At 29.1% G+C, this 57,671-nt stretch carries 49 protein-coding genes and 2 tRNA genes (1 of these 51 running past the window's edge); 43 read left to right on the plus strand and 8 right to left on the minus strand.

Annotated elements, in window-relative coordinates:
* The 13 genes from FDK22_RS14790 to FDK22_RS14850 all read left to right on the plus strand — a co-directional run.
* Positions 1 to 4,014 (plus strand): Ig-like domain-containing protein (locus tag FDK22_RS14790; RefSeq protein WP_171013014.1); only part of this gene is annotated, 4,014 nt, incomplete at its 5' end.
* A gap of 73 nt (positions 4,015 to 4,087) precedes the next feature.
* Positions 4,088 to 4,163, plus strand: a tRNA-Glu gene (locus FDK22_RS14795).
* Positions 4,164 to 4,330: 167 nt separating this feature from the next.
* Positions 4,331 to 5,524: an exonuclease SbcCD subunit D C-terminal domain-containing protein gene (locus FDK22_RS14800; RefSeq protein WP_138153763.1), complete on the plus strand. Its 1,194-nt coding sequence runs from the start codon at positions 4,331 to 4,333 to the stop codon at positions 5,522 to 5,524.
* On the plus strand, positions 5,524 to 8,685 hold the full coding sequence (locus FDK22_RS14805) for an SbcC/MukB-like Walker B domain-containing protein (RefSeq protein ID WP_138153764.1): 3,162 nt from the start codon (positions 5,524 to 5,526) through the stop codon (positions 8,683 to 8,685). Before FDK22_RS14800 ends, FDK22_RS14805 begins: the two co-directional genes overlap by 1 nt.
* A gap of 133 nt (positions 8,686 to 8,818) precedes the next feature.
* A complete protein-coding gene (locus FDK22_RS14810; RefSeq protein ID WP_138153765.1) occupies positions 8,819 to 9,190 on the plus strand; it encodes a hypothetical protein in 372 nt (123 codons plus the stop codon).
* Positions 9,191 to 9,199: 9 nt separating this feature from the next.
* The gene (locus tag FDK22_RS14815) at positions 9,200 to 10,417 is read left to right on the plus strand and encodes a PfkB family carbohydrate kinase (protein WP_138153766.1); all 1,218 of its coding nucleotides are present in this window, start codon (positions 9,200 to 9,202) and stop codon (positions 10,415 to 10,417) included.
* The gene (locus FDK22_RS14820) at positions 10,414 to 11,019 is read left to right on the plus strand and encodes a 7-cyano-7-deazaguanine synthase (RefSeq protein ID WP_128988850.1); all 606 of its coding nucleotides are present in this window, start codon (positions 10,414 to 10,416) and stop codon (positions 11,017 to 11,019) included. The genes FDK22_RS14815 and FDK22_RS14820 overlap by 4 nt, the downstream gene beginning before the upstream one ends.
* Entirely contained in the window at positions 11,016 to 12,497 is a 1,482-nt protein-coding gene (dgt, locus tag FDK22_RS14825) for a dGTPase (RefSeq protein WP_138153767.1), read from the plus strand. The genes FDK22_RS14820 and dgt overlap by 4 nt, the downstream gene beginning before the upstream one ends.
* Positions 12,498 to 12,793: 296 nt before the next feature.
* A complete protein-coding gene (locus tag FDK22_RS14830; protein ID WP_138153768.1) occupies positions 12,794 to 13,375 on the plus strand; it encodes a hypothetical protein in 582 nt (193 codons plus the stop codon).
* A 94-nt stretch (positions 13,376 to 13,469) separates the two neighbouring features.
* Complete coding sequence (locus FDK22_RS14835) at positions 13,470 to 14,957, plus strand: DUF2779 domain-containing protein (protein ID WP_138153769.1); 1,488 nt, start codon at positions 13,470 to 13,472, stop codon at positions 14,955 to 14,957.
* A gap of 170 nt (positions 14,958 to 15,127) precedes the next feature.
* Positions 15,128 to 16,054 carry an ORF6N domain-containing protein gene (locus FDK22_RS14840; protein WP_138153770.1) on the plus strand — a complete coding sequence of 309 codons (927 nt, stop codon included), beginning with the start codon at positions 15,128 to 15,130 and terminating at the stop codon, positions 16,052 to 16,054.
* Positions 16,055 to 16,079: 25 nt separating this feature from the next.
* Positions 16,080 to 16,361 carry a peptidylprolyl isomerase gene (locus tag FDK22_RS14845; RefSeq protein ID WP_138153771.1) on the plus strand — a complete coding sequence of 94 codons (282 nt, stop codon included), beginning with the start codon at positions 16,080 to 16,082 and terminating at the stop codon, positions 16,359 to 16,361.
* A 53-nt stretch (positions 16,362 to 16,414) separates the two neighbouring features.
* Entirely contained in the window at positions 16,415 to 16,720 is a 306-nt protein-coding gene (locus tag FDK22_RS14850) for a hypothetical protein (protein WP_138153772.1), read from the plus strand.
* A gap of 93 nt (positions 16,721 to 16,813) precedes the next feature.
* Here FDK22_RS14850 and FDK22_RS14855 read toward each other — a convergent pair whose 3' ends face one another.
* Positions 16,814 to 17,389 (minus strand): TIGR04211 family SH3 domain-containing protein, encoded by a 576-nt coding sequence (locus FDK22_RS14855; RefSeq protein ID WP_138153773.1) that lies wholly within the window; start codon positions 17,387 to 17,389, stop codon positions 16,814 to 16,816.
* 189 nt (positions 17,390 to 17,578) lie between these two features.
* Here FDK22_RS14855 and FDK22_RS14860 point away from each other — a divergent pair, with 189 nt between their 5' ends.
* Positions 17,579 to 17,938: a hypothetical protein gene (locus FDK22_RS14860; RefSeq protein WP_138153774.1), complete on the plus strand. Its 360-nt coding sequence runs from the start codon at positions 17,579 to 17,581 to the stop codon at positions 17,936 to 17,938.
* A gap of 13 nt (positions 17,939 to 17,951) precedes the next feature.
* Here FDK22_RS14860 and FDK22_RS14865 read toward each other — a convergent pair whose 3' ends face one another.
* Positions 17,952 to 18,263, minus strand: coding sequence for an NINE protein (locus FDK22_RS14865; RefSeq protein ID WP_171013015.1), 312 nt, complete (start codon positions 18,261 to 18,263; stop codon positions 17,952 to 17,954).
* A 163-nt stretch (positions 18,264 to 18,426) separates the two neighbouring features.
* Here FDK22_RS14865 and FDK22_RS14870 point away from each other — a divergent pair, with 163 nt between their 5' ends.
* The 8 genes from FDK22_RS14870 (at position 18,427) to FDK22_RS14905 (ending at position 27,406) form a co-directional block, all read left to right on the plus strand.
* A complete protein-coding gene (locus tag FDK22_RS14870; RefSeq protein ID WP_138153776.1) occupies positions 18,427 to 19,293 on the plus strand; it encodes an aldose 1-epimerase family protein in 867 nt (288 codons plus the stop codon).
* An 83-nt stretch (positions 19,294 to 19,376) separates the two neighbouring features.
* Entirely contained in the window at positions 19,377 to 20,417 is a 1,041-nt protein-coding gene (gene aroB, locus FDK22_RS14875) for a 3-dehydroquinate synthase (protein ID WP_138153777.1), read from the plus strand.
* Entirely contained in the window at positions 20,414 to 22,150 is a 1,737-nt protein-coding gene (locus FDK22_RS14880; protein WP_138153778.1) for a mechanosensitive ion channel family protein, read from the plus strand. Before aroB ends, FDK22_RS14880 begins: the two co-directional genes overlap by 4 nt.
* A complete protein-coding gene (mtaB, locus tag FDK22_RS14885) occupies positions 22,151 to 23,419 on the plus strand; it encodes a tRNA (N(6)-L-threonylcarbamoyladenosine(37)-C(2))-methylthiotransferase MtaB (RefSeq protein ID WP_138153779.1) in 1,269 nt (422 codons plus the stop codon).
* Positions 23,400 to 24,863: an AAA family ATPase gene (locus FDK22_RS14890; protein ID WP_138153780.1), complete on the plus strand. Its 1,464-nt coding sequence runs from the start codon at positions 23,400 to 23,402 to the stop codon at positions 24,861 to 24,863. The genes mtaB and FDK22_RS14890 overlap by 20 nt, the downstream gene beginning before the upstream one ends.
* Positions 24,853 to 25,377, plus strand: a complete 525-nt coding sequence (gene bioV, locus FDK22_RS14895; protein ID WP_138153781.1) for a pimelyl-ACP methyl ester esterase BioV — start codon at positions 24,853 to 24,855, stop codon at positions 25,375 to 25,377. Before FDK22_RS14890 ends, bioV begins: the two co-directional genes overlap by 11 nt.
* Positions 25,378 to 25,379: 2 nt before the next feature.
* On the plus strand, positions 25,380 to 25,910 hold the full coding sequence (gene mog, locus FDK22_RS14900; protein ID WP_420836721.1) for a molybdopterin adenylyltransferase: 531 nt from the start codon (positions 25,380 to 25,382) through the stop codon (positions 25,908 to 25,910).
* Positions 25,911 to 26,071: 161 nt separating this feature from the next.
* A complete protein-coding gene (locus tag FDK22_RS14905) occupies positions 26,072 to 27,406 on the plus strand; it encodes an SLC13 family permease (RefSeq protein WP_138153783.1) in 1,335 nt (444 codons plus the stop codon).
* A 2-nt stretch (positions 27,407 to 27,408) separates the two neighbouring features.
* On the opposite strand, the gene selB is transcribed toward FDK22_RS14905, so the two are convergent.
* Positions 27,409 to 29,250 (minus strand): selenocysteine-specific translation elongation factor, encoded by a 1,842-nt coding sequence (gene selB, locus FDK22_RS14910; RefSeq protein ID WP_138153784.1) that lies wholly within the window; start codon positions 29,248 to 29,250, stop codon positions 27,409 to 27,411.
* The gene (gene selA / locus FDK22_RS14915) at positions 29,243 to 30,592 is read right to left on the minus strand and encodes an L-seryl-tRNA(Sec) selenium transferase (RefSeq protein ID WP_138153785.1); all 1,350 of its coding nucleotides are present in this window, start codon (positions 30,590 to 30,592) and stop codon (positions 29,243 to 29,245) included. Before selA ends, selB begins: the two co-directional genes overlap by 8 nt.
* 55 nt (positions 30,593 to 30,647) lie before the next feature.
* Here selA and FDK22_RS15790 point away from each other — a divergent pair.
* Positions 30,648 to 30,746 (plus strand) — tRNA-Sec (locus tag FDK22_RS15790).
* A 233-nt stretch (positions 30,747 to 30,979) separates the two neighbouring features.
* Positions 30,980 to 31,366 carry a hypothetical protein gene (locus tag FDK22_RS14920; RefSeq protein ID WP_138153786.1) on the plus strand — a complete coding sequence of 129 codons (387 nt, stop codon included), beginning with the start codon at positions 30,980 to 30,982 and terminating at the stop codon, positions 31,364 to 31,366.
* On the opposite strand, the gene FDK22_RS14925 is transcribed toward FDK22_RS14920, so the two are convergent.
* Genes FDK22_RS14925 through selD form a run of 3 tightly spaced genes read right to left on the minus strand, consistent with a single transcriptional unit; the run spans position 31,363 to position 36,486 of the window.
* Complete coding sequence (locus FDK22_RS14925) at positions 31,363 to 32,655, minus strand: GGDEF domain-containing response regulator (RefSeq protein ID WP_138153787.1); 1,293 nt, start codon at positions 32,653 to 32,655, stop codon at positions 31,363 to 31,365. The two genes, FDK22_RS14920 and FDK22_RS14925, sit on opposite strands and share 4 nt — an antisense overlap.
* Positions 32,648 to 35,401, minus strand: coding sequence for a transporter substrate-binding domain-containing protein (locus FDK22_RS14930; RefSeq protein WP_138153788.1), 2,754 nt, complete (start codon positions 35,399 to 35,401; stop codon positions 32,648 to 32,650). Before FDK22_RS14930 ends, FDK22_RS14925 begins: the two co-directional genes overlap by 8 nt.
* Positions 35,402 to 35,451: 50 nt before the next feature.
* Positions 35,452 to 36,486 (minus strand): selenide, water dikinase SelD, encoded by a 1,035-nt coding sequence (gene selD / locus FDK22_RS14935; RefSeq protein ID WP_212745011.1) that lies wholly within the window; start codon positions 36,484 to 36,486, stop codon positions 35,452 to 35,454.
* Positions 36,487 to 36,840: 354 nt separating this feature from the next.
* Between selD and FDK22_RS14940 the strand changes: the two genes are divergently transcribed.
* Together FDK22_RS14940 and FDK22_RS14945 are read left to right on the plus strand one after the other, a co-directional pair.
* A complete protein-coding gene (locus FDK22_RS14940; RefSeq protein WP_138153790.1) occupies positions 36,841 to 38,163 on the plus strand; it encodes a double-cubane-cluster-containing anaerobic reductase in 1,323 nt (440 codons plus the stop codon).
* A gap of 4 nt (positions 38,164 to 38,167) precedes the next feature.
* Complete coding sequence (locus FDK22_RS14945; RefSeq protein ID WP_138153791.1) at positions 38,168 to 38,929, plus strand: acyl-CoA dehydratase activase; 762 nt, start codon at positions 38,168 to 38,170, stop codon at positions 38,927 to 38,929.
* 59 nt (positions 38,930 to 38,988) lie between these two features.
* On the opposite strand, the gene FDK22_RS14950 is transcribed toward FDK22_RS14945, so the two are convergent.
* The gene (locus tag FDK22_RS14950; protein WP_138153792.1) at positions 38,989 to 39,627 is read right to left on the minus strand and encodes a Crp/Fnr family transcriptional regulator; all 639 of its coding nucleotides are present in this window, start codon (positions 39,625 to 39,627) and stop codon (positions 38,989 to 38,991) included.
* Positions 39,628 to 40,014: 387 nt separating this feature from the next.
* Here FDK22_RS14950 and fdhF point away from each other — a divergent pair, with 387 nt between their 5' ends.
* The 17 genes from fdhF to FDK22_RS15040 all read left to right on the plus strand — a co-directional run.
* Positions 40,015 to 42,252: a formate dehydrogenase subunit alpha gene (gene fdhF / locus FDK22_RS15945; RefSeq protein WP_338078805.1), complete on the plus strand. Its 2,238-nt coding sequence runs from the start codon at positions 40,015 to 40,017 to the stop codon at positions 42,250 to 42,252.
* A gap of 2 nt (positions 42,253 to 42,254) precedes the next feature.
* Positions 42,255 to 42,830 carry a 4Fe-4S dicluster domain-containing protein gene (locus FDK22_RS14965; RefSeq protein WP_138153795.1) on the plus strand — a complete coding sequence of 192 codons (576 nt, stop codon included), beginning with the start codon at positions 42,255 to 42,257 and terminating at the stop codon, positions 42,828 to 42,830.
* Positions 42,831 to 42,840: 10 nt separating this feature from the next.
* Positions 42,841 to 44,802, plus strand: coding sequence for a proton-conducting transporter transmembrane domain-containing protein (locus tag FDK22_RS14970; protein WP_138153796.1), 1,962 nt, complete (start codon positions 42,841 to 42,843; stop codon positions 44,800 to 44,802).
* 9 nt (positions 44,803 to 44,811) lie between these two features.
* A complete protein-coding gene (locus FDK22_RS14975) occupies positions 44,812 to 45,732 on the plus strand; it encodes a respiratory chain complex I subunit 1 family protein (protein ID WP_138153797.1) in 921 nt (306 codons plus the stop codon).
* Position 45,733: 1 nt separating this feature from the next.
* A complete protein-coding gene (hyfE, locus tag FDK22_RS14980) occupies positions 45,734 to 46,381 on the plus strand; it encodes a hydrogenase 4 membrane subunit (RefSeq protein ID WP_138153798.1) in 648 nt (215 codons plus the stop codon).
* 3 nt (positions 46,382 to 46,384) lie between these two features.
* Positions 46,385 to 47,869: a proton-conducting transporter transmembrane domain-containing protein gene (locus tag FDK22_RS14985; protein WP_138153799.1), complete on the plus strand. Its 1,485-nt coding sequence runs from the start codon at positions 46,385 to 46,387 to the stop codon at positions 47,867 to 47,869.
* Between the two features lie 12 nt (positions 47,870 to 47,881).
* On the plus strand, positions 47,882 to 49,621 hold the full coding sequence (locus FDK22_RS14990; RefSeq protein WP_138153800.1) for a hydrogenase large subunit: 1,740 nt from the start codon (positions 47,882 to 47,884) through the stop codon (positions 49,619 to 49,621).
* 9 nt (positions 49,622 to 49,630) lie between these two features.
* Positions 49,631 to 50,170 carry a formate hydrogenlyase complex iron-sulfur subunit gene (locus tag FDK22_RS14995; RefSeq protein ID WP_138153801.1) on the plus strand — a complete coding sequence of 180 codons (540 nt, stop codon included), beginning with the start codon at positions 49,631 to 49,633 and terminating at the stop codon, positions 50,168 to 50,170.
* Positions 50,163 to 50,975 (plus strand): NADH-quinone oxidoreductase subunit B family protein, encoded by an 813-nt coding sequence (locus FDK22_RS15000; protein WP_138153802.1) that lies wholly within the window; start codon positions 50,163 to 50,165, stop codon positions 50,973 to 50,975. The genes FDK22_RS14995 and FDK22_RS15000 overlap by 8 nt, the downstream gene beginning before the upstream one ends.
* 17 nt (positions 50,976 to 50,992) lie before the next feature.
* Positions 50,993 to 51,343, plus strand: a complete 351-nt coding sequence (locus FDK22_RS15005) for a formate hydrogenlyase maturation HycH family protein (RefSeq protein ID WP_138153803.1) — start codon at positions 50,993 to 50,995, stop codon at positions 51,341 to 51,343.
* Entirely contained in the window at positions 51,340 to 51,786 is a 447-nt protein-coding gene (locus FDK22_RS15010; RefSeq protein ID WP_138153804.1) for a hydrogenase maturation protease, read from the plus strand. Before FDK22_RS15005 ends, FDK22_RS15010 begins: the two co-directional genes overlap by 4 nt.
* Positions 51,787 to 51,804: 18 nt before the next feature.
* Positions 51,805 to 52,662, plus strand: a complete 858-nt coding sequence (locus tag FDK22_RS15015; protein ID WP_138153805.1) for a formate/nitrite transporter family protein — start codon at positions 51,805 to 51,807, stop codon at positions 52,660 to 52,662.
* A 299-nt stretch (positions 52,663 to 52,961) separates the two neighbouring features.
* The gene (locus FDK22_RS15020; RefSeq protein WP_138153806.1) at positions 52,962 to 54,056 is read left to right on the plus strand and encodes a transglutaminase-like domain-containing protein; all 1,095 of its coding nucleotides are present in this window, start codon (positions 52,962 to 52,964) and stop codon (positions 54,054 to 54,056) included.
* Positions 54,053 to 54,379 carry a transporter gene (locus tag FDK22_RS15025; RefSeq protein WP_138153807.1) on the plus strand — a complete coding sequence of 109 codons (327 nt, stop codon included), beginning with the start codon at positions 54,053 to 54,055 and terminating at the stop codon, positions 54,377 to 54,379. Before FDK22_RS15020 ends, FDK22_RS15025 begins: the two co-directional genes overlap by 4 nt.
* Before the next feature lie 3 nt (positions 54,380 to 54,382).
* On the plus strand, positions 54,383 to 54,646 hold the full coding sequence (locus FDK22_RS15030; protein WP_138153808.1) for a heavy-metal-associated domain-containing protein: 264 nt from the start codon (positions 54,383 to 54,385) through the stop codon (positions 54,644 to 54,646).
* Between the two features lie 127 nt (positions 54,647 to 54,773).
* Positions 54,774 to 56,873 (plus strand): methyl-accepting chemotaxis protein, encoded by a 2,100-nt coding sequence (locus FDK22_RS15035; RefSeq protein ID WP_212745012.1) that lies wholly within the window; start codon positions 54,774 to 54,776, stop codon positions 56,871 to 56,873.
* A gap of 174 nt (positions 56,874 to 57,047) precedes the next feature.
* Positions 57,048 to 57,671, plus strand: partial view of a sensor domain-containing diguanylate cyclase gene (locus tag FDK22_RS15040; RefSeq protein ID WP_138153809.1) — the 5' portion only. 810 nt of this gene lie beyond the right edge of the window; only the first 624 of its 1,434 coding nucleotides appear in the window; the start codon lies at positions 57,048 to 57,050; its stop codon lies off the right edge, out of view.

A 57,671-nucleotide genomic window follows, 5' to 3' on the forward strand; every position in this document is an offset into this window, starting at 1 on the left:
GGAGCTAATTTAGTTAACTCTGGACAAGAGTTACCAGCATTTAATGTAACAGCAACAAGTGCAGGAGTAGATGGTTCAAGCCAAACAGTACAAAACTTAGATCCAGCAGTTACAACAGTAAATGATGCTATGACTGGATTTGAGATGAATGAAGTTAATAACTTCACTGAAGATTCAACATCTGCAGGAGATACAGTAACAACAGTAAAAACTGCACCAAGTGATGAAGATGGTGGAGATATCACATACTCAATTTCAGATACAACAAACTATGCAATTAATGAAACAACAGGTGAAGTTACACTTACAGAAGCAGGAGCTAATTTAGTTAACTCTGGACAAGAGTTACCAGCATTTAATGTAACAGCAACAAGTGCAGGAGTAGATGGTTCAAGCCAAACAGTACAAAACTTAGATCCAGCAGTTACAACAGTAAATGATGAAACAGTAGTAGTAGAAGATAATGCAACTACAAGTGAAGATATTGCAATAAATATTGATGTTCTAGCAAATGATACAGATGAAGAAGGTAATATATCACCAGTTGTTTCAGTTACGCAAGGTTCAAATGGAACTGTAACAATTAATGAAGATGGAACAGTAAAATATACACCAAATGAAGACTTCAATGGAACAGATAGCTTTACATATACAAATGAAGAGGGAAATACAGAAACTGTAAATGTAATAGTAGATCCAACAAATGATAATCCTATAGCCGTAGATGATGGTAATATTTCATCAGTTACGTACACGGTAAATGTAGACAATGTACTAAATACAGATGCTTTTACCGTAAAAGCTTATAATAGTGAAGGAGTTGAAGGAGAATTAGCATTAAGAAAAGATTCAAGTCCTGAAGGTTTTGGTGTAGCTGGTGATGATGCTTCTAATGGAGCTTCTTCTGAAATTGGTGGTGAAGAGTATATTGCAATAGAATTCAAAGATGATATTCAAAGTGTTGATGTTTCTTTTGCTTGGATGGCATCATCAGAAAATGCAGAAATAGGCTTTTATAAAGATGGTGTTCTTATAGACACTCAGTATAAAATGGGTGGTACAGATAGAGTTGATGGACCTTATAGTTATGAAACTTCAGATGGACAAGCATTTGATGAGATTCGATTTGCAGGATATGGAACAAATTCTGATTTCTTATTACATGAAATAACTGTAAATACAGTGGATTCAACATTTGAAACAAATGAAGATACAGCAATTACTATTGATGTATTAGATAATGATACTGATGTAGAAGGAGATGAACTATCAATTATTCAAATCCAAGGGCAAGATGTAAGTACTGGTCAAACAGTTAATATCTCTGAAAATGGTGAAGTTATTGGTACAGCAAAAGTTGTTAATGGACAAATTGAGTTTACTCCTGGGGAAAATTTACAAAATCTTAGTGATGGTGAAAATCAAAATGTGACTTTTGATTATACTGTTAGTGACGGTAGTTTAACTGATACTGCAAATGTAACAGTTAATGTTACAGGAATAACAGATAACTTTGTTCCAACAAGTGAAGATGAGTCTCAGTCAATCAAGTTTGAAAGTTTAAATGAAATTGATACAACATCAACTAATCTTATAATTACTCTAGATACTTCAGGTTCAATGTCTATGGAAAATTATGGAGGAGTTGTTACATTAGATGATGGATCAACTACAACAAGATTTGAAATTGCAAAAAATTCATTAATTGATACAATAGAAGCATATAAAGAACAAGGTTCAATTGATGTAAACTTAACATTATTTGGAAGTTCAGGAGCAAACATTGGGTGGATGAGTTCAGATGAAGCAATCACCTACTTAGAAAGTCTTTCAATGGATCAAAATGGAGACTTATTAAAAGATGGAAATGATTATAATGTTTCAGGAAATGGTACTGATTATTATGAAGCAATTACTGCAACAGATAATATTGATTTTAGTGGTCATCCTGCAGATAAGAATGTGGGTATATTTATATCTGATGGTGATCCAACAGAAAATTGGTGGAGGGTAAATTCTGATAGTGATTCAGCAATTCAAAACTGGAAATCTTTTATTGAAAATAATAATATTGACCTAAGTGTTTATGGAATAGGTGAAAATGTAAGTTCTTCTTACTTAGATATTATTCAAGTTACTGATGGTAAAGTTGCCTCAATTATAACAAATGAAGTAGATATGTCAGATACATTAGTTGCTGAAGCAATTTCAAAAAGTGTAAGTGGGAATATTTTAGATAATGTTAGTGGTGGAGATGGAGATATATCAATCGTAAAAATAACTATTGATGGCGTTGATTATTCTGCAAGTGATATGCCTATAACAACACCTGATGGTGCAACATTAAATGTTGACTTCTCAAGTGGTAACTATACATATACTGCTAAGGCAAATTTATTTACTGAAGATACTACAGAAACATTTATTGTTACAGCTTCAGATGAAGATGGTGATGAAACAAACTTTAATGTAAATATAAATATAGATGCTGCAGACTCACAAAACTATATTCAAAGTGACTATGATTATTGGGCTGATAATGAAAATATAGATGGAACAGTAAACAGTGATTATATTAATATTGGAACGGGAAATAATAAAACTATTAATGCTGGTGATGGAGATGATATAATTGATACACCAATACAAGTCGGAAATAATTTAGGTACAGGTCATATTATTGATGGAGGAGAAGGAAACGATAAGTTAATTATTGATGATGTATTAGATAGTGGTTCTTATAAATATGAAATTACAGCTAATGGAGACGGAACATTTGATATTGAAAAAATTGGATACAATGATTATAGTCAATGGTCTTTAAATCATTATGCCGTTACAGTTGATAGTATAGAAGCAATAGAGTTTACTGACAAAACTTTTGTATTAAATGATTCTGGTGATGCTTTTGTTGAAAGTACAGACAGTAGTGCTGATGACTTACTAGTAGCAACTTTAGTTGATGGTATCGTTGAAGGTGCATATTATGAAACTTCTTCAGGTGTAACAGGTTATACAGATGAAAATGGTAACTTCAACTTTAGAGAAGGGGATTCTGTAACATTTAGTGTTGGTGGAGTAGTTTTAGGTACTGCAACAGCAGAAGATATAGCTTCTGGTCAAACTTTCTTACAAGATATTGCAGATGTAGATAGAACAGATTTAAATGATGAGTATCTTGAAAATATGGCAGTATTTTTACAATCTATTGATACAGCAGATAGTGGTGATAATATTGTTATTACACAAGCTATGAGAGATGCCCTTGCTGATGTTACAATAGATCTTACAACTGCAACAGAAGAGGAAGTTAAATCTTTAATTGAATCAATTGGTGGAAATTATGTAGGTGAAGATGCAGCGATGGTTCACGTTCAAGAGATGCTTCAAGAGTATGCAGGTATAGATGAATCTGAATTTGATGAAAGAATATCTGATGATACACTAAGTGCAACTTTAGGAAATGAGCCACAAGCAGGAATAGAGTTTACAACATCTTCTGGGGTTTCAGGGATTACAGATGATAATGGTAGCTTCTTCTATAATGTAGGTGATGAAATCACATTTACAAAAGATGGAGAGGTGTTATCAACAATAGATTCAAATGCTATTGGTGATGATTCATTAATTACATTTAATGAATTAGAAAGCCTAAACCAAACAGAAATAGATTTTGAGAATCTTGAACTTGATTTTGATAGTTTAAGTGAGATTACAGATAGTGAAGATACAACAGTTTATGAAAAAGATGAATCTTTAGAGGATAAAGAAATTATTATGGAAGATATGCTTACAAGTGAAGACTCTGATTCTTCTTTATCAACTTTATTAGGTGAAACTGAAGAGGATAGAAATATCACTTCACTTGATGAACTTAAAACTGAAGATGCAACTGCTCAAGATGATGGAAATGACGAATATTGTCCATTTAAAGCATTAGAAGAGAGTTCAGGAAATCTTATCTCAAATATTGAAGCTGATGATACAACAGATATAGACGATCATAATTCATAAAAAGAAACCCTAAAAAATTAGGGTTTCTTAAGAAAAAATGAATAAATATTTATATATACTTTCATTTCTTAATGACCCTGTCGTCTAGTGGCCAAGGACATTTGGATTTCCTCCAAAGAACGCAAGTTCAAATCTTGCTGGGGTCGCCATTTATTTATCTTTAATTTGACATCTCAAATTTTTACATATTTTCAACAATTCTTTTTAATAAATCTAAATATAATATTACAATAAACATTAACATATTTAAACATACTCTATAATATTTAATAATATTAATTATATAATTGAAGCAAATTAAATATTTAGGGCTGTTTTGAAATTATTACACACATCGGACTGGCATTTAGGACAAAACTTTATGAACAAAAGCAGAGTAGAAGAGCACAAAGCTTTTTTATCTTGGCTATTAGACACAATTGAAGAGAAACAAATAGAACTTTTACTAGTATCAGGAGATATTTTTGATACAGGAACACCACCAAACTATGCACTAGAAACTTACTACAACTTTTTAAAACAGTTATCATCAAAAAAGAGTTTAAAAACTACAATCATCACAGCAGGAAATCACGACTCAGTTTCTACACTAAAAGCACCAAAACAACTACTTGAAGCACTAAATGTTCATGTAGTAGTAAATGGCGATGAAGAGGAAAATATAATTATCCCTATAAATGAGGGCGATACGACTAAAGCAATAGTTTGTGCAGTTCCTTTTTTAAGAGATAGTGTTATAAGACAATCACTTGGTGGCGAAACTGTAAGTGACAAAGAAAAACTAGCAAATGATGGTATCAAAACCTACTATGAAAATGCATACAAAAAAGCAAAAGAGTTAGACTCAAATGTACCAATCATAGCTATGGGGCACCTTACAACTGTAGGAAGTAGAACAAGTGAAAGTGAAAGAGACATCTATATAGGTGGAACACTTGATATTGGTGGGGATTATCTTGGGAGTTTATTTGACTATGTAGCTTTAGGACACTTGCATATCAATCAAACAGTTGGCTCTAACCATGTTCGATATTCAGGTTCACCTATACCTCTAAGTTTTAGTGAATCAAAAAACACTCAAAAAGTAAACCTAGTAACTATAAAAGAAAGTGTAGAAGTAGAAGAGTTAGAAATCCCACTAAAAAGAAAGCTACAAGTTATCAAAGGCAACTTGGAAACCATTATAGCTGAACTAAAAAAGGTGAAAGATAAAACAATTTGGATAGAAGTTCATATCAAAGATGATAATCCAATGTTTGCAAATACCCAAATAAGAGAAGAGGCCACAAAACTAGACCTAACAATCTTAGCAGTTAAAATAGAAAAAAGCGAAAAGCAAATCAGAGCAAAAGAGCTAAAAGCTATAAGTCTAGATGAACTAAGTGTAAATGATGTATTTGAAAAAAGATTAGAGCAAGAAAACATAGAAGACAAAGAGTTCAAAGAGCAACTAACTCTTAGCTTCTCTCAAATAGTAAACAACCTTCACGAAAGTGAGGAACAAATCTAATGAAGATACTAAAAGTAAAACTACTAAACATAAACTCTCTAAAAGGTGAGTTTGAAATAGACTTTCAAAAGTTTTTAAAAGATGAATCACTTTTTGCAATAACAGGACCAACAGGAGCAGGAAAAAGTACAATCCTAGATGTAATAACTTGCTCACTATATGGAAGAACAGCAAGACTTACAAACCCAAACGACCTGATGAGTAGACACACGGGTGAATCTCTTTGTGAAGTAGAGTTTGAAATCAAAGGCAATACTTATAGAAGTTCTTGGAGCCAAAAAAGATCAAGAAAAAATCCAGATGGAAACTTCCAAACTGCAAAGATGGAGATAGTTGATTTAGGTACAAACAAAATACTTGAATCAAAAGTAAGGGAAGTGCCAAAACTAATAGAGCAAATTACTGGACTAGATTTTGATAGGTTTGTTCAATCTATGATGTTAGCCCAAGGTTCATTTGATGCTTTTTTAAAAGCCAAAGAAAACGAACGTTCAAATCTACTAGAAAAGATCACTGGAACATATATCTACAAACAAATCTCACAATCTATCTATGATACATACGCTCAAAAGAAAAAAGAGATAGAAACTGCCCAAATAGCACTAGGAAGTATAGAACTACTAGATAATGAGATAGTAAAAGAGAAAACAAAACAGCTAGAAGAGAGCAAAAAACAAAAGCAAGAACTAGACAAAAAAGAAGCAGAACTAAAGAAAATATCAACTTGGCAAGATACTTTAAAAACTCTTGAAAATGACAATATCAAATATATAAGTGAGTTCGAACAAATCTCAAAAGAGAAAGAGGACAAAAAAGAGGAGTTCGTAAAACTAGAACTAGCAAACAAGGCTCTAAGAATACAGCCAATAAACCAAGAGAAAAACCAACTCTCAACAACTATATCAAATGACAAACAAAGATTAGAATCACAAAAGCAAGAAAAAGAAACTCTAACAAAAGAGATAAATGCTAAAACAAAAGAGTTAGACTCTTCAAAAGAAACCCTAGAAAAAGAAAAACTCTCATACTCACAAAACTACAACAAACTAAAAGAGGTAAGAGTTTTACAAACACAAGTTGAAAATAAATACGCCCTAAACATAGAAAAAAGCAAAAAAATATCAAGCTATCTACAAGAGTTAGCAAAGCTTTTTGAAGTAGATTTTGAAATACTTCTAAATGATGAATCTCAACTGCAAAGCTACTATGAAAGCTTTTCAAACACTTTAAACACTTCAAAAGAACAACTAAATAAACTCTTAGATCAATACAAAGTTTATGAAGAACAAACAAAAGATATAAACACAAAAGAAAACAACACCAGAGCCAAACTAAAAGAGATAGAATCACTTCTAAAAGCACTAGAAGATTATGAAAAGCTAAATCAAGAACTAAACCAAGAACAAGCAAACATAAAAGAATACAACTCACAAATAGAAGTTCAAACAAACCTAAACAACGAAAAAACAAAACTAATTAAGCAAATACAAGAAACTCTATCAACTCTAAAACAAACAAGAGAAAAAGAGCTTCTTATCAAAAACTACGAACAAGACAGAGCCAAACTAAAAGATGGGGAAGAGTGTTTCTTATGTGGCTCAAAAGAGCATCCATATATCAATCATAATATCAATATAGATATAGACAAAACCACACAGAAAATAAAAGAGCAAGAAAACTATCTGCAAGAGCAAAACAAAGAGCTAAACCAAGCACAAATTAATCTAGGTAAATTAAGCACAAAACTTGAAAACTCAAACCTAAACTTACAAAAACAACAAACAACAAAAACACAAATAGAAGAGTTCTTCCAAGCAAATAGTTTCAAAATAGAGCAAGACTCAAAAGCAAACCTACAAGAACAAAACCAAATAAATGAAGCCAAGCTAAAAGAGTATGTACTTTTAAGAGAGCAAAAAGAGAAACTACAAGCACAAAAAGAAAACCAACAAACAGTAGTAAACAACTATGTGCAAAAAGAACAACAAATAAAATCAAACATCAAAGCAATAGAAGAGTTAAAACAAGAACAAAAAGCTTTAAACAAAGAACTTCAAGAGTTACAAACAAAAAGTAAATCTATCTTAGATGTACCAAACCTAGATGAGTTTGAACAAACTATTCAAAAAAGTCTTGATAGTGTTTCAAAACATTATAACGATTTGCAAACATATCTTTCAAGCCTAAAAACAAAAGATGAAGAAACAACAAAACAAATAGAACAACTAGAGCTAAAACAAACAGAAGATAATCAAACACTAGAACTTTTAACTCAGAAGTTTAACAAAGCCCTAGAAGAGTATGGCTTTAACTCATACGAAGAGTTTGAAAAAGCAAAGCTAGAAAAAGAGCAGTTTGAGACTCTTACAAAGCTATGCAAAAATATAGAAGAGAAATACTCACAAATACAAACACTCAAAACAGACACAACTAAAAAACTAAAAGAGCATAAAGAGCAAGAAAAAGAACTCTCTTTAGATAACAGAACTTTAGAAGATATAAACAAAGAACTACAAGAATTACAAAGCACTATAGACAAACTTCAAGAGAGTATTGGAAGCCTTTCAAAAGAGTTAGAGATAAACGCTTCAAATATGAAAAAATCAGAAGATAAGATAAAAGAGCTAGAGAAGAAAAAAGAAGCCTCAAAAGTATGGGTAAAACTAAATGATATGATAGGTTCAGCCACAGGAGACAAGTTTGCCAAATTTGCCCAAGGTATAACCCTAGACCAACTAATATACCTAGCAAACAAACATCTAGAGATACTTAGCCCAAGATATGAACTCCAAAGAGCCACAGATTCAAGCAAGCTTTTAGATATAGAGATAATAGATGGTTCCCAAGGAGATGTTGTAAGAGGTGTAAATACACTCTCAGGAGGAGAAAGCTTCATAGTAAGTCTATCTTTAGCCTTAGGACTTTCAAGTCTAGCTAGCCAAAAGATAAGTATAGATTCACTTTTCCTAGATGAAGGGTTTGGAACACTAGATAGCGACAGCCTAGAACTAGCACTAAATGCCCTAAATCAACTACAAAGTTCAGGAAAGATGGTAGGTGTGATTTCCCATGTGGAAGCACTAAAAGAGAGAATTCCATTGCAGATAAAGGTTGAGCCTAAAGGTGATGGGACGAGTGGTTTAAATCAAATAAAAGGATAGAAAATGTTAGGAAGTAATTCAAGTGGAAGATCATTTACAGGTGGAAGCACTAAAAGAGAGAATTCCATTGCAGATAAAGGTAGAGCCTAAGGGTGATGGGACGAGTGGTTTAAATCAAATAAAAGGATAGAAAATGTCAGGAAGTAATTCAAGTGGAAGATCATTTACAGGTGGAGGAAGTAGTTTCATTGGTGGTTTAACTAGTGGAGGAGGAAGTGGTTCATCAGGAGGTTCATTTCAAAGTTGTTCTAAATTAAAAGGGTCAACAAAAGTTATAAGTCCAACAATGACTTATTTTTCTACAGTAAAAATAGGTGAAATATTAAAAGTGGAGTTAGATGAAGATATGATTGTATTGGTTAATAAGTCTAATGATCAGGTAGGTGGGATAAATCCTCCTTGGGTAATTGATCTTATTGAATGTATAAAACAAGGAAATAAATATATTGCTAAAATAATGAAAATTAATGGTGCAGCAATTGATGTATTTGTTGAAATGGTATAAGGCTTAATTATGATAAATGTTATTGGAGGATTCTATAAAGAATTATGTTTATATCCTGAATGGGATTATAATTATGGATCTGGTGGCAGAGCATCTGCTATTTTATCTAGTTTAGGGGCAGAGGTATGTTTTCATTCTTATGTCCATAAAGAAAAAGAAAAAGAATTTAAATATTTTTCAAAGACCTTTAGAATAAAAACAAATACCTTTTCTTCCTCAGAAATGATTAATTTTGAATATTATCATTCTTTATCAGCACCAAATATACATACACTAAATAATCCTATTGAAACACAAGTTCAAATGAATATAAAAGAGGATATTGTAATTTGTTATGGAATGATGGAGTCACTAAATCCTATAGTCAATGCAAATTATTTAATTTATGATCCACAATCAGAGAATAATCCGTCATTGATTACAGAAAATGGTTCTACTTTTAATCATTTGGCAATTGTTATGAATGTAGAAGAAGCAAAAAAATTTACTAAAAAAGAAAATATTGATTTGATTGTAAAAGATTTATTTGAAAAAACACATCAATTGGAAGTTTTAATTTTAAAAGATGGTCCGTTTGGTGCATATTTATTTCATGATGATAAATACTTTCATATTGATGCATATGAGACGGAAAATGTTTTTAAAATAGGCTCAGGTGATGTTTTTGTTGCAGTATTTGGATATTTATGGGCAAAAGAAAAAATTGAACCTACTACAGCTGCACAAAAGGCTTCTTTAGCAACAGCATTATATTGTAATGACCAAGTTTTACAGATAAAAAGAGAATCTTTAAATAATTTAGGTTTATTTAAAAAGGTAGGAATAGATAAAACTAAATTTGATAAAAAAATTTATTTAGCAGGTCCTTTTTTTACTATGGCAGATCGTTGGCTAATAGAAGAAGCAAAGTTTCAGCTTGAAAAGTTTGGAGCAAATGTTTTCTCACCTTTACATGATGTTGGATATGGAAAGTCTGATACAGTAGCAAAAGAAGATTTGAAAGGTGTAGATGAATCTAATATTTTATATGCAGTACTTAATGACTATGATCCTGGTACTATTTTTGAAGTGGGTTATGCTATTTCTAAAGGGATACCTGTCGTAATATTTATAGAAAATAAAACTCCTATCAATATGACGATGTTTGAAGGTTCAGGTTGTATTATAGAAAGTGATTTTGCTACTTCAATATATAAAGTAATTTGGGAAGTTACTAGAACAAAATGACAGCTTTACTTTTATCTGGAGGAATGGATTCAATTTCAATTTTATACTGGAAAAAACCTGATATAGCATTAACTATTGATTATGGTCAAAATTGTGCTAAAGCAGAAATTAATGCTGCTGAATATGCATGTAAAATATTAAATATAAAACATTATGTATTGAGTATTAATTGTGCTGAATTAGGATCTGGTGATTTGTCTAAAAATCTAACTACTAATGAGTACGCACCACATAGTGATTGGTGGCCTTATCGAAATCAACTTTTAATTACATTTGCTGCAATGTACTTACTTAAATTTAAAGTTAAAAAGATTTTAATTGGCTCTTTAAAGCCTGATGAACAATTTAAAGATGGTACAGATAAATTTACAAAACTTATAAGTGAATTAATATCTTTTCAAGAAGGTGGAATTATAGTAGAAGCACCAGCTATTAATATGACAGCAATGGAACTTATAGAAAAATCTAAAATACCTAAATCTATATTGTTTTGTGCTCATTCTTGCCATAAAAAGAATATCCCATGTGGAAATTGTAGAGGATGTAATAAATTTATTAGAATATTTGATAAATTAGAAGAATCTAAAAAGGAAAACTTATGATTGATTATAGAAAAAAAATAACTTGTAATCGGAAATATCAAAGAAGTGTTAGTAGTGATATTGATTTAGCCACAGAAAGTAATAGAGGAAGAATTGTGAATTCTCCTGCTGTTAGAAGACTTCAGCAAAAAACACAAGTTTTCCCTTTAGAAATTAATGCAGCTGTTAGAAGTAGGTTAACTCATTCCTTAGAGGTTCAACAAACAGCTAGATATATTTCAAAAACTATTCTTAAAGAGTTAAAGAAAAATAATAAGCTTAAAAAATATAATTTACAAGGCTTAGAAGAAGCCTTTATTTCAACTTCAGAAATGGCAAGTTTAATGCATGATATAGGAAATCCTCCTTTTGGTCATTTTGGTGAATTAGCAATAAATGTTTGGATGAAATCAAAAGGAATAAAATGTTTTAACAAAGCTTTAAACATAAAACAAAATTCTTTACTTGAACCAGAAGTAAAAGTATTAAAAAAGAAACTAGAAAAGGATATATGTAATTTTGAGGGAAATGCTCAAGGAGTTAGAATAGTCCATAATCTACAAAGTTTAAATTTGACTTATAGTCAAATCGCTTCAATTTTAAAATATACTAGAGTTGCTTATGAGAATAAGCCAAATAATAGTTCTCCTTTTAGTTACTTAAAGAAAAAACCTGGATTCTATTATAGTGAAGAAGAGTTTGTTCAAGAAGTATGTACAGAATTGAAAATGAAAAATGGTTACAGATTTCCTCTCACTTATATAATGGAAGCTGCAGATGATATTTCTTATGGTATAGCAGATTTAGAAGATGCTGTTGATAAAGGTATTTTATCCTTGAAAAAATTGTATGAAACAATTATACAAGAAGCTTCAAAAGAAGTATATGAAGGTAAGGGTATATATATTAAGTGTATAGCAGAAGAAAATTATCAAAAAGCAAAAAAAGTAAAAAGATTAAAAGTTAATACTTTTATCATAAATTTTAGAACACAGTTAGTTAATGAACTTGTACCATATGCAGCAAAGGTTTTTTTAGAAAATCATAAGGATATCTATAACGGATGTTTTAATAAGGCATTATTAGAAGATAATAGTAAATATCATATTGCATTAAAAGTATTAAAAAATGTTGCATTTAAACATGTTTTTAGCGATGATGAAGTTGAGTTACTTGAACTTAAAGGTAATTCTTCAATTAGAGGATTATTAGATTGCTATAAACCATTGTTAACTTTACCAAATAAAAAATTTTTATGTCTAATTAATGGTGAAAAAAATGATACACCAATTGAATCTAGACTTTTTAAACGTTTATCAAATAAACATATCAGTTCTTATGAAAAAGTTATAGATGAACTAAATAAGAAAAACATTAAAGGATTTAAATTTAAAATTCTTGAATGGTATTATAGAGGGCGTTTATTGATAGATTTTATAAGTGGTATGACTGATGAATATGCAATAAAAGAATTTCAAGAATTATCAGCAATAAAATAAAGGATTTATAAGTGAAATTAAATAATATAGAATTATTTAAACTTTTAAAAAAATAACACCCCTGAGGATGAATCTCCACTTTTACTAAGGAATGTGGTGGTCAATAGATAACAATAATTTTTTTAAATTAAATAGATTTAGATATTGCAAAGTGTAATATTTTTAAACAAGTATATTTTTTAATGTTATTATTTATGATGATTTTTTAGATATAAAAAACCCAAGCTTAAACTCAAAGGTTTAAGTCTTACTGGGTGTCGTGACAAAATTATATAAAAATAGTAAGGATATGTCAAGTGAAAGATGAAATTAAATCTAGATTTATCAGTAATATTCGACTTGAATCCTATAAAGATTTTGTTGAATACAAACAAAATATAAAACACTCTGAAGAATACTATATATTATTATCTATATTTGAAATTAGTTTAAGAAACTCTATCAATCATTATTTCCAAAAAAAGATTTCAAAAGATTGGTTCGAATCTAATATTCTACACACTGACACACAACAAAGAATAAATGAATCAAAAAATAAAATAAAACAAAGAAAAGAAGAAATAACTCATGATAAACTCATAGCTGAACTTCCTTTTGGTTTTTGGACTTCTTTGTTTAGAAAATCATACTCTAATCTATTTAGAATAAAAGATATAAAATATATTTTTCCTAATATGCCAAATAAAGATGAAAAACTCATAACTAGGCAAATATTAGATAAAGAATTAAATAAAATAAGAAAATTTAGAAATAGAATATTTCACTATGAAAAGATAATTAATAAAAAAGAATATAAAAATATAAAAGAAGAAATTGAATTGTTATTATTATATTTTGATGAAGAGATATATTTATTTTCAAAAGAATTGATTGATTAACCCCATCAAAAAGATGGGTCGTCCCGTAGGAATTTAGAATATGATTATAACACAAATTATAAATAAATGCAACAACAAATAAAGGTAAAATAAAATGAACCTATCTAAATCCCTCTACACAAAAGGAATCCAATGCCCCAAAGCACTTTGGCTTAAAAAATACAAGTCAAGTGTTTTAACACCACCAGATGAGGCTGCCCTTTCAGTATTTGAAACAGGGAATATAGTAGGTGATTTAGCTTGCCAGCTTTTTCCATATGGGAAAGAAGTACCATACACTACAAACCCAAATAATTATATAGAGATGATAGCTACTACAAAAGAGTGGCTAAAAGAAGGTGTATCAAATATCTACGAAGCTACTTTTAACTATGAGGGCATACTTATCATGGTAGATATTTTAAAAGTAGAAGATGATGGTGTATCTATCTATGAGGTTAAAAGTTCAACTGAGGTAAAAGATATTTATCTTCATGATGTATCTATTCAGTATTATGTTTTACAAAACTTAGGCTTTAGTATAAAAAGTGCAAGTGTAGTACATATAAACAATGAGTATGTAAGAGGTGAGAGTTTAGAACTAGACAAACTATTTAAAATAGTTGATGTCACAAGCGAAGTGCAAAACCTACAGCCAAATATCCCAATCATATTAAAAGAGTTTGAAACTTATCTTGAAGATAAAGAAAATGAGCCAGATATAGATATAGGAAAACATTGTAACAAACCTTATGAATGTGAAGCTAAAAACTATTGTTGGAAAGTTCAAAGACAAATTCCAGATTATTCTATATTTAATATTTTCAATCTAGGAAGTAAAAAACAAATTGAATTATACAATCAAGGTATTATAGATATAGAAGATATCCCAGAAGATTTTGATATGACTGCAAATCAAGCTCAAGCAGTAAAAAACTACAAATCAAAAGCAAGTTACATAGACAAAGAAAATATCAAAGCCTTTTTAGAAAACCTCACATACCCAATCTATCACTTAGACTTTGAAACCTACCAACAAGCCATACCACAATATAAAAGTATAAAACCCTTCGAGCAAATACCTTTTCAATACTCACTTCATATAGAGTATGAAGATGGTAGGTTAATTCATAAAGAGTATTTGAGCCAAGATAGTGTAGATAGCAGATATGAGCTTGCACAAAAACTATGTGAAGATATCCCAAGTGATGTTACAGTATTGGCTTACAATATGAGCTTTGAAAAAGGTGTAATAAAAAGACTAGCCAACCTTTTTCCAGAACTCAACGCTCACTTACTAGCCATAAATGAAAACATACAAGACCTAATGACACCATTCCAAAAGAAATGGTATGTAACCCCAAGTATGCAAGGAAGCTACTCTATCAAGTATGTATTGCCAGCCTTAGTTCCAGAGTTTGAAAAAGCTTATAAAGAATTAGAAGGTGTACAAAACGGAAGCCAAGCTATGAATGCCTTTGCAAATCTATCAAAGCTTGATGGGCTAAGCAAAGAGAAGATGAGAACTTCACTTTTAGAGTATTGTAAACTTGATACTTTGGCTATGGTGAAGATATTGGAAGTTTTGAGAAATATTTCCTAGTATTACAATCTGCAATATATTTAAATAAATATATTTTTTAATGTTATTATTTTTAATGATTTTTTTGGCATAAAAAAAACCCAAGCTTAAACTCAAAGGTTTAAGTCTTACTGGGCGTCGTGACAAAATTATATAAAAATCATTGGAATAAGTCAAATGAGGACTGTAATATGAATGAATTAGTAATTGATGAAGATATAAAAAATAAAATCTATACAATAAGAGATATGCAAGTTATGATTGATAAAGACTTAGCGAAACTTTATGGTGTAGAAACAAAAGTATTTAATCAAGCAGTAAAAAGAAATATAGAAAGATTTCCTAAGGAGTTCCGTTTTCAGCTTACTGAAGATGAATATCAAAATTGGAGGTCACAAATTGTGACCTCAAGTTTAAATGATGCTTTAAGGTCACAAAATGTGACCTTAGAAAGTCAAAGAGGAAAACATAGGAAATATTTACCTTATGTATTTACAGAGCAGGGTGTTTCTATGCTTTCAGCAGTACTTAAAAGTGATAAAGCTATTCAGACAAGTATCCATATTATAAATAGTTTTGTTAAGATGAGACAATTTTTGTCACACAGTGGTGATGTATTTAAACGACTAGAATTAGTTGAAAAAAGGCAAATATCTTATGAGGTTAAAACAGATGAAAAATTTGAAAAACTATTTAATGCTTTAGAAGATAAATCATTAAAACCAAAACAAGGTATCTTTTACGATGGAGAGATGTTTGATGCCTATACTTTTGTATCTGATTTAATAAGAAGTGCTAAAAGTAAAATAATACTTATAGATAACTATGTTGATGATAGTGTCTTAACTCTATTTTCAAAAAATCAAAATATAGATGTAATTATATATACTAAAAATATCTCAAAACAACTAAATCTTGACCTTAAAAAATACAATTCTCAATATAAAAAAATTGAGATAAAAAAGTTTGAAAACTCACACGATAGATTTTTGATAGTGGATGAAAAAGAACTTTTTCATCTTGGAGCTAGTTTGAAGGACTTGGGTAAAAAATGGTTTGCTTTTTCAAAGATGGATTTAAAAAGTCTTGATGTCTTAAAAAGATTAGAATCGATATAATTCCCATCATATAAAAAGGAACTCTATGGCAAAAGCTACAGCTAGACATATATTAGTAAACAATGAAAAATTAGCTAGAAAACTAAAAAAAGAGATTATTAAAAATGAAATCACTTTTGAAAAAGCTGCTAAAAAGTTCTCAAAATGTCCTTCTAAAAAAAGTGGAGGGAACTTAGGTACTTTTTCAAAAGGTGAGATGGTAAAAGAGTTTGATAGTATTGTTTTTAAAGAGGATTTACACAGAGTTCATGGACCTATCAAAACAGAATTTGGTTTTCATCTAATTGAGATTTTAGCTAGATACTAATTATAAAATATAGTATATTTTAGATAACATACAAAAAAATTTAGGAGCATTTTATGGCAAAATTTATAAAACTAAAACTTGAAGAGACTTATCAAATCCCAGATGAATGGGAACTTGTTACAAATGAAGAAGGAATAACTAAAATAAAAGTATCAGAAAATGAATATTATGACTTTGGATCTATTCCTTATTGTTCACCTTCTTTAGAATCTGAAGAAGAGATGATGTTATTACCAGAAGAATATCTTGAGTTTCAAAGTAAAGGTTTAGATTTGATTATGGCTGATGGTAATGTATCTGTAATTGAAGATGAAAATGAAATAAAAGAGATACTTGATTCTGATGATGAAGAGCTTTAATATTTAGAAAGTAGATAGAGAAGAAAATATAAAATAGGAAAATCCTATTTTATCTCTTTTGAGGTTGTGCTTCTTTTCGTAGTTTTTTTAACTTTACCAACGTGCTTTTTGCTTTTTACTAGGAATTAGAAATGGAAGTATTAATCCGAAAATAAGACCAGCTCCTGCAACAATACCACCATATGTGAACCAACGCATCAATAGTTCATTTTGTTCTTTATCTAGCTTCTCATTTAACTTTTCATTCTTTTGTTGAACTTGTTTTAGTTCTTTGCTCAAAGATGAATTTAACTTTTTTAATTCTTGCACTTGCTTGATATTAGTGGCTAATTCTTTTTCTAAATTTATTTTATTTTTATCCATTTTTGAATACGAGATTTTTAGTTCTTCTAACTGTTCTTTTAATCCTGGTTGATTTGAAATATATTTTGAGTTCATCCAAACATTACGACCTTTTGAATCTACTATTTGAGTATATTCTGCATTTTCATTTGTACTTACTACTTTGATTTTTTCACCTGCATTTACTATTCCTACAATTTTATATTTTATTCCTGGCCCTGAATGGGTATATGTAAATAATTCGTCTGAAACATAATAGTTCGCTGCAAATGCTGATGTGCTTAGACAAACAGTGGTAAATAATATTGAAAATCTTTTTTTGATCATTTTTAACCTTTATAGTAAATAATTATTTTTTAAATTTTTTACAATTATAACCTATAAAGTTATTAATATTCCTTAGTAATATTAAATGAATTCCCAAGATGTTATTGAAGTAGCTTTTAAATTGAGATTTTAGCTAGGTATTAATAAAAAGTTAAATATAATTCCAGAAATTAATTACCTAGGATGATTATGAATAAAATAGTACTAAAACCAAAAGTGCAAAAAAAATTTAGTCTATATTGCCCATTTACAAATGAAAAGCTATTCAACGATGATAGTTCATTTGAAATCTATGAAGGTGCTGGAAACTATCTTTTTTCTATATGTGAAGATTGTCTTTTTGTTGATGCAGGAAACAATGAAGAGATTGAAAACTATTGGAATGATTCTGCTTTAAAAGCTATTGAAAAGTTTGTTGAAAATCATAAAGAAGAGAATATTTTAGTTATTGAAGTTCAAGACAATGAGGATACTTATTGGTTTGGTTTTTTAAATGAAGACAATATCGAATTAGAAGTAGAAGAGATAGAAAAAAGATTTATAAAATAGGGAAAACCCTATTTTATGACATTTGATTTTGTGTTGATTTTTCGTAGTTTTCTATAACTTCTAAGTTTTGTAGTTGAATTACTTTATGTAAATTTACTGCATCAATAATCCACCAGATAAATAATCCCAACAAAATAACATAACCCACAAGTATAAAAACTGTAATAGCTCCAACTAATCCTAATACTGGATATAACCACCATTTTGACATTCCAGCATATAATCTATGAATACCTAACCAACCAAGAAACCACCAAAGTAAATAAGCTAGTACAACACTTTTTTGTTGTGTTTTTGCTTTCTCTAATCCAAAGTCTGTTGCCACTTTTTTTATCCTTTATTTTTCAATAAATTAAATTATTAATTATGGAAATTATATCGAATAATATATTATTATTTCTTTTGCGTTAAATAATCAGTAGTAATCAAATCTTAATTATGTTAGAATTTAAATTCCAAAATCAAATACTTCTCAAGGGATTAGTAATATGGAATATCAAATCTCCAACAATTTTATCACTGCATGTGTAAAAGACCATGGTGCTGAGCTTTTCAGCTTAAAAAGAAATGGTGTAGACCTTGAATATATGTGGCAAGCTGATGAAAGTTATTGGGGCAGACATTCCCCTGTATTATTTCCAATAGTTGGAAAACTTTTGGATGATGAGTATGTTTATAAAGATAAAACTTATAAAATGACCCAACATGGTTTTGCAAGAGATTGTAAGTTTGAACTCTTTGAAGGAAAGAAAAACTATCTATGTTTTAAACTTCAATCAAACACTGAAACCCTTGAAAAATATCCCTTCGAATTTGAACTTTTTATCTCCTATACACTTATTGAAAATAAACTAAAAATCACTTATAAAGTTGTAAACCTGTCTGAAAATACTATGCCTTTTTCAATTGGAGCACACCCCGCTTTTAATTGGCCTTTAGATGATGAAAGAAGAAGTGAGTGTTATTTTAGATTTGATGAAACCAATGAACTTGAAAGACTTCCTTTAACAAAAAATGGTATTTCATCAAGGAAAGAGTATATTGAACTTTTTGATGAAAGGTTATATTTAAACAAAAAAATTTTTAAACATGATGCTTTGGTTATAGAAAATTTACAAAATAAATCAGTTATCTATAAAAATTGCATAAATGACAAATTTGTTCAACTTGATTTTGAAGGTTTTGAGTACTTAGGTTTATGGTCAAAACCATGTGGTGCGCCATTTGTGTGTATTGAGCCTTGGAATGGAATTGCAGATTTTACAGACCATAACAAAAATATAGAAGAAAAAAAAGGTATTAAGTTTTTAGAAAAAAATGAATTCTTTGAAAGCTTTTACACAATTGAGATTTAAAAACTAATCCATAAAGCCCATTATAAGGCTTTTTTTAGCTGTTATTTGATATTTTATGATTAATTTTAATTTATGGATTTTTTATGATTGTAAACATTACTTTACCTGACAATACTTCTTACGATATTACAATAGATACTTTAAAGAATATGACCTTTGATAGAAAAGTTGTAGTAGTAACAAACCCAACTATTAGTGCCTTGCATTTAGATTATTTAACTTCTAAAATTGATGCAAAAGAACTTTCTGTTGTTACAATTCCCGATGGGGAAGAGTACAAAAGAATGAATACAATAGAAACTATACTTGAACACTGCTTTGAGCACAAACTAAATAGAAGTTCTCTTCTAATTGCATTTGGTGGTGGAGTTATTGGTGATATGACAGGTTTTGCTGCTTCTATTTACCAAAGAGGAATTGATTTTATTCAAATTCCTACAACTTTACTTTCACAAGTTGATGCTAGTGTTGGTGGTAAAACTGGAATAAACAACAAATATGGAAAAAATTTAATTGGTGCATTTTATCAACCAATTGCAGTAAATATCGATCCACATTTTTTAACAACTTTACCAAAAAGAGAGTTTGGTGCAGGGATTGCAGAGATTGTTAAGATGGCAGTTACTTTCAATAGTGACTTTTTTAAATGGCTTGAAGAAAATGATTTAAATGATGAAGAAAATATCAAAGTTGCCATTGCAAAATCAGTTGAAACAAAAGCTTGGGTTGTTTCTCAAGATGAAAAAGAAAGAGGATTGCGAGCAGCTTTAAATTATGGACACACCTTTGGTCATGTAATTGAAAATGAAACAAATTATGACACTTATTTACATGGAGAAGCTGTTGGTATTGGGATGACGATGGCAAATGCACTAGCAGTTAAAATTGGATATATGACCCAAGAAGATTCAAATAGAGTTACTGCATTACTTGAAAAATATGATATTCCAACAACATACAACATCAAAGATGTAGAAGATTTCTATGAACACTTTTTCTTAGATAAAAAATCTTTAGACAATAAAATTAAATTTATTGTACCAAAAGGTATTGGTGATTGCGAGATTACCGCAAATATATCAAAAGAAGATGTGATAGAAGTTCTAAAAGGTTTTAACTCGTGAAAATATTAAAAACTCTTCTTATCACCTCTTTATTTGCTTTTAGTTTATATTCTCAAGAAAGTGAAAATATTATTGATAAAGCAGGAAATCTAGTTAATAGTGTAGTTAATGATGCAAAAGAGATTGTAGTAAACAATCTTGAAGATATTAAACAAATTGAAGAGGAAAAAAGACTACAAGAAGAAGCTGAAAAGCTAAAAAAAGAGGAAGAAGAAAAAAAGCTATTAAGAGAAGTTAAAATCAAAGATATGCAAAAAAGAATTGCTTTAATTGATGAGCAATTAAAAGATAATATCTTACTAAAAAGATATAACAATTACGATGCATATAGAAAAATTTCAGAAGAATTAATTCGCTTAAAAAAGAGTTTAACTACTATAAATGAAAAAAGTGCAGATCAGGTTTATCATTTAAATAATAAAATTAGAATCAAAGAAAACGAATTAGAACTTATTTCAGAATATAAAGGTTCGCCAATAGGTTCTTTAATTGACCCTCCTGAAATTGATAATTATGAAGTTATCACAAACCCATTTGGGATATTAAATGCACTATCTTATATTAAAAAACTAGAAAACAACAAAAAAGACTTTTTGTCTGTTGAAACTAGAGTTAAAGAGCTTACAAATCTTTTAGAAGAAAAGCTTTTTGTATATTTAGACCTTTATAATATCGATCCAAAGCCAGAGTATAAAGAAGAGTTAGAGTTTCTAGAAAAAGAGAAAAAAGACTTTAATATGGTTTTAGAGATTGTATCAACAACTGAAGAGGTTTATACAAGAAAGATAGAACAAGTTATTTTAGAAACAAAAAGTCAAATTTCAGAACAAATTGAAAAGATATTTAATCTTGGATTGATAATCGTGATTTTATTTTTTGTTGCTTTTTTAATTAAACTTGCACTTAAAAAATATTTTTCTCAAAACGAAAATTACTATATGACAAACAAAATCATAAACTTTACTGTTGTATTTTTTGTTTTGATTGTTTTACTTTTTTCTTATATCGATAATGTTTCATACATAGTAACAATCCTTGGATTTGCATCTGCGGGTATTGCTATTGCTTTAAAAGACTGGTTTATGTCTATTTTTGGATGGCTTGTTATTGTAACTTCTGGGTCAATTTCCGTGGGAGATAGAATCAAAGTTACTAGAGATGGACAACAAGTTGTAGGTGATGTACTTGATATTTCATTATTTAAAATGACAATTAGAGAAGATATCACTTATACTTCATATAGAGTTAATAGAAGAACAGGAAGAATTTTCTTTATTCCAAATAACTATATTTTTTCAGAAATGATTGCAAACTATACTCACTCAGGATTAAGAACAGTTTGGGATGGAATTGATATTGCTATTACTTTTGATTCAAATCATAAAAAAGCACAAAATATTGTAAAAAATATCTTAAAACACTATTCAAAAGGGTATACAGATATTACTAGAAAACAACTTTCAAAAATGAGAAGTAAATACCAATTAAGAGCAACAGGGGTTGAACCTAGAGTTTATACTTTTGCTGAGCCATATGGTATTGTAATTTCAGGATGGTATCTAACAAACTCATATTCAGCATTAGTTTTAAGAAGTACAATGTCTCCTGAGATTATTGAAGCATTTTTAAAAGAAGATGATATAACAATTGCATACCCAACTCAAACAGTAAATACTACTGGTGGTAATCAAAACTTTAGAGTTCCACCTGCTGATTTACCTGAGGTGCCATAGATGAATTTTTCAACAAATAAACAAAAAGTTTTTTTTAAAACCTTTGGATGTAGAACAAATGTATTTGATACTCAAGTTATGATGAGTAATCTAAAAGATTTTGAAGTAACACAAGATGAAAAAGAAGCTGATATAGTTGTAATTAACTCTTGTACCGTTACAAATAGTGCAGATAGCACAGCACGTGGTTATATAAATTCACTAAATAAATTTGATAAACCTCCAAGGGTTGTTTTTACAGGATGTGGTGTTTGGACAAAGGGTGAGGGACTTTTTAAAGAAGAAAAGATAGATTCCCTATTTGGGCACTCTGAAAAAGAAAAAATCAATGACTTACTTAAAAATGAAGAAAGATTTTTTGATGCCGGTGATTTAGAACATATTGATGATACTATTGTTGAAGAGTTTATTGGGAAAAGTAGGGCATTTATCAAAATCCAAGAGGGATGTGACTTTAGATGTTCATATTGTATTATTCCTTATGTAAGAGGTGATGCAAGATCTTACAAAGAAGACAAGATTTTAGAACAAATAGAAAAACTAGCATCAAATGGTTTTGGTGAGTTTATTCTAACTGGTACAAATGTAGGAAGCTATGGTAAAAAACAACATACTTCTTTAGCTAAACTTCTTAAGAAAATGTCACAAATTAAAGGTGTTAGAAGAATAAGAATGGGAAGTATTGAGCCTATTCAAATTGATGATGAGTTTAAAGAGATTATAAATGAGCCATTTATGGCAAAACACCTTCACATTGCACTTCAACACACATCAAAAGAGATGTTAAAAATTATGAACAGAAGAAATAAGGTTTTATCAGACCTTGAACTTTTTGAATTTTTAAGGGACAATGGATATGCTTTAGGAACAGACTTTATTGTAGGACATCCAGGGGAAACAGATAAGTTATGGAAAGAAGCAGTTGAAAATCTTCATAAATTTCCTTTAACTCATGTACATGCCTTTACATACTCAAAAAGAGATGGAACTCCTAGTGCAACAATGAAAGATATTGTAAGAGGTGATATTGCAAAAGAGCGATACAATGAACTTGTATCAATAATTGATGACAAAAATTATCAGTTTAGAAAAAACAATAAAACTACTTTAGAAGTTCTAATTGAATCTGAGAAAAATGGTAAATATGTAGGCTTAGACCAACATTTTAATCAAATAGAAGTAAATTCAACTGCAGATTTAGTAGGGGATTGGATTTTTATTGATGACTATGAAGCAAGGCAGGATAAAAATGTCGCAGAATTTAAATAAAAACAAACTTGATAAAAACATAAAACTAATGGGGCTTTCAGCCATAGTTTTATTAGTACTTTTTTTATATACACTTTATAAAAGTAGTGAGCACATACAACAAAGTTCTTATTACTTTGGAATAATCTTTTTACTATTTCTTTTAGCTTTTGCAATATTTGCAAGGCTAAAACAAGATAAAATTCAAAAATTTTTAAATAAAACAAAAACTAATAACAATAGTTTTTCAAATCAACTTGAAACTGCTCAAGAATCACAAGAGGAGATTAGTTCAAATATTACAGCAGTATCTTCAAATACAACATTTAAAGATGTAGCTGGAATCTCTGAGGTTAAAGGTGAGCTTGAGGAGATTGTTGATTTTTTAAACAACCCAAGTAAATATATGCAATTTGGTGTTAAATTACCAAAGGGTGTATTATTAGTTGGACCTCCAGGTGTTGGTAAAACACTTATTGCAAGAGCTGTAGCTGGGGAAGCTGATGTTCCATTTTTTTATCAAAGTGGTGCTTCTTTTGTACAAATTTATGTTGGTATGGGTGCAAAAAAGGTGCGAGAACTTTTTATGAAAGCAAAAGCTTCTGCTCCTGCAATTGTATTTATTGATGAGATTGATGCTATTGGTAAACAAAGAGGTGGCAAAACGAATGATGAAAGGGAATCTACATTAAATGAACTTCTAACTCAAATGGATGGTTTTGATGGAGAATCTGGAGTTATTGTAATTGCTGCAACAAATAAAATAGAAGTATTAGATGAAGCCCTTTTAAGAGCAGGAAGATTTGATAGAAGAGTGTTTATTAAACTTCCAAATAAAAATGATAGAAAAAAGATTTTAGAGTTATATTTAAAAAACAAACACTATGAATTTGATTTAGAAAAACTTGCTATAGATACAGCAGGTTTTAATTCTGCGGCACTATCAACTTTGATAAATGAAGCACTTTTAAATATGATTAAAAGAGATTCTAAAAATTTAGAATTAGAAGATATTGAAATTGCAAAACGAAAAATTGAGTTTGGTAAAAAAGAAACTCTTATTTTAGATGACAAACAAAAAGAGATTTTAGCTATTTATCAAGCTAGTAAAGCCTTTATTTCAAAATCTAAAGTAGCACTTTTTGAAGAGGGGACTTCTAATATTGATTCAGTTTATCCTTCTTTCAATGAATTACTTGAAAATATAAAAAGATATCTTGCAGGTACAATTGGTGTTGAAGTTATCAAAAAACAAAGATATGCAATAAATGACGAAGATATTAAAAAAGCTTATTCTTTAGCTGATTCAATTGTTACAAACCATAAAATGGCAAAAGATGCAAATGGTTTAATAGAAAAAGTTAGCAACGAACTAAGAACAAATTTATCTGAGAATATTCAAGAGATTAATAGACTAAAAGAGATTATTCTTAAAAATGAGGTTATAACTCAAGATGACCTTTAAATATTTTAGTGGTTTTTCTTTAGAAAAGGAAAGTGAACTTTTCAAAGAATATATAAATGAAAATGATTTTACAGTATGTGGCTTTTCATATGGAGCAATAAAAGCTTTTGAGGAAGTTTATAACAATACACAAAGAGTTGATACCTTACAACTTTTTTCACCTGCATTTTTTCAAACACAAGATAAAAGATTTAAAAGAACACAATTGATGTTTTTTAAAAAAGATGAAAATACATATTGTGAAAACTTTTTAGAAAACATCTCTTTTCCATCGAATTTTGAAATGAAACATTTTTTTAAAAAAGGTTCTTATGAAGAGTTAGAAGAGCTTTTAAATTATGAATGGGATGAATCAAAACTTCAAGAGCTTATAAATAGGGGTGTTAAAATCGAAGTTTATTTAGGGGAAGAGGATAAAATATTTGATTCTTCAAAAGCTTGTGAGTTTTTTAGGAATCATGCAACAGTTTATTTTATAAAAAATGTTGGACATATATTAAAAGAAAAGGAATAATATTGATAGCAAAAATTGGAATTATAACAGCAAGTGATAGAGCAAGTAGAGGGGAATATGAAGATATCTCTGGACAAGCAATCATTGATACTATGAATGACTATTTAACATCTCCTTGGGAACCAGTTTATAGATGTATTGAAGATGATCAAAAAACAATTGAAGATACAATGAAAGATTTAGTTGATAATGAAGGTTGTTGTTTAGTTGTAACAACAGGTGGAACAGGACCAGCTGCAAGGGATGTTACTCCTGAAGCAACTGAAGCTGTATGTGATAGGATGATGCCAGGTTTTGGAGAACTTATGAGAGCAGAATCTCTTAAATTTGTTCCAACTGCAATTTTATCTAGACAAACAGCAGGACTTAGAGGAAGTTCTTTGATTGTAAATCTTCCAGGAAAACCAAAATCAATAAGAGAGTGTCTAGATGCAGTTTTCCCTGCAATACCTTATTGTATTGATTTGATGGAAGGGCCATTTTTAGAATGTAACGAAGAGGTTATGAAACCTTTTAGACCAAAGAAAAAATAGTTAATACGAAATGTACAAAGGATGTACATTTCGTGTAAAAAGAATGTAAGAAGTAGTAAAAAATAAAATATTTTATTAATTCTTTAATATATACTAAGAAAAATCTATTATTTTATCTTTTTTAATTTATAGTTATATATATACTATAAAAAGAGGTCAAAATGAAAGGTATTTTTTTAGCATTAGTGATGGCTGTTGCCACTTTTTTAATTGCTGGTTTAGCTTTTAATACACAACATGCAACACTATTTGGAATAATTGTATTCCTTGTAGCTTTATGGACAAATGAAGCTTTACCATTAGGAGTTGTATCTTTACTTCCTATAATACTATTTCCAAGTTTAGATATCATCAGTACAAATGCAACTGTTGCAAACTATTCAAAATCTACTATATTTTTATTTTTAGGTGGGTTTATGTTGGCTATTGCAACTCAAAAAACTGAACTTCATAAGTTTATTTCAAACAAACTTTTAACACTTTTTCCTAATACACCAAGGGGTGTTTTATTTTCATTATCAATTACAAGTGCTTTTTTAAGTTCTCTTATCTCAAACACCACAACGGCACTTTTATTAATACCCATTGCGATGTTTTTAACAGATAATATAAAGTTAAAAATGAGACTAGTTTTAGCTATTGCCTATGGAGCAAGTATAGGAGGAATAGTTACACCAATTGGAACACCACCAAACTTAATTTTATTAGGATTTATGGAACAACATGCAATAGAAGCAATTCCATTTATAAAATGGATGGTTTTAACAGGACCTTTAGCTCTAGCAATGTTAATAGTTGTACCTTTTGTGTTATCTTTAGGTGTTGAAGATTTATCTTTCGAAAAAGAATTGTCAGATAATTTAAAGTTGACAGGTGAACAAAAGAGATTGATGTACATTTTAGGTTCTTTAGTTATTTTACTTTTAGTAAATTCAAAAATAGAACCATATTATTCAGGTTTAGGATTAAATGAAAAGGGAATTCTTCTTGGATATGGACTTTTGATGTTTATACCAAAAATTGGTTTTTTAACTTGGGATGATTCAAGAAAAATCCCATATGAAATCATTTTTCTTTTTGGTGCAGGGTTTTCAATTGCTGCAGCTTTCTCACAAACAGGACTTGCCTCTGAAATTGCAAACTATTTATTAGTTTTAACTGATTTACCAGTTATATTATTGATTTTAATAGTTGCTTCATTGATTACATTTACAACTGAGATTACCTCAAATACAGCTTTAATCTCAATTGCTTTACCAATAATTTATTCTTTAAATGAAGTGGCAAATGTTGATATTACGCTTATTTTAATGGTTGCTACAATTTGTGCATCATATGCATTTATGCTTCCAATTGCTACACCACCAAATGCTATTGCAATGAGTAGTGGTGCAGTAAAAGTAAAAGATATGTCTAAATACGGAATTGTATTTAACATCGTAGGAATTATATTTGTTACAATAACTGCCCTTGTTTATTGGCAGTATATTTTATAAAATTAAAAAGAGGTGGTAGTAAAAACTCTCTTATTACCATCTTTTTTAATTTGTGAGAAATTGTCCAAATAATCTAAATATGTAATTAGATATTTTCTACTTAGTGGAAATTTATCTTTAAAGTTTTGGATATCAATATATCCATCTGTTGTGATTATATTTTTCATAACTTTTACAATATCTGTTAAAACTCTACTATGAACAAAAAGATTATGTTGTAATCTTACAACAGCTTTTTTAGCACATAAAGACTTTAAAATATCATCACCAGTTTTTCTATCTAAATCCATCTCATCATAGATATTATATGGAGCAGTAGGTGTTAATCCTTCCTCCTCAAGTCTTTGCAAGATTATCTCTTCTAACGAGTTTTTAATATCGATTTTTATATTTTTATTTTTATATAAATTTCCATCTTTTTCTAAGAAATTTTCTTCTAGTAGTTGATTTAAAGCTAAATCAATAAAACTTTCACTTGCCCATTTCATTTTTAGAGCTAATGATGAATTTGAAAGTAGGGCAAATTGATTTTTTCTATATATTTGTTTTATTATATCAACTATTTTTTCTTTTGTCTCAATTGGATAAAGAACTAAAGCTTTTTCATCAATAAAACAATTATCTAAACCTTTTGCATACGCTAAAGCCTTTTCATGACTTAAGGCAAATCTTTGAGCTGATGAGATTAAACCTAAACCTTTTCTATGGGCATTTAATAGTACTTTGTAAGCCTCTTTAATATCTTCTTTTTCCAAAAGTTCTAGAAGTTGTAGTTTTTGAGATTTTTTCATGGGGTCAATTACTGGATTTAAAACTTTTCCCCCTGCAATTGTTTGATTCCCTTGTCTAATAATAAGTTTTTCTTTATATATTGAAAAAATATCTTCATTAAGTCTTAATATTGCAAAACCATTTTCTGCTTCATTTTGGTTATTAAATAAAAGTGTTTTACCCTCAACTTTTTTTGAACCTATAAAAATTGAGTAGTTTTGATTATGTTTAAGTTTTTTCCCCTTTAAGGCTCTAAAAGAGATATCGACACTATTAAATCCTCTTAAAAAACCTTTTTTAGAAATCAAAAAACCTTTTTTAATTTCGCTAGATTTTACACCAGCAAGATTTATTGCTGTTCTATTTGAGATATTTGAAACTTCTGTATTAATTCCATGTACTTGAAGGTTTTTTATTTTTACATCTTTTTTTATATCACAAATAAAAACTTTTTCATTAACTTCAATTGGTTTACCTAAAACAGTTCCTGTTACAATTGTTCCAGCCCCTGGTGCAGAAAAAATTCTATCAACATAATATCTAAAGAAATTCTCTTCAACTTTTGTATTGGCATTTAGTGTAAAAAGTTTCTCTTTTAATTCATCAATAGAGTTTTCATCATAAATTGAAACAGCAGTAGTAAAAAGAATATTAAAATCAAACTCTTTTACAAATGATTCAATCTCTTCAACAATTTTTGGAAGTTCCTGTTCTTCAACTAAATCTTTTTTTGTAATAGTTAATATTGCATTTTTTACACCTAAAAGATTTAAAATCTCCAAATGCTCAATAGTTTGAGGCATAATCTTTTCTGAAGCACTAACAACAATCATAACACAATCAAATGAGAAAGCACCAGCAATCATATTTTTAACAAGTTTTTCATGCCCTGGTACATCAATAAATGCAATATTTTGTGTTTCATTACTTAGATTTGAAAAGCTTAAATCAATAGTTATTCCTCTTTGTTTTTCCTCATTAGTACTATCACCTTCATAACCATTTAAAGCCTTGATTAAAGCTGTTTTACCATGGTCAATATGTCCGCAAGTTCCAATTATGTAATTATTCATTTATCATCTCTTTTAAAATATTTTCAATTAGTGCAATTTCATCTTTTTGTATAGTTCTAAAGTCTAACAAAAATTGTTCATTTTCAATTCTTCCTATAATGTTTTTGGCTCTTAATAATTTTTCTATTTTATTTGGCTTATAGTTTTTAAAACCTATTGAAAGTGCAATTGTTGGTATCTTTTTATTTGGAGTTGTCCCTCCACCAATTACCGTTTTTGTTTCTATAATTTCTGTTTTACAAATATCTTTTATTTTTTCTTGTAGAGATATTGCATCTTTTTTTAATTCATCAAGTGATTTAAAAAGCATATTTAATGTTGGAATATTCTCAAGTTTTCCTAAAAGAATAGATTTCATATTCTCTTCAAGTAAAGCAAGAGTTAGTTTATCAACCCTTAACATTCTTAAAAGTTGGTTTTTCTTTAGTTGGTCTATATATTTTTTCTTTCCAACTATAATTCCAGCTTGAACACTTCCTAAAAGTTTATCCCCTGAAAAACTTAATAGTGATGGATTTGATTCCATATATTTTAAAACAGATGGTTCACTTTGGTCAAGTCCATATGGTAAATCAATTATATGACCGCTTCCCATATCATAATAATCAATTACATCATGTTCTTTTGCTACTTCTACAATCTCTTTAAATAAAACTTCAGAAGAAAATCCTTCAATTGAATAGTTTGATTTATGAACTTTCATTAACATTGAAGTGTTTTCATTTATTGCATTAATATAGTCTTTTAGGTGAGTTTTATTGGTTGTTCCAATCTCTTTTAGTGTTGCTCCACTACTACTCATTACATCAGGAACCCTAAAGCTACCGCCAATTTCAACTAATTCACCTCGACTAACCACAACCTCTTTATTTTTTGCAAAGGTATTAAGTATCAAGAAGACTGCACTCGCATTGTTGTTTACAATTAAAACATCTTCACATCCAAGTAATTTTTTTACAACATTTGAGATATGAGAATATCTTTCTCCTCTTTTCCCTAATTCTAAGTTATATTCTAAGTTATTGTAAGAAGTTGCGATTTGTTTTACTGCATCAAAAGTTTTACTATCAATTAAACTTCTACCTAAGTTTGTATGAACAATAACTCCTGTTGCATTGATTACTTTTTGAAGTGAAGGTTTTGTAATATCTTCATATTTACTTATTACTTCTTGAATAAGTTTAGTTTCATCTATTTTCTCAATATTTTCTTTTAAGATATCTTCTCTTAAATTATTGATAACATTTTTTGCAATTGATAGTATTAGAGGTTTTGACATCTCTTCAAAAGCTTTGTTTGAGACAAACTTGTCTACCTTTGGAATTGATTTCAGTAAATCCATTTTTAACCTTTTGGAAATTTTAAATAAAGATGTTGTATAATTTCAACCTTGATTTGGGGGGTATGTGACCCTGGTGGGCACCACAGGCTTCAACCCTGATTGGCGGTTTATGTGTATACGCCGCGGTAGGTTCGATTCCTACACCTTCTCGCCATTCCTCAAATCTATACAAATTCTTTAAATATAAAATAAAATATCATGCCTTATTTCACTTGTTTTTAGCTATTTTAAGGCTTATAAAGTAGTAAATTATAACTAATAAAAAATCAGTAAAGTCTTAATTTGTAAAAAAAAATTTACTAAAAGTGTCATAGTTAAGGTATAATTGAATAATTATTCATTAAAATAATATCACATTTTTAATTATTTTATAAAAAAGGCTAGCTCGTGAAAAAAATTTTGGTTGTTGACTATGATAATTATATCTCTTCTTATGATTTTTTAGAGCAATTAACAACTTATGAAATTGAGCATGCAAACTCTTATACTGATTTTAAATTAAAGTTTGAAATAAAAAAATATGATTTATGTATTTTGAGTATTGAAGATAATATAGAAAGAGATTTTATCGTATATGATATTTTAGCTTTAGATAAAACTCAGTCTATTTTACAATTAGTTATGCCTAAATCTCAATGTTTTTTTGATAAAGACTGTAAAAATTGTGAAAAATATAATATTAAAAGTATATTTTTTGATAACAATGAAAAAGTTTTAAAATATATAACAAGCTTTGAAACCTCAATATGTGAGTTTACAAAGCTTAATATTTAAAACTCTTTTATAATAACTTTATTTCTACCTGCACTTTTAGCATTGTATAAAGCCTCATCTGCTCTTTTTATAGTATCTTTTATATCTTCATTTAAAGAATGAATAGTTCCACCACAAGAACAAGTAAGTTTAATATTTTTAGAAAAATTTGAGTTTTCAATATTTTTTCTTAATTTTTCAAGACTTATTTCTAAATCGGTATAGTTTTTTATTTTTAAAATAAATATAAATTCTTCTCCACCCCATCTAATTAGATAATCATCCATTCTAGAGTATTTTTTTATAATTTTTACAAAATCAACTAAAATATTATCTCCCACATCATGTCCATAAGTATCATTTACATTTTTGAAATAATCAATATCTAAAATAGCAATACCAAAGCTGTATGTTTCATCTACAAATTTTGAGATTAGTTTTTCATAATTATCCTCAAAATATTCTCTATTAAATGCACCAGTTAATTTATCATGTATAGTTTTATCTTTAAGTTGAAGTTGTTTTAAAAATGTTTCACTAATATCTGTAAAAGTTAATACTATCGTCTCTTCATGTTGCGCAATGGTGATTTTAAAAGCTTTTATACCCATAGTTTTATGGCATAAAATAGATACTATTCTTTCAGAAGGAGTTGCTTTTTTTAAACTCTCAATCCAATTTTCATTTTCTTTTACTTTCCCTATGTGGAAGTAGTTATCATTTTCTATAAAAGTTTTTTCAATAGCTTGGTATTCTTTTTTTAATTCTTCTAGATTTTCAGATAAATAAAAGTCTAATAAAGTTTTATTAGCAAAGGTAAGTTCACAGTTTTTATTAAATAAAGCAATCATTGTAGCTTGAGTATTTAAAACCATATGTAAAAAATCATTTTGTTTTGAAACTTTTTCTTGGAGTTTTTCTATTTTTTTCTTGATATTTAAAAGATCAAGTGTTTTTTCTAAAACTTCTTCTAATATATCTAAATCAATTGGCTTAATGATATATCTATCAATTTTATATTGAATTGATTCTAATAAGTATTGAGTGTCATTATGTGCAGAACAAACAATTATGGGGATATCTTTATTTTTTTCCCTAATTGTTTTGATTAATTCCATACCATTAAGGTTTGGCATTCGAATATCAGTTAAAACAATATCAATCTGTTCCTTTTCATATATTTCTAGTGCTTCTTGACCATCTTTAGCCGCATAAACATTTTTAAAATAATCTTCTAGAACAGAAGATAACATTTGTGAGACGAGTTGGTCATCTTCTGCATATAAAATTGAAAAATCTGTTTTATTCATTTTTATCCTTCTCTTTTAGAGGAATTTCAATTGTAAAAATTGTAATATCATCTTGTGTTGTAACATTTATTTTTCCAGATACAGAATTTTCTATAATTAATTTTGACATATATAATCCCAATCCTGTACCATTTTTTTCCTCTTTTGTTGAAAAATATGGTTCAAAAATATTTTCTATTACATTTTCAGATATTCCACCTGCATTATCTTCAATTTTAATAATTAGTTTTTCATTTTCTAATAAATTATATATTTTTATATAAAAATTTGGCTTATCTTTAGTTACTGCTTCAATACTATTATTAATCATAGTTAAAAAAACTTGTAAGAGTTCATTTTTAAATGTATATATTTTTAGTTTTTCTAAATTATTATATTCGATAATTAGATTTTCAACTCTATTACTTATAAGAACTTCTAAATTTCTATAAAACTCTTCTAACAAAAAAGCTTCTTTTTTCTTATTAGGTTTATAAAAATTACAAAAATCTTCTATAGTTTGTGATAAGTGTTTTAGAATATCAGTTGTTGTATTTTTGTAGAAAACAAATTCATCTTTTTGAGCTACATTTGGTTCTACTTTTCTAATAAACATTTGAGTTAAAACAGATAATTGATTTAAAGGTTGTCTCCATTGGTGAGCTATCATATTTAACATTTCACCTTGAAGAGCTAATTTACTTTGTTTTTGTAGCAAGAATGCCTGTTGTATTCTCTCTTTTTCGTTTAAAACTTTTTCTGTAATATCTTGCACTGATGCTATTGTTTTTATTGCTTCTTTATCTTTGTTATGAATCATTTTCCAATAAATCATTATATATTTAACTTTTTTAGCTGGAGTTATTATTTTTACTTCAGCATTTTGCTCCTCTTTTGAAGTATAAGAGTTCATAAGTTTTTCTTTAAACTTCTCTTTATCATCAGGATGAATAAAATCAATTAAAAGTTTTCTACTTATTTTTGGATAATCTTTTGGTGAAATTTCAAATATATCATAAATAGAATCATCTATTTCTTCATAATAATCTTTTGATAAATCATTTACAAAAGAACTAATTTTTGCTATTTTTCTAGCTTGTTTTAAACTATTTGTTAACTCATTTTCTTTCTTTCTTTTTTTATCAAGTATTTTTATATATCTAAATTCAAGGAGGGCAATAATAACTAATAATATAAATAAAATATACCATAGCCATTCGTAGTTTTTTTCAATTACATACTTTGATATTCTATAGTTTGAGGCAAAACTATTTAACTGTTCATTTGAAAAATCATTTATAGTTTTATTAATAGAAGAGTGTAAAAGTGGATATTTATTATTTACTAAAATTGCACCATTTGCTTTTAAACTATCAAAAATATCGTCAATTTTAAATTTATCAGGTCCATATTTTCTTATCGTTTCATCAGCAATATAAGTTGTAAGGATAAAGTGAGACTTTGAATCATTTTTGATTATTTTCATAATTTCATCAATATTTGAATTAACAATTACTTTTGCTTTTGGATATTTTTCTAGGAATTGATTTTTGAAAATTTCATCTTTTGTATAAAAAATATGGTTGTTCAATTGACTTAAATTAGAAATATATGGATTATTTATAGAACCAATTGAAACATAAAATTGATTAAGCATTGGTTTTGTAAATGTAAAATCTTTATATCCAGTATATCTATTTTTTTCCATTGAAATTAGGTCACATTTATCTTTGTTTATATTTTCTTTAAACTCTTCAAGGCTATTTGAAGTTATAGGTATAAATTTAATATTAAGTTTTTTTGATATTTCATCGTAAATTTGTCCAGCTATACCAATAAGTTTTCCATTTTCAACAGCATCTATTGGGTAGTTTTTATATTTTGAACATACATTAAACTCATTTTTTGTTTTTAGAAAATCTATCTCTTCTTTTGTTAGTTGATTATTATTGTTTTTTTGTGAATCATCCCCTAACCATTTTTTTAAAATTGTATTCTTTTCTTCTAAACTTAAAGAGTTTATACTTTTATTTATAATTGATTGAAGTATTTTGTCATTTGGTTTAACTGCTGCAGCGGTATTAGGTTGAAACTCTTTTAATCTATATATAGAATGGATATCTTTAATTTCATATTTTCCTAGAATGTATTTATCCCTATGAAAAGTGATAACAGCATCAACTTTATTATTTTCAAGTAGAAAAAAAGCTTCTAAGGTTGTCTTTTGTCCCCTAATCTTTATTTTATCTTCATATTTTTTAAGTGAGCTTTTTAAAGATAAAATATTAAAATTAAAAGCAATCTCTTTTCCATATAAATCCTCTATTGAATTTATTTCAAAAGATTGTGAATCTTTTGTAAATACACTATATGAAGCCTTTGATATAGGTTCTGCTTCAAGTAAGTTTTCTTTTTGTACAATTTTTTTATTGATTACTGGTATTACATCTATATTTCCATTTTTTAAATCATTTATTATCTCTTTCCATGATTTATTTATAAACTCAACATCAAAACCAAATTTTTCACTTAAGGTTTTATATGTATCTATAATTATTCCATTTAAATTACCACTACTATCTTTAAAAAAAAGTGGTTCAAATACAGAAGAGTGTCCAACTTTTATTAAGGGGTTTTGTTTTAAATATTCTTGTTCCTCTGTTGTAAAAATAGTTTTAGAAAGCTGTGTTAAATCTTTATTTTTTGAAGTATGAATATTTGCAAACAATGTTAAAAAAAATAAAGATGATATAAAAAATAATCTCAAAAATAGCCCTTTTAGAAAATTATTTTATTATATCAAAAAAAAAGGTGAATTCAATAAATCATAATAGGACTCGCACCTCTAGGTATAACTTCACCAATAATTGAAGCATATCCAAAACTTAAATCTTCAATAACTTTTATATACTCTTTAGCATCATCAGGATCCATCGCTATTAAAAGTCCACCAGAAATTTGTGTATCACAGTACATTAAATAGCAGGCATTTGTTGCACACATTATTGTTGTCTTATCTTCAATATATTTCATATTTTTTTTAGATCTTTCTGGATAAACTCCTTGCGCTGCTAATTCATTTGCTTCTGTTATAACTGGAACTTCCCCACAATGAATAGCAAAAGAATTAAAATTACTAGTTGATTCTAAAGCATGACCTAATAAACCAAAATCAGATATATTGGTAACTGAACTAACTTTATAATCTCGTAATATTTTAGATGGTAGATAGTTTAAAGTTTCTAAAATTTTTATAGTCTCTTTTTTTGCATTTTCATCTAATAAATCTTTTTTTATTGCATCTGTTAAAATACCTGTTCCAACGGGCTTTGTTAAAACTAATACATGTCCGATTTTGGCAGTATTATTTCTATATATCTTATTGGGATGAATCATCCCTGTAACAGATAATCCATAAAACATCTCTAATGATTCAATAGTGTTTCCTCCCATTAGAAGACCACCACACTCTTGAATCTTTTCATTTCCACCTCTAAGTATCTCTTTTAATACTTCTGTTCCATGGTTTTTTTTATCAAAACCTACAATATTTAAAGCTGTTTTAACACTTGCACCCATTGCAAAAACATTAGATAGTGAATTTGCAGCTGCAATTTTTCCAAATATATAAGGGTCATCAACAATAGGTGTAATAAAATCTAGGGTTTGTACTATTGATTCTTCATCATTTATTTTATATACAGAAGCATTATCATTATTTTCAAATCCAACAACAACTCGGCCATCACACGGTACTAAGCTAATAATTGATTGTTTTAGATCCCCCGGACCCATCTTAGCTGCTCAACCTACGGCTTGAACAAATTTTGTTAGTTTATATTCTTCTTTCATAATTTCTCTTTTAGACAGTTATTATAAGTTCTAATTATAATACAAAAAAGTATTTTTTAATTATATTAATATTTAATTAAATTTTACAATTAATGTAGTTAAAGTTGGATTAATATATTAGTTTTATATATTAGTAATTATTTTTATTTAAGAAAAATTTAATTAAAAAAGGAATATAGTTTTGTTATATAAGCATTGCCTAAGTTTAGGCCAGACATAAAAATAACTTTTTTACTTGACTACATATGCTGTTAATTGTCTAAGTTTTAGACACACATGATTTAAAGACAGTACTTTCTTAATTATTCTTCTTTTTCTCATGTATTACAAAAAATTATACTATAGGAAAATAAAATGGGTGTTGCAGAACATAAAAAACTACTTTCAGATATTGGTGTTGATGTTGATAGACATGCTCAAATGATGAGTATGGGATTAGAATCTTATGAGGCACAATTTAAGTCTCAAAATAATAGACCAAAAGGTATGGAATATTTTGATTGGTTTATGAGTGAGATTCAAGGTCAAAGAATTGCAGAGATTAATAAATTAAGAGCTGAAAAAAAGCCAGCAGTTGGTACATTTTGTATTTTTGTTCCTGAAGAGATTATTGTTGGTGCAGGGGGAGCATGTTTTGGTTTATGTGGTGGGAGTCCCGCTACAATTGCCGATGCAGAAACAGAGCTTCCTAGAAATATTTGTCCATTAATTAAGTCAGCTCACGGGTTTAAACTTCAAAAAACATGTGCTTATACACAAAGTTCAGATTTTATTTATGGTGAAACAACTTGTGAAGCGAAAAAGAAAACTTGGGAGATTTTAAATAAACATCATCCTGTACATGTAATGAATATTCCTCATATGAAAAGGGAAAAAGATTTAAAAATGTGGCAAGAAGAGATTGTTGAATTTAAAGAACATATAGAAGAAGTTGCAGGTAAAAAATTAAGTTTAGATGAGATGATTGAAGGAACAAAAATCATCAATGAAAAAAGAAAAGCAATGCAAAGACTTGATTCTTTAAGGGGAATGAACCCAGATGTTATACCAATTTCTGGTAAAGATGCATTATTTATAAATCAAATGGGATTTTTAGATGACCCTAGAAGATATACACAAAAAGTAAATGAATTATGTGATGAATTAGAAAAAAGAATTGATGAAAATAATTCTGTATTTGAAAAAGACACTCCAAGACTTATGGTTTTAGGAACTCCAATTGCTCCACCAAACTGGAAACTTCACACAGCAGTTGAGGGCTCAGGTGGTGCTATTATAAATGAAGAATCATGTATTGGGCATAGATACTATAAAGACAATGTTGATTTAGATAGTGTTGAAACTGAAGAAGATTTAATGAAACAATTAATGCAAAGATATAGTGCTGTTGATTGTGCGTGTTTTACACCAAATACACCAAGAATTGATAAAATTTTAAAAATGTATGAAGATAGAAAAGCTGATGGAGTTATCTATTATACATTATCTTTTTGTCATACATATAATGTTGAATCTCATTTAGTAACAGAAGCACTTGAAGCTGCTGGAATACCATGTTTAGTTATTGAATCAGATTATTCACCTGAAGATGCAGGTCAAATTAAAACTAGAGTTGAAGCATTTTTAGAATCAATATCTTTTAAGAAAAAAGCAAAAAACTTTAAAAATAAAGATTAAAAATATGTACTGGGGAGTTGACGTTGGTTCCACATATACTAAAATATGTGGAATCGATGAAAAAAAACAGATTATTGATACAAAAGTTATTCCAACAATTGTAAATCAAGATGAGATAGTAAAAACATATTTAGAAGATAAAAATGTTGAAATGTTAGTTTCAACTGGATATGGAAGACATATGATAGAAGATACCTTTTGCTGTCCTGTTATCTCAGAAATAAAAGCCCATGCCAAAGGTGCATACTATTTTGCCCAAGAATCTCAAATGGTAATTGATCTTGGTGGACAAGATAGTAAAGTTATTATGCTTGATGGAAATGGTGGTTTTGTAGATTTCAAAATGAATGACAAATGTGCCGCAGGAACTGGAAAGTTTTTAGAAATAGCTTCAAGTAGAATGGGACTTGAACTTGAAGAGTTTTCAAAAATTGGTTTTGAAGCAAATAAAGAGTTAAGTATCTCAAGTATGTGTGCAGTTTTTGCAGAATCAGAAGTTATATCTTTAATTGCAAAAAAAGAGAGTGCCGCAAATATATGTTATGCCGTCCATGATTCAATTGCTTCAAGACTTGCATCAATGGCAAGAAAATTTGCTATAAAAAGTGATGTAATACTTTTTACAGGTGGTGGAGCATTAAATGGTTTTTTACTTCATCTTCTTTCAAAAAAATTAGAAAAAAATGTAATTAGCGTAGGATATCCTCAATTAACAGGGGCTATTGGTGCTGCTATATCTGGCTTTGAGGTTTGTAAAGAGTTTTAGAGCTTGTAAATGGTTTATTTATAATTTATGGGAGTTAGGAATATTGAAAATAATCGATTTTAAAAAGATCTTAGTCGATTCCAATCTAATATTTTATATTTATGGAATCCAACTTTTGTAATTATCTTTTCAGAAATCAATTCATTGAACACTGTTGATACAGTTTGTCTCTTAGCTCCAATAAAGGTTGAAAATTCTTGCATTGAAAAATCAAGATTAATTACAACATCTTCTTTTTTATCCAAATATTTTTGCATTAAAGCAACTTCAACAAGAAAATATGAAATTCTTGTTCGGCAGTTTTTAAAAACAAGCATTTGAATAATTCTTCTTTCAATTTCAGCTCTTAATTTAAGTGAAGCTAATACTGCAGTTGCAAAACTTGGAGTTCTAAAAAAATTCTCAAACTGAATTGCATCAATTACATATACTTCAGATTCTTCTAAAAACTCTATTACACATGTTTCAACAGGGATAATTATATTGTTTTTTTCTAAGTGATAAAGAACAAACTCTTGTTCATCTCCATATATACTTACTTTTGCCTTACCATTTTTAAAAACAAATAAATTTAATTTATCATCAGAATATTCTATATTATTCTTAGAAAACTTTTTTATAGGAATTGAATTAAACTCCTCTTCTGAAAGTACAGAAGATAAATCAACTGAATCAATTTTTATTCTACTAAATGGCATAAGTTATTTATCCCCCCTCTTTTTAATAAAACATTATAGTAAACTAAAAAAATATTTTTAGTTTTAAATATAAACTTAGTTTTAATATTATCAGAAAAAAAATTTACAAAGTGTCATTTATCTGACAGTTAACTCTTGTTTTTCTTGCAATTTTATTTTCTGATTGAATGGTAGTTAAAAAGTGTATTTAAAATAAAAACCTACTTCACATATAATTTTACTTAAAAGAATAGTAAAAGTTAATTAAATTTTACCAAAACACTTGACTGAACTGTCATTCATGTGACAGACAGATAAAAAATAAACTATTAAAATTCTACTTGAATATTAAATATAGCTTATTAAATTAAGAGTATTTTAAGTATTACATTATAAAGAGAGGTAGATATGAAAAAGTTTCAAACTACATGTCCTTATTGTGGAACAGGCTGTAATATTGATTTATTTGTAGAAAATAATAAGATAGTAAAAGCTGAACCTACAAAAGAACATCATGTCAATGACGGTGAACTTTGTCTTAAAGGACTTTATGGTTGGGAATATGTACATTCCCCAAGAAGACTAACTAAACCAATGATTAGAAAGAAAAATGGCGAATTTTCTAAAGATGGTGATTTAGTAGAAGTTAGTTTTGATGAAGCTTATGATTTTGTTGCTCAAAGAATGAAATCAACAGTTGAAAAGTATGGTGCAGACAGTTTGATGGGATTCTCATCGGCAAGATGCTCAAATGAAGATAACTATACATTTCAAAAATTATTTAGAACACAAGGAACTAATAATATAGATCACTGTGCAAGATTATGACATGGTCCTACAGTAGTCGGTTTGACTAAAACATTAGGAAACGGGACCATGACAAATGATCTAACAGAGTTTGCAACTCATTCAGATGTATTGTTTTTAATAGGTACAAATACAAGTGAATGTCATCCCATCATAGCAATGCAAATGTTAAGGGGTATTGAACGTGGAGCTAAGATGATCGTAATTGATCCAAAAGAGACTGACATGGCGAAAAAGGCAGACATCTTTTTACAAATTCCAGTTGGATACAACATTCCATTATTAAATGCATTCATTAATTATATCATAGAAAACAATTTATATGATAAAGATTTTGTAAAAAATCACACTCAAGGTTTTGAATATGTGAAAGAGGCAGTAAAAGGTTTTACTCCTCAAAAAGTTGAAGAAGAGACAGGAATACCTGCACAAAAAGTAATTGAAGTAGCTGAATTATATGCAAAAGCAGGCACTGCTGCGATTTGTTACACTATGGGTATGACTCAGTTTATTGATGGGACATCAAACATTTTCTCATTATCAAACCTTGCTTTATTAACAGGTAATTTAGGAAAAAAGGGTGGAGGAGTAAATCCTCTTAGAGGTCAAAATAATGTGCAAGGTGCATGTGATATGGGTGCTTTACCTCATGTTGTACCAAATGGTTTGGTTACATCAGAAGAAGTAAGAGCACACATAAAAGAGATTTGGGGTTATGATATTAGTTCAAAACCGGGATATTCATTAACATCAGCACCACATAAAATAGAAGAAGGAAAAGTTAAATTTCTTTATGTATTTGGTGAAAATCCAGTAATGAGTGACCCATGGACAGAACACTTTATTCATGTAACTGAAATTGTAGAGACTTTAGTTGTTCAAGATATATTTTTAACTGAAACTGCCCAAAAAGCTGATGTTATTTTACCATCTGCATGTTGGGGAGAAAAAGAAGGAACTTTTATAAACACTTCAAGAAGAGTTCAATTAATTTCAAAAGCAGTTGAACCAGCTCTTGGATTAGAAGCCGATTGGAAAGTTATTTGTAACATTGCAAATAGAATAGGGTTAAATGGTTTTGACTTTTACAAAGCCCAAGAGATTTGGGAAGAGATTAGAAAAGTAAATCCAAATTTCTTTGGTGGAATATCTTATGAAAGACTAAAAAAACTAGATGGAATATCTTGGCCTTGCCCTACTGAAGATCATGAAGGAACGCCTGTATTGTATGAAGGAAATAAATCAATGCTTCCTGATGGTAAATTTAAATTTGCTCCAGTTGTATACGCAGATGAAAAAGAAAATAGAGCTATCTTAGAACAAGAAATTATTAAAAAAATGAATATACCAGAAGGTTATCCAGTTGGTTCAGGTGCTTTAAGTGAAAAAGTAAATGAACTTTATCCTTGTTTATTTACAACAGGAAGAAAAGTTTATCACTATCATACAGGAACAATGACAAGAGAATGTAAACCTCTAGAACTAGGTTCAGACATTATGGGACCAGCAATTGAAGTTAGTCCTGATATTGCAAATGCAAGAGATTTACAAGAAAATTGTTATGCAGTTGTTGAAAATAAAAGAGGAAGAATTGCAGCAAAAGTTAGAATAAATCCAGACCTTAGACATGGAACAATTTTTACTACATTTCATTATGCTGAAGCAGATGGAAATGAATTAGCAAATGCGGAAGAAACAGATCCATTATCAGGTATGAATCCACTTAAAATGACTATTGCTGCCATTAAAAAGATTTCAGAAGAGGAATTTATCAAGATTCGTCATGAATCTGATATGCAAATGCACCCTTCTGAACAATATAGAACAGTAAGGAGATAGTTATGAGTTTACAATCAAAAGTAAATCAATTTGTAATTGCTAATCCTAAAGTTTGTATTGGATGTGCAACATGTATGGCTGGTTGTTACGAATCTTCTTACAAAAGGGGAAAACTTGCAGTTTCTAGATTAATTGTAACTAGAACTGCAAGTGGAACAATGCCTAACCAATGTAGACAATGTGAAGATGCACCTTGTGCAAATGTTTGTCCTACCGGAGCATTAAGAATTGGTGAAAAAAGTATTGAATTATATGAAGAGATATGTATTGGGTGCAAAATGTGTACTCTTGCATGTCCTTTTGGTGCAATAAAAGCAGAAGCTGAAATTATGCCATCGGTAAATTATTCAATGGAACCAAAATACAACTTAGGTTTAGAATCTGAATCAGGTGCAAAAAGTATTGCAATTAAGTGCGATTTATGTGCAGGCTCTGAAAGTGGTCCAACTTGTGTCCAAGTTTGTCCTACCGGAGCATTGATGTTTGTAAATGGTAAAGATGGTCAGAGTAATTTAGTAAATAAGAAATCGGAAGAAGCGGTATCATCATTTATTGAAATACTTTCAAAGAATTTGTAAAGGATTATAAATGACACAAGTATATTTGATATATCTAGTTGGTTGTGTTGTTTCACTTTTATTATATAAAAAAAATAATCTAGCTGCAAAAGTTGGTTTTTCAATTTCTGCAGTTGCATCATTGATTGGTGTATTTTATTTTTTAATTAATATAGGAGAGACAAGCACTTATAACTTTAGTGAACAACTATTATATAGCCCAAACTTTACATTAGAACCAGTAGGAAACTTCTTTTCTTTTGTTATTTCACTAATTGCACTTGCTTCTTCAATTTATGCAATTCAGTATTCGCAAGAGTATGAAAAAAAAGGAAGTTTAGCTGTAATGGCATTTCTTTTTAATGCATTTATTCTATCAATGCTTTTAGTTGTATCGGCATCTGATGTTTTTTGGTTTATGATTTATTGGGAAATTATGACTGTTGTTTCTGCATTTTTAATTTGTTTTAATGATTCAAAAAGTTCTTTAAAAGCAATTATGATTTATCTAGGAGTTGCTCATTTTGGAGGAATGTGTATTTTATCTGCATTCTTATTATTGGCATCACAATCTGGCTCTTTAGAGTTTAGCTCTTTTACAAGTGTAGAGATGTCACCATTATATGCGAGTGCAATTTTTATATTAGCTTTAGTTGGTTTTGGTTCAAAAGCAGGTATGTTTCCTTTTCATGTTTGGCTTCCGAAAGCTCACCCAGCTGCACCTTCAAATATCTCTGCATTAATGAGTGGAGTGATGATTAAATTAGGTTTATTTGGGATTATAAAATTTTGTTTGTGGCTTCCTATTCAAGAATGGTGGGGATTATTAATTGTTGTATTAGGAGCATTGTCTTCTCTTTTAGGTGTTTTATATGCATTAATTCAACACGATTATAAAGCTTTACTTGCTTATCACTCAGTTGAAAATATAGGAATTATTTTATTAGGAATTGGAACAGGAGTTTATGGAATAGCAATAAATTCACCTATTTTAGCAACAATTGGTTTTTTAGCTGGACTATACCATGTCGTAAATCATGCTATTTTTAAAGGTTTATTATTTTTAGCTGCAGGTAGTGTTTTATTTAGAACTCATACAAGAGAAATTGAAGTATTAGGTGGCTTAGCAAAAAAGATGCCATTTACAGCAATTGGAATGTTTGTTGGTGTAATGGGTATTGCCGCGCTACCTCCTTTGAATGGTTTTGTAAGTGAATGGTTTACTTATCACGGAATGATTCAAGGTGCTTTAAGTGAAGGTATTCTTCCTAGAACTGTATTTACTTTATCAGTCATTGCTTTAGCACTTACAGGTGTTTTAGTTGTTATTCACTTAAAATTATATGCAGTTATCTTTGCTGGGACTCCAAGGGATAAAAAAATCTGGGATAATGCAAAAGAAGCACCTCTTTCAATGTTAGTTGGAATGTTTATTCTTATAGTTGGATGTTTTGCCTTTGGTATAGGTGCTAGTGTAGTAACTGAAAATATAATGACAGTTGTTACTTCATTTAGTGGCGCTTACGAAGCAACACCTGATGGAGGATTTATTGCCTCAACTTTAGGAAATAAGATCTCACTTCCATTAATAACAATGGTATTAGTAGGAGCTATGACTTTACCTTTCCTTATAGTAGTTATTTTTAGAGCTAATAAAACAAAACCAAGAGAGACTGATCCTTGGGCTTGTGGATTTAAATATAGTTCTAGAATGCAAATGGTAGCAGGTCCATTTACTGGTGACTTAAGAAGATTGATGGAATGGTTATTTAGAAGTAAGCCTACTGTAGAAGATAGAGGTTATTTTGAACCAGTAGTTTATACAGATAAACCAAAAGATATTTGGTGGAATGCATTTTATGCGCCAATAATAAATTTAACTATGTATTGTGTTAGAAAAATTGGTCTTTTACAAAATGGTAGCACTTCGGCTTATTCTGTATATATTTTATTAGGCTTATGTCTGTTTTTAGTCATAAGTTATTTATTGTAGGAGCATGTTATGAGTATATTTTTTATGTTATTACAAGTAGTAGTAATTATCATGCTTGCACCTTTATTTGATGGGATGGCCAGAGTATTAAGAGCAAGATTGCAATCAAGAAGAGGACCTTCAGATTTTTTCCAAACTTATAGAGATATTCAAAAACTTTTTAAAAGAGGAAGAACAGTACCAGAATGTTCTCATTGGGTATTTAGATTTGGGCCTTATACATTATTTGGGGCAGGGGCTGCATTACTTGCAGTTATACCTATTTCATATAATGCTGGCTCATTAGCTTCATATGCCTCTGATATTTTTGTTGTTCTTTATATTGGTGCAATGTTAAGATTTATTTTTGGTGCAGCTTCAATTGACTCAGGAAATCCTTTTGCTGGTGTAGGTGGAAGTAGAGAACAGATGTTAGCCGTTTTTGTTGAACCTGTAATGATGAGTAGTTTATTAGTAGTAATGCTTTTAGCAAAAACTTCAAATTTAGCTGAAATACAAATGTTGGTTCAAAATGGTGATATAGGTTATCAAATGCCAGCTTTTGCAGTTGCTTCAATCTCTTTTCTTTGGGCAATGTATGTTGAGTGTGGAAGAAATCCCTATGATTTAGCAGAAGCAGAGCAAGAGATTCAAGAGGGTGTTTTAGGAGAATATGCAGGTGCAGATTTTGGTATAGCGCATGCAGGACTTATTTTAAAACAGTTTGCAATGATTGGTATGTTTTTAACTATATTTGAACCATGGACTTTTGAAAATTCATTTCTCGCATTAATAGTTTTTATTTTAAAAGCTGGTATTTTTTATGTTGCTGCAGTATTTATTGATAATTTTGGACCTAGATATAAATTATTAACAAGTTTTAAATCAAATGCTATAGTCGCACTTTGCGTTTCTTCAGTTGCATTGATTTTATATATAGTAGGAGTTTAATATGTTAGATTTATTAAGTATTTTATCAATAGCAATTATTATAACTTCATTAGGTGTATTTTCACTTAGAAACTACCAGTTTTCAATATATACCTATGCAGTACAAACATTTATACTTGTTTCAATATTTTTTACATTAGCATTTAGATTTGATGCTGAACAATTAAGTATTTGGGGAATGATTGCATTTTTTACAAAAGTTGTTTTTATTCCAATGCTTTTATTAAAGTTAGTAAAAAAATTGGATGTCAAAAGTGAAGATGAACCAGTTTCTGGCTTTTTCATAAGTCCTATTATTGCTATGGGATTTTCATTAGCAATATCAATGGCAATTTATCCAATCTATTTAGAGTTTTCTCTAATAAAAGAGGCAATTCCTTTAATGGCTTCAATTACAGTTTTCATGATGGGAATTTTTGGTTTTATTTTAAGAAATTCTGCAATAAAACAGATTTTAGCTTATTGTATGTTTGAGAATGGAATACATTTATCTCTTGCATTAATGGCTTATAACTCTCCAGAAATTGCAGAGTTAGGAATATTAACTGATGCAATTTTTGCAGTAGTGATTATGTCTATTTTAGCTCAAAGATTTTTTAAATATTTTGGATCTTTAGATGTATCTAAAGCTAATGAGTTGAAAGGATAAAATATGAATATTGAATTATTATTATTTCTAATATTGATTGTTCCATTAATCATATCAGGTCTGATTTGGTTTTTAAAAAAAGACTTGAAAATTTTAACTTCTATTCATTTAGGAGGGGCAATTATTGAAGCAATTTTAGGATTGGCAGCTGTTGCAAGTGTTGTAAATGGCAAAACATATTTTATCTTTGATCAGATGCTATTTTTAGACGCTGTTGGTGGAGTTTTTGTCACACTAATTGCAATTACAGGGGTTCTTGTAAATATTTATTCTATTAAATATATGCAGTGGCAAGTTGAGAGTGCTCATATAACAGAAAAAGATGTAAAACTATTTTTTAGTTTATCTCATCTATTTATTTTTACAATGACATTTTCAGTGTTAGCAAACAATATTGTACTAATGTGGGTAGCAATTGAGGCAACTACATTATCTTCAGTATTTATGGTTGCTATAAATAAAGGTAAAAAATCAACTGAAAGTGCTTGGAAATATATAGTTATTTGTAGTATTGGTTTAGCTTTTGCTTTATATGCAACTGTTCTTTTATATAGTGCAGGTTTTTCAGTAATCAATGATAGTCATAGTACGATGTTATGGACTACATTAATGAGTCATGCAAAAGAGATAAATTCAGATGCATTAAAATTGATTTTTGTTTTTGCATTAATTGGTTTTGGTACAAAAGCAGGATTTGCTCCAACACATACATGGTTACCAGATGTTCACTCAGAAGGTCCAGCTCCTGCTTCGGCTATGTTATCAGGTATTCTTTTAAAATGTGCTCTATTAGGTTTAGTTAGATACTACGCAATTGTTGGAAACTCAACTTTAGGATTTGAGTTTGTTCAAAGTGTAATGATTGTAAGTGGATTATTAACTGTGTTTGTAGCAGCATTATTCTTAATTAAACAACATGATGTAAAAAGAATGTTTGCTTACCATTCAATTGCACATATGGGTGTAATTGCTGTTGGTTTAGGTTTTGGTGGCTTTCTTGGTATATTTGCAGCATTATTTCATACCCTTGCTCACTCTTTTACAAAAGCGTTGGCATTTTGTGTAACAGGAAATATTCAAAAGATTTACGGTACTAGAAATATGGAAAAAATGGGTGGAATGATTAAAATTGCACCTATTACAGCAATACTGTTTGGTATAGCAGTTTGTTCTTTAGTTGGTGTGCCAGGCTTTGCGATTTTTGTAAGTGAATTTTATATTATTCAAGAAGCTATTTCTTCAGGAGGTTATATCCCTGTAGCACTATTTATCATTGGATTGATTATTATTTTTATCGCTGACTTTTCACATTATAATTTAGCAACTTTTGGACAAAGTAAAACAGAAGTACAGTGTGGTGAAGTGGAAAGAAAAGCAAATGCACCTCTTATTGCTCTTGCGGCATTAATCATTATATTTGGTATTTTCACAGTTGATAGCTGGGTTAGCTTACTAAATAGTGCAGTAAAAATTATAATTGGCGTATAAGGAGAATTCATTATGAAAAAAGGTGAAAATTTTATAAAAAAAGTAGAAGAGACTATTAAGGTTATTAGTGTAGAAAGACAGGCTGATGACCAAATCACTATTACTGTAGATAGAAATGACCTACCAGAAGCAGTTAGAATTTTATATTATGATTTAGGTGGTTGGCTATCAAGTATGATTCCTAATGATGAACGACAACTAAATGGTAGTTTTGCTATGTATTATGTGTTATCTATGGAAGGTGGAAAAATGAACGAGGGGGATGAACTTCCTCAAGAAGAAAAGTGTTGGATGACAGTTAAAGCTTATCTTCCAGCAAATGATCCCACTTTTCCATCTGTGACTTGTAAAGTTCCTGCAGCTGTTTGGTATGAAAGAGAAGCATTTGATATGTTTGGTATTACCGCTGTGGGTTTACCCGATCCTAGAAGACTAGTTCTTTCAGATGATTGGCCAGAAGGTCTTCATCCTTTAAGAAAAGATGCAATGGATTATAGACATAGACCAGCAGCAGTTGATCATAAAGATGAACCAGATTATGACTTTTTACATCCTGAGGGAAGTAAAGTATTAGATGTTCCTTTAGGACCATTGCATATCACAAGTGACGAACCTGGCCATTTTAGATTATATTGTGATGGAGATACTATTATTGATGCAGACTTTAGATTATTTTATCAACACAGAGGTATGGAAAAACTTGCAGAAAATAGAATGAACTATGACCAAATGGGATATTTAGCTGAAAGAGTTTGTGGAATTTGTGGTTATGCCCATGCCATTGCTTGTATTGAAGCAGCTGAAAAAGCAGTTGGATTAGAAATTCCATTAAGAGCCCAAGCAATTAGAGTTATTTGTCTTGAAATAGAAAGACTTCATTCCCATTTATTAAATATAGGACTTGCTTGTGAAGTTACAGGAAATGTAACTAGTTTTATGCAGATATTTAGAATTCGTGAATATTCAATGGAACTTGCACAATTAGTTACAGGGGGAAGAAAAACCTATGGAAATGTTGTTATGGGTGGACTTCGAAGAGATATGTCAGGTGAAGAGATAAAAAAGAGTTTAGATTTATTAAAAATTATTGAGCAACAAACAAAAGAGGTTTGGGATGCTGTTATGGATGATAAATCTCAAATTGATAGATGGATTGGAGTTGGCGTTTTAGATAAACAAGTTGCCAGAGACTTCTCTCCTGTTGGACCAAATGTAAGAGGTTCAGGGTTTAAAAGAGATTCAAGATATGACCATCCATATGATTTTATTGACAAACTTGACTTTAATATTCCCGTTGAACATGGTGGAGATGTATTTTCAAGAGAAACGGTTAGATATTATGAATTATTAGAATCTGTTTCAATAATTAGACAATGTTTAGAGATGTTACCAGGTGGACAAACTGTTATATCAACAAGAACACTTATTAGTCCAGAAGCATTTGGTATTGGAAATGTAGAAGCTCCAAGGGGAGAAAATATTCACTGGATTATGCATGGAAATGCTCAAAAGGTTTATAGATGGAGATGTAGGGCAGCAACTTATAATAACTGGCCATCATTAAGATATCAATTTAGAGGAAATACTATTGCTGATGCAGCATTAATTGTATGTTCCCTTGATCCATGTTATTCATGTACTGAAAGAGTTACTGTAATCGACGTTAATAAGAATAAATCAAAAATTCTTACACATAAAGATTTAAAACAGTATTCACAGACGCTGAAAAATTCTCCTTTAATGAAAATGTAGGAGGATAGTATGAAAATAATAGACATAGCAAAAAAATATGGTTTAGCCACATATAATTATCCTTTTGAACCTTATGAGGTTCATGAAGGGTTTCGTGGTAAACCAGTTTATGACTACGATAAATGTATAGGCTGTACAGCTTGTGCAGTGGCTTGTCCTTCAAATGCAATTAATGTAAAGTTAAATGAACAAGGGGATAAGTTAGTATGGGAGTTTGATTGTGCTCGTTGTATATTTTGTGGACGATGTGATGAGGTTTGTCCTACTAATGCTGTTGTTCAATCAGACCAGTTTGAATTAGCTGTGAAGTTTGATAAAAAAGCTTTAAAAATAGTTGGGGAGCTTGAATTACAATATTGTGAAGTTTGTAATTCAGCTTTTACAACTAAAAGATTAATCTCTTATAATCTTGAAAGATTAGAACGAGCAGGTTGGTCTAGTGATAACTTAGATGAAAAAACAAAATATATTAGAACTTGTCCTGAGTGTAAAAAAAATAAAGTAGTTGAAGAATCTAACAAATATTTTTCAGGAGTAAATAATGAGTAAAACATATGTAGTTCCAGATGAAATAGCTTGTGCAAATTCATTAGAAGCAAAATTAGAACATCTTAATAATATACAAAGAAGTTTTAGTGTTTATAGAGTTGATGTTGGTTCTTGCAATGGTTGTGAAATTGAAATTTTTGCAGCAATTACTCCAATGTGGGACCCTGAAAGATTTGGTTTTAAGCTTGTAGCAAACCCAAGACATGCAGATATCTTACTTTGTACAGGACCTGTTACAAGACAAATGTATTATCCACTTTTGAGAGCTTATGAAGCAATGCCTGACCCAAAAATTGTTGTTGCTCTTGGAGCTTGTGGTTCTAGTGGGGGAATCTTTCATGATGCTTACGGTACTTGGGGTGGGATAGATAAAGTGATTCCTGTAGATGTTTATATACCAGGATGTCCTCCTCATCCTGCGGGAATAATTTATGGATTAGCAACCGCTTTGGGTATTTTAGACCAAAAAGTTAATTATATTGAAAATAAAGATGGAGAAGATAATTTAGAGTTAATCTCTGAATCTATATTTGGAAATATACTCTTTGAAAGAGACGTTATGGCAAAGGCAAAAGTTTTAATGGGATATTTATTAGCAAGGAAACTATTTGATAAGTATATTAATGGTGTAAAACAATCTCTAGATATTAAAAATGTTGTACTGACGAAAGTAGCATTGGAAAAAGCTTTTGATGAAGAATTTGATGAGAGATATGTTGAGTGTATGAAAATAATACATAATGAAGTGTATCTAACGCATATGTTGTATTATGGAAAAATACTCGAAGAATATAAATTTGATTAAAAAAAAGTGAGTTTGTGATGATTGAAATATGTAGATTAACAAAAAGACAAGTAGATCCATCTTCTAAGAAAAAAATGCCAACACCTTTGGAACAAATAAAAATTTTTTCTTTAGCTGTAGGACATGGAATAGGAAGTGTTGACTTTGTAGAATGTATAGGAGAAATGGAAGATAGTGCCTATGATGAAATGCTAAAATCTTGTGATGAATATGCAACTTTCAAACTTGGTAATCTTAGTAAATATTTTGAAATAGAAGTTTTTCCAGAACATGCAAGAATGTTAGTCAATGAAATGCCTAATTGTTTTTTAAAAGAACAATTTCTTTCATTACAAGAAGGTTATATCGTTATTAGGAAAAAATTATGAAAAAAGCATTTTTAGCAGTTGGAAATACTTTAAGGGGTGATGATGGTATTTGCGCTTATTTAGGTAATTTACTAGAAAAAGAAGATTTGGGATGGAAGGTTTTCTATGCAGAAGATACTCCTGAAAGCCAATTTAATTTAATAAGAGAATATGAACCTGATTTAGTTGTAATAGGTGATGCTATGACAGGTATCAAAGTTGGCAGTGTTGATGTAATTGATGTAAGTGATGAAAGAGAATATATGTATTCAACTCACAATTTACCAATGCCAATACTTATAAGTTATTTAAAAGGATTTTGTAAAGGAGTTCTGTTTTTAGGACTAAATGTAGATATTGAAAATGTATTAGAAGTAAATCCAGAGATTTCTCAAGAAGCTAAAGTAACAGCTTTAAGAGGATTAGAAAAGTTAATTGAAATTAATACAATTTTTGATAAATGATAATAAAAGGATTAAGTAATGTTATCTCCAGCAGAAGCAGCAAAAGCTGTATCAGGTGGTTCAGGGCATAAGGCTAATATGCCAATGTTAAGTATTATTTTCTTGTCAATTATGGCAGGTGGATCAATTGCAATGGGTGATATTTTCTGGGCCCATGCAACAGTTGGTGTTGCAAAAGCCACAGCTCCAGGGATTGCAAACTTTTTAGGGGGTATTGCATTCTCTGCTGGACTTATGATGGTTGTGTTCTTTGGAGGACACTTATTTACAAGTTCACTATTAACTGGTGTTACAACAATGGAACATAAGTTACCATTAAGTAAAATGGCAATTTATTGGATTATTGTTTGGGTATTTAATTTTGTAGGATCAGTTTTAATTGCGTATATGTATTATAGAACAAATTTACCATTAAAATATGATGGTGAAATTTTAAAACACTTTATGGCATTAGGGGCAGGAAAAACTTCTTTAGCATTTGATGAAGCATTTATCAGAGCAATATTCTGTAATGTTTTTGTTTGTATGGCGGTATGGACTGCAATTGCAGCAAAAGATACTGCAGGTAAAATTTTAGGTATTGCATTTTTAATTGGTGCATTTGTAGCTTCTGGCTATGAACACTGTGTTGCTAATATGTTTATTATTACTGAAGGTTTATTAGCTAAAGCTCATTATTTAGCAGAAGTTGGTGGTAATATAGAAGCTTTATCTCATTTAGCTCATGTTTCTGTTGATAAAATCAATAATCTAACAATTGAGGCAATGTTAGTTAAGAATCTTATTCCTGTTACATTAGGAAATATCGTTGGAGGTCTTTTCTTTGTTGGTATTATTGGATTTATGTCACATAAAGTAGATATGAAAAATGATTAATCTCAAAAACCTTCTTTTAATAAAGAAGGTTTTTGAACAAAAGAGTTTGCATTTGATAAATTTTAATGTACTTATTGAGAATTTATTAGAAATTAAAACAAATTGTAGGAAGTAAAAATAAAATTTAAAATTTAAACTAAGGGTAAATTTTTTTTTACCTTTAAGAAAAGATTTATATTTAATATTTTAAAATTATAATATTTTAAAATTAAGCATTAACCTAAGGTTTAGGTTGGACATAATTGATATGCGTGAAACTATTATGACTACATATGCTTCAACACACTTGGAGTAAAAAAATGAATAGAAGAACATTCTTAAAAAACACAACAATCTTGGCTGCAACATCTACTGTTATTCCTAACTTAGTATTTGCTAATGAAAACAAAAATCCGTTTGGTATCAAAGAGGGTATTAGAAAGTTTACAATTAACAATAATTTTAAGCTTGAATCATCAAATGAAAAAGCTCAAATTTGGATTCCAGTTCCATTGAGTTCAAAATATCAAGAACTAGTTGATATCTCTTATTCTGGAAATTATGAAAAAGCAGAAATCGTTGAAAATGAATATAATACAAAAGTTTTATATGCAACTTGGAAAGTGGAAGAAAAAGAACCAAAAATTGATGTAAAATTTGAGGTAATAACAAAGCAAAGCTTTACCGATTTATCAAAAGCTAAAAATGATGAAAATTATTCGGATGAAATAAAAGTATATCTTAAACCAACTGCTCATATCCCTGTAAATGATAAACTTAAAGATTTTACAGCACAAATCACAAAAGATGTAAAAACATCTTTAGAAAAAGCTCAAGCTATATATGACTGGACAGTAACTACTATGTATAGAGACAATTCAGTTATTGGGTGTGGAGTTGGAGATGCTGGTAAAGCTTTAGATGAAAAAATCTATGGTGGAAAATGTACAGATATAAGTTCAGTATTTGTTGCACTTTTAAGAAATGCAAATATTCCATCAAGAGAAGTATTTGGTATTAGAGCTGGTAAATCAAAAATCTCAAAAGTTTGTGGAAAAGCAGATGAAAAAGGTTTTGCAAATATTACTGGTGGACAACACTGTAGAGCAGAGTTTTACGTAAGTGGTTTAGGTTGGGTACCAGCAGATCCAGCAGACGTTACTAAAGTAAGACTTGGTGAAAAATTAACAAATGAATCTGAAAAAACAATTCAAACTAAAAACTTTATGTTTGGTAACTGGGAAATGAACTGGGTTGCATTTAACTATGCTAGAGATTTTGTATTAAATCCTAAGCCAGCGCAATATCCTTTAAATATGTTAGGTTATCCTTATGCAGAATTAGGTGAAGATGTACAAAACTACTATGATCCTAAATCTTTTGCATATGCTTATACTTCGCAAGAGAGAGTATGAAAAACTACGTATTACCGATAATTGGTGCAGTTTTTACTGCACTATTATCAACTTTATGTTGTTTACCAGCATTTTTATTTTTATTCTTTGGTGTATCAGGTGGAATATTAACTTATTTTACTACACTTGAATACATAAGAATCCCGATGGCTGTTTTAACAGTTATTCTTTTTATTTATGGAATTAAAAAATTAAATGGAAAAATTAAATGTGAATGCACAAAAGGTGAAAAAGTTAAAAATTATTTTTTAGCTATTTTATTTTTCTTAATTGTATTGGCAATACTTTTATATCCAGAAATAATTCCTATGTTTATGGAGTAGATTATGAAATTTTTATTATTACTAGTTCTTTTTGTAAGTTCAGGTTTTGCACAACAAACTTCAGTATTTGAAGTAAAAGGTATGCACTGTCCTTTATGTACTACAGCTGTGAAAAAAGCTATCAAGAAGCTTGATGGAGTCGAAAAAGTTAGTGCAAGATTAAATACAAAAAAAGTAACTGTTGTTCATGATGAAAAGGTTACAATTGATTCAATACTAAAAGCGATTAAAACAACTTCTTATACTGGCACTCTTCTACTGAAATAATTGAATAAACGTTCAAAAAGTAAACATTTTTTTACTATTAATTTAAGTTATTTATATTATAATCTTTGATTATTTTTTTATTATAAAACATAAAATTCAAATAAATAATAATTTTAAAGGAGAAAATATGTATGAAATATGGAGAAAGCTTTTTGGCAATTTAAAAGTTTTTAAAAAAATGTTACTTGTGTCAATTGTATCATTAACATCAATGATTATATTAGCTGTTATTCTTTTACTTGGACAAGAAAAAATGATGTTTAAAGAGAAAAAAACTCAATTAGTTAATGTAATTGATTTATCCTATAGTTTTGTAGAAAAAGAGTATAAAAAATTTGAATCGGGGCAAATTACAGAAACTGAAGCCAAAAATAATGTTATAGAAGCCTTTAAAAACTTTAGATATCAGGGTGATAATTATATTTGGATAAATGATAATAATATTGATTCTGTAAAAATGGTTATGCATCCAATAGATTTAAATAAAAATGGTAAAGTTATGGATGATAAAGCTTATAATCTTGCTACTGCCATTGATTTTGGCAAAGATTCAAAATCAACTAAAAAATTAGATAATGAAAATATCTTTAAAGCTTTTGTTGAAGCTACTCAAGATAATGGTTCAGGTTTTGTTCATTATTCAAGGACTGATGAAAAAACTAAAGAAACACAGAAAAAACTTTCTTATGTAAGAGAATTTACTCCTTGGGGTTGGGTTTTTGGGTCAGGAATATATATTGATGATATCCAAGAAGAGTTTATAAATTCAGCACAAAAAGCAGGATTAATTCTTTTAATTATTCTTGGTATTTTATCTTTTATTTTTAGAATGATTACAAAAGAGATTGTATTTAAAGTAACATTTATAAATGAAGGTTTAGAAAACTTTTTTGCATATTTAAATAGAGAAACAAATGATGTTGAGATTAAACAAATAACTTGTAGAGATGAGTTTGGTCATATGTCAGATTTAATAAATTCAAATATTGAAAAAGCTAAAAGAGGTATCATAGAAGATAGAGAATTAATTGATGAAACAATCACAGTTTTAGGTGAGTTTGAACAAGGTGATTTATGTCAAAGAGTTAATATAAATGTTTCTAATCCTGCTATGCAACAGTTAAAAGAGGTTTTAAACAGTATGGCTGGAAACTTAGAACATAATATTGAATCTGTTTTAGATGTCTTAGAAAAATATTCTAATTTCAACTACCTTGATAAAGTTAATACAACTGGAATTCAAAAGGATTTATTAAAGCTTGCAAATGGAGTTAACACTTTAGGTGATTCTATTACAGCTATGTTGGTTGCAAGTAAAAGTGATGGTTTAAAACTAGATGATAGTTCGGCTTTATTATTAGAAAATGTAGAATCTTTAAATAACAACTCTAATGAGGCAGCTTCTTCTTTAGAAGAAACAGCGGCATCATTAGAACAAATGACAGGAAATATTAGAAGTAATACACAAAATATTTATGAAATGGCTCAAATCTCACAAAAAGTTACTAAATCTGCAAAAGATGGAGAGGTTTTAGCAAACCAAACAACAACTGCAATGGAAGAGATAGATACACAAGTAAATTTAATCAACGATTCTATTACAATAATTGATCAAATTGCTTTTCAAACAAACATACTTTCATTAAATGCGGCGGTAGAAGCTGCAACAGCAGGGGAAGCTGGAAAAGGGTTTGCCGTAGTTGCTCAAGAGGTTAGAAATCTTGCAAATAGATCTGCAGAAGCTGCAAAAGAGATAAAAAATCTAGTAGAAAGTGCAACTAATAAAGCAAATGAGGGTAAAGAGATTGCTACAAATATGATTAATGGTTATGTTGCTTTAAATGAAAATATTAATCAGACAATTACTTTAATCAATAATGTTGAAATGTCTAGTAAAGAGCAATTAACGGGAATAGAACAAATTAATCAAGCAGTTGCTCAATTAGATACACAAACACAAATGAATGCACAAGTTGCTTCTCAAACACAAGAAATAGCTTTAGAAACAGATAAAATTGCAAAAATGGTTCTAGAAAGTGCCGATGAAAAAGAGTTTATTGGTAAAGAAAACTTAAAAAAAAGAGATAGAACATCTAAAAAATCTTATACAGGTGAAGAAAGAAGATCGTTAGAAAAAATTATTAAATCTTCACCTTCAAATTCTGTTAAAAAAGAGAACTTTAAAGCAAAAGTTCAAGAACAAGATGATGAATGGGAAAGTTTTTAATCTTTTAGTTCAATGTTAAAAACAGCACCTTTTTGGCTGTTTTTAACAGAAACCCCCTTTAATACTTGATAAATAATTATAAAAATATAATACAAAAAATTGGTGCCTAATAATTATTTTTTAATTGTTAAGTTTTAAAAAGATATGATTTCCTTTTATTTTTAAAGGTTTTATATGAATTCTAAATATAAAGTTATTATAGTTATTTCAAGTTTATTAATAGTCTTATCAATAAGTATATCTTTTATAAATTATCTAGTTTCTTTAAATAGTGCCCAACAACAATTGAAGAATCAATCCCTTCCTTTATCTTTAGATAATATTTATTCTGACATACAAAAAAATATTATCCAACCATATTTAGTTTCTTCAATGATGGCAAATGATACCTTTGTTCATGATTGGCTATTAAATGAAGAATCAAATGAAGAGAAAATTATTAAATATCTAGAAGCTATTAAAAATAAATACAATATGTTTAATACTTTTTTAGTTTCTAATGAAACAAAAAACTATTACACTCCCCATGGAGTTGTTGAAAAAATTAAAAAAGATAATCCAGCAAATAAATGGTATTTTGATTTTTATAATTCCCAAGGCAAACATGAAATAAATTTAGATTTTAATGAACACTTGTCAAATAATATGATTATGTTTATTAACTATAAAATTTTTGATAGTAACTTTCACTTCATTGGTGCAACGGGAGTTGCCCTTAAAATATCATATATAGATGAACTACTTGAGACCTTTAGAAGCAAATACAATTTTCAAGTAACTTTTTTTGATAAAAATGGA

Origin of the sequence: Arcobacter arenosus (genome assembly GCF_005771535.1) — a bacterium.
Classification (GTDB): domain Bacteria; phylum Campylobacterota; class Campylobacteria; order Campylobacterales; family Arcobacteraceae; genus Halarcobacter; species Halarcobacter arenosus.

Excerpts from the sequence above, each read along its gene's own strand:
- FDK22_RS14870 (WP_138153776.1), top strand. The coding sequence starts at position 18,427 with ATGGAATATCAAATCTCCAACAATTTTATCACTGCATGTGTAAAAGAC.
- FDK22_RS15005 (WP_138153803.1), top strand. The coding sequence starts at position 50,993 with ATGATTGAAATATGTAGATTAACAAAAAGACAAGTAGATCCATCTTCT.
- dgt (WP_138153767.1), top strand. The coding sequence starts at position 11,016 with ATGATTGATTATAGAAAAAAAATAACTTGTAATCGGAAATATCAAAGA.
- FDK22_RS14860 (WP_138153774.1), top strand. The coding sequence starts at position 17,579 with ATGAATAAAATAGTACTAAAACCAAAAGTGCAAAAAAAATTTAGTCTA.
- hyfE (WP_138153798.1), top strand. The coding sequence starts at position 45,734 with ATGTTAGATTTATTAAGTATTTTATCAATAGCAATTATTATAACTTCA.
- FDK22_RS15025 (WP_138153807.1), top strand. The coding sequence starts at position 54,053 with ATGAAAAACTACGTATTACCGATAATTGGTGCAGTTTTTACTGCACTA.
- FDK22_RS14945 (WP_138153791.1), top strand. The coding sequence starts at position 38,168 with ATGTACTGGGGAGTTGACGTTGGTTCCACATATACTAAAATATGTGGA.
- FDK22_RS14975 (WP_138153797.1), top strand. The coding sequence starts at position 44,812 with ATGAGTATATTTTTTATGTTATTACAAGTAGTAGTAATTATCATGCTT.
- FDK22_RS15015 (WP_138153805.1), top strand. The coding sequence starts at position 51,805 with ATGTTATCTCCAGCAGAAGCAGCAAAAGCTGTATCAGGTGGTTCAGGG.
- FDK22_RS14820 (WP_128988850.1), top strand. The coding sequence starts at position 10,414 with ATGACAGCTTTACTTTTATCTGGAGGAATGGATTCAATTTCAATTTTA.
- FDK22_RS14845 (WP_138153771.1), top strand. The coding sequence starts at position 16,080 with ATGGCAAAAGCTACAGCTAGACATATATTAGTAAACAATGAAAAATTA.
- FDK22_RS14950 (WP_138153792.1), bottom strand. The coding sequence starts at position 39,627 with ATGCCATTTAGTAGAATAAAAATTGATTCAGTTGATTTATCTTCTGTA.
- selA (WP_138153785.1), bottom strand. The coding sequence starts at position 30,592 with ATGGATTTACTGAAATCAATTCCAAAGGTAGACAAGTTTGTCTCAAAC.
- FDK22_RS15030 (WP_138153808.1), top strand. The coding sequence starts at position 54,383 with ATGAAATTTTTATTATTACTAGTTCTTTTTGTAAGTTCAGGTTTTGCA.
- FDK22_RS14835 (WP_138153769.1), top strand. The coding sequence starts at position 13,470 with ATGAACCTATCTAAATCCCTCTACACAAAAGGAATCCAATGCCCCAAA.
- FDK22_RS14805 (WP_138153764.1), top strand. The coding sequence starts at position 5,524 with ATGAAGATACTAAAAGTAAAACTACTAAACATAAACTCTCTAAAAGGT.
- FDK22_RS14990 (WP_138153800.1), top strand. The coding sequence starts at position 47,882 with ATGAAAAAAGGTGAAAATTTTATAAAAAAAGTAGAAGAGACTATTAAG.
- FDK22_RS14995 (WP_138153801.1), top strand. The coding sequence starts at position 49,631 with ATGAAAATAATAGACATAGCAAAAAAATATGGTTTAGCCACATATAAT.
- FDK22_RS14810 (WP_138153765.1), top strand. The coding sequence starts at position 8,819 with ATGTCAGGAAGTAATTCAAGTGGAAGATCATTTACAGGTGGAGGAAGT.
- selB (WP_138153784.1), bottom strand. The coding sequence starts at position 29,250 with ATGAATAATTACATAATTGGAACTTGCGGACATATTGACCATGGTAAA.
- FDK22_RS14970 (WP_138153796.1), top strand. The coding sequence starts at position 42,841 with ATGACACAAGTATATTTGATATATCTAGTTGGTTGTGTTGTTTCACTT.
- aroB (WP_138153777.1), top strand. The coding sequence starts at position 19,377 with ATGATTGTAAACATTACTTTACCTGACAATACTTCTTACGATATTACA.
- FDK22_RS15000 (WP_138153802.1), top strand. The coding sequence starts at position 50,163 with ATGAGTAAAACATATGTAGTTCCAGATGAAATAGCTTGTGCAAATTCA.
- FDK22_RS14840 (WP_138153770.1), top strand. The coding sequence starts at position 15,128 with ATGAATGAATTAGTAATTGATGAAGATATAAAAAATAAAATCTATACA.
- FDK22_RS15020 (WP_138153806.1), top strand. The coding sequence starts at position 52,962 with ATGAATAGAAGAACATTCTTAAAAAACACAACAATCTTGGCTGCAACA.
- FDK22_RS14965 (WP_138153795.1), top strand. The coding sequence starts at position 42,255 with ATGAGTTTACAATCAAAAGTAAATCAATTTGTAATTGCTAATCCTAAA.
- FDK22_RS14925 (WP_138153787.1), bottom strand. The coding sequence starts at position 32,655 with ATGAATAAAACAGATTTTTCAATTTTATATGCAGAAGATGACCAACTC.
- mtaB (WP_138153779.1), top strand. The coding sequence starts at position 22,151 with ATGAATTTTTCAACAAATAAACAAAAAGTTTTTTTTAAAACCTTTGGA.
- FDK22_RS15010 (WP_138153804.1), top strand. The coding sequence starts at position 51,340 with ATGAAAAAAGCATTTTTAGCAGTTGGAAATACTTTAAGGGGTGATGAT.
- bioV (WP_138153781.1), top strand. The coding sequence starts at position 24,853 with ATGACCTTTAAATATTTTAGTGGTTTTTCTTTAGAAAAGGAAAGTGAA.
- FDK22_RS14905 (WP_138153783.1), top strand. The coding sequence starts at position 26,072 with ATGAAAGGTATTTTTTTAGCATTAGTGATGGCTGTTGCCACTTTTTTA.
- FDK22_RS14855 (WP_138153773.1), bottom strand. The coding sequence starts at position 17,389 with ATGATCAAAAAAAGATTTTCAATATTATTTACCACTGTTTGTCTAAGC.
- FDK22_RS15035 (WP_212745012.1), top strand. The coding sequence starts at position 54,774 with ATGTATGAAATATGGAGAAAGCTTTTTGGCAATTTAAAAGTTTTTAAA.
- FDK22_RS14850 (WP_138153772.1), top strand. The coding sequence starts at position 16,415 with ATGGCAAAATTTATAAAACTAAAACTTGAAGAGACTTATCAAATCCCA.
- FDK22_RS14815 (WP_138153766.1), top strand. The coding sequence starts at position 9,200 with ATGATAAATGTTATTGGAGGATTCTATAAAGAATTATGTTTATATCCT.
- FDK22_RS14940 (WP_138153790.1), top strand. The coding sequence starts at position 36,841 with ATGGGTGTTGCAGAACATAAAAAACTACTTTCAGATATTGGTGTTGAT.
- FDK22_RS14985 (WP_138153799.1), top strand. The coding sequence starts at position 46,385 with ATGAATATTGAATTATTATTATTTCTAATATTGATTGTTCCATTAATC.
- FDK22_RS14890 (WP_138153780.1), top strand. The coding sequence starts at position 23,400 with ATGTCGCAGAATTTAAATAAAAACAAACTTGATAAAAACATAAAACTA.